General features: G+C 57.2%; 51 protein-coding genes, 1 tRNA gene, 2 rRNA genes, 1 other RNA gene and 1 pseudogene (1 of these 56 cut by a window edge). 19 read left to right on the top strand and 37 right to left on the bottom strand.

What is annotated here, in order from left to right:
- On the top strand, window positions 1-290 hold the end of the coding sequence (locus AVCG78_RS16265; protein ID WP_071202339.1) for a hypothetical protein. It extends 1,870 nt beyond the left edge of the window; only the last 290 of its 2,160 coding nucleotides appear in the window; its start codon lies beyond the left edge, outside the window; the stop codon is at window positions 288-290.
- A gap of 46 nt (window positions 291-336) precedes the next feature.
- Here AVCG78_RS16265 and AVCG78_RS16260 read toward each other — a convergent pair whose 3' ends face one another.
- The 3 genes from AVCG78_RS16260 to AVCG78_RS16250 form a co-directional block, all read right to left on the bottom strand.
- Entirely contained in the window at window positions 337-1,284 is a 948-nt protein-coding gene (locus tag AVCG78_RS16260; protein ID WP_012654602.1) for an AEC family transporter, read from the bottom strand.
- A 112-nt stretch (window positions 1,285-1,396) separates the two neighbouring features.
- Window positions 1,397-1,891: an acyl-CoA thioesterase gene (locus AVCG78_RS16255; protein WP_071202338.1), complete on the bottom strand. Its 495-nt coding sequence runs from the start codon at window positions 1,889-1,891 to the stop codon at window positions 1,397-1,399.
- Between the two features lie 164 nt (window positions 1,892-2,055).
- Complete coding sequence (locus AVCG78_RS16250; protein ID WP_071202337.1) at window positions 2,056-3,480, bottom strand: phosphomannomutase; 1,425 nt, start codon at window positions 3,478-3,480, stop codon at window positions 2,056-2,058.
- 698 nt (window positions 3,481-4,178) lie between these two features.
- Here AVCG78_RS16250 and AVCG78_RS16245 point away from each other — a divergent pair.
- Together AVCG78_RS16245 and AVCG78_RS16240 are read left to right on the top strand one after the other, a co-directional pair.
- Window positions 4,179-5,705, top strand: a complete 1,527-nt coding sequence (locus tag AVCG78_RS16245) for an alkaline phosphatase family protein (protein ID WP_071202335.1) — start codon at window positions 4,179-4,181, stop codon at window positions 5,703-5,705.
- A 98-nt stretch (window positions 5,706-5,803) separates the two neighbouring features.
- Window positions 5,804-6,430 carry a ribonuclease D gene (locus AVCG78_RS16240; RefSeq protein WP_012654597.1) on the top strand — a complete coding sequence of 209 codons (627 nt, stop codon included), beginning with the start codon at window positions 5,804-5,806 and terminating at the stop codon, window positions 6,428-6,430.
- 85 nt (window positions 6,431-6,515) lie between these two features.
- On the opposite strand, the gene lepA is transcribed toward AVCG78_RS16240, so the two are convergent.
- Window positions 6,516-8,339, bottom strand: a complete 1,824-nt coding sequence (gene lepA / locus AVCG78_RS16235; RefSeq protein WP_060719491.1) for a translation elongation factor 4 — start codon at window positions 8,337-8,339, stop codon at window positions 6,516-6,518.
- Window positions 8,340-8,426: 87 nt separating this feature from the next.
- Complete coding sequence (gene ftsZ, locus AVCG78_RS16230; RefSeq protein WP_049777113.1) at window positions 8,427-9,413, bottom strand: cell division protein FtsZ; 987 nt, start codon at window positions 9,411-9,413, stop codon at window positions 8,427-8,429.
- A 184-nt stretch (window positions 9,414-9,597) separates the two neighbouring features.
- Here ftsZ and AVCG78_RS16225 point away from each other — a divergent pair, with 184 nt between their 5' ends.
- A complete protein-coding gene (locus AVCG78_RS16225) occupies window positions 9,598-10,182 on the top strand; it encodes a helix-turn-helix domain-containing protein (protein ID WP_071202334.1) in 585 nt (194 codons plus the stop codon).
- Between the two features lie 16 nt (window positions 10,183-10,198).
- Entirely contained in the window at window positions 10,199-10,723 is a 525-nt protein-coding gene (locus tag AVCG78_RS16220) for a GNAT family N-acetyltransferase (RefSeq protein WP_071202767.1), read from the top strand.
- 49 nt (window positions 10,724-10,772) lie between these two features.
- Here the strand turns inward: AVCG78_RS16220 and AVCG78_RS16215 are convergent, their stop codons facing one another.
- Window positions 10,773-10,961 carry a YegP family protein gene (locus AVCG78_RS16215; RefSeq protein ID WP_012654592.1) on the bottom strand — a complete coding sequence of 63 codons (189 nt, stop codon included), beginning with the start codon at window positions 10,959-10,961 and terminating at the stop codon, window positions 10,773-10,775.
- Between the two features lie 168 nt (window positions 10,962-11,129).
- On the opposite strand from AVCG78_RS16215, the gene AVCG78_RS16210 reads away from it, so the two are divergent.
- The gene (locus tag AVCG78_RS16210; protein WP_012654591.1) at window positions 11,130-11,453 is read left to right on the top strand and encodes a SelT/SelW/SelH family protein; all 324 of its coding nucleotides are present in this window, start codon (window positions 11,130-11,132) and stop codon (window positions 11,451-11,453) included.
- 36 nt (window positions 11,454-11,489) lie between these two features.
- Here the strand turns inward: AVCG78_RS16210 and AVCG78_RS16205 are convergent, their stop codons facing one another.
- The 3 genes from AVCG78_RS16205 to ffs form a co-directional block, all read right to left on the bottom strand.
- Window positions 11,490-11,813 (bottom strand): YbaB/EbfC family nucleoid-associated protein, encoded by a 324-nt coding sequence (locus AVCG78_RS16205; RefSeq protein WP_012654590.1) that lies wholly within the window; start codon window positions 11,811-11,813, stop codon window positions 11,490-11,492.
- A gap of 99 nt (window positions 11,814-11,912) precedes the next feature.
- Entirely contained in the window at window positions 11,913-13,823 is a 1,911-nt protein-coding gene (locus AVCG78_RS16200; RefSeq protein WP_071202333.1) for a DNA polymerase III subunit gamma/tau, read from the bottom strand.
- Window positions 13,824-13,894: 71 nt separating this feature from the next.
- Window positions 13,895-13,991, bottom strand: an RNA gene (gene ffs, locus AVCG78_RS16195) — signal recognition particle sRNA small type.
- A 135-nt stretch (window positions 13,992-14,126) separates the two neighbouring features.
- Here ffs and AVCG78_RS16190 point away from each other — a divergent pair.
- From AVCG78_RS16190 to AVCG78_RS16180, 3 genes are all read left to right on the top strand, one after another.
- A complete protein-coding gene (locus AVCG78_RS16190; RefSeq protein ID WP_071202332.1) occupies window positions 14,127-14,534 on the top strand; it encodes an HIT family protein in 408 nt (135 codons plus the stop codon).
- On the top strand, window positions 14,531-15,496 hold the full coding sequence (gene nudC, locus AVCG78_RS16185; RefSeq protein WP_071202331.1) for an NAD(+) diphosphatase: 966 nt from the start codon (window positions 14,531-14,533) through the stop codon (window positions 15,494-15,496). Before AVCG78_RS16190 ends, nudC begins: the two co-directional genes overlap by 4 nt.
- Before the next feature lie 296 nt (window positions 15,497-15,792).
- Window positions 15,793-17,763 (top strand): glycoside hydrolase family 3 protein, encoded by a 1,971-nt coding sequence (locus AVCG78_RS16180; protein WP_071206319.1) that lies wholly within the window; start codon window positions 15,793-15,795, stop codon window positions 17,761-17,763.
- A 48-nt stretch (window positions 17,764-17,811) separates the two neighbouring features.
- On the opposite strand, the gene AVCG78_RS16175 is transcribed toward AVCG78_RS16180, so the two are convergent.
- Entirely contained in the window at window positions 17,812-18,609 is a 798-nt protein-coding gene (locus AVCG78_RS16175) for a prephenate dehydratase (RefSeq protein ID WP_071202764.1), read from the bottom strand.
- 67 nt (window positions 18,610-18,676) lie between these two features.
- Window positions 18,677-19,426, bottom strand: coding sequence for a 3-deoxy-manno-octulosonate cytidylyltransferase (locus AVCG78_RS16170; RefSeq protein WP_071202329.1), 750 nt, complete (start codon window positions 19,424-19,426; stop codon window positions 18,677-18,679).
- A 157-nt stretch (window positions 19,427-19,583) separates the two neighbouring features.
- On the opposite strand from AVCG78_RS16170, the gene AVCG78_RS16165 reads away from it, so the two are divergent.
- Window positions 19,584-20,141 (top strand): c-type cytochrome, encoded by a 558-nt coding sequence (locus AVCG78_RS16165; RefSeq protein WP_012654583.1) that lies wholly within the window; start codon window positions 19,584-19,586, stop codon window positions 20,139-20,141.
- Window positions 20,142-20,764: 623 nt separating this feature from the next.
- On the opposite strand, the gene AVCG78_RS16160 is transcribed toward AVCG78_RS16165, so the two are convergent.
- From AVCG78_RS16160 to AVCG78_RS16110, 11 genes are all read right to left on the bottom strand, one after another.
- Window positions 20,765-22,486 (bottom strand): ABC transporter substrate-binding protein, encoded by a 1,722-nt coding sequence (locus AVCG78_RS16160; protein ID WP_071202328.1) that lies wholly within the window; start codon window positions 22,484-22,486, stop codon window positions 20,765-20,767.
- 145 nt (window positions 22,487-22,631) lie between these two features.
- The gene (locus tag AVCG78_RS16155; protein ID WP_060719440.1) at window positions 22,632-22,913 is read right to left on the bottom strand and encodes a DUF2160 domain-containing protein; all 282 of its coding nucleotides are present in this window, start codon (window positions 22,911-22,913) and stop codon (window positions 22,632-22,634) included.
- 13 nt (window positions 22,914-22,926) lie between these two features.
- Window positions 22,927-23,739, bottom strand: a complete 813-nt coding sequence (locus tag AVCG78_RS16150) for a carbohydrate ABC transporter permease (RefSeq protein WP_139191535.1) — start codon at window positions 23,737-23,739, stop codon at window positions 22,927-22,929.
- 3 nt (window positions 23,740-23,742) lie between these two features.
- Entirely contained in the window at window positions 23,743-24,630 is an 888-nt protein-coding gene (locus AVCG78_RS16145) for a carbohydrate ABC transporter permease (RefSeq protein ID WP_012654579.1), read from the bottom strand.
- Entirely contained in the window at window positions 24,627-25,721 is a 1,095-nt protein-coding gene (locus AVCG78_RS16140) for an ABC transporter ATP-binding protein (RefSeq protein WP_071202327.1), read from the bottom strand. Before AVCG78_RS16140 ends, AVCG78_RS16145 begins: the two co-directional genes overlap by 4 nt.
- 3 nt (window positions 25,722-25,724) lie before the next feature.
- Entirely contained in the window at window positions 25,725-26,816 is a 1,092-nt protein-coding gene (locus AVCG78_RS16135) for an ABC transporter ATP-binding protein (protein ID WP_071202326.1), read from the bottom strand.
- Between the two features lie 156 nt (window positions 26,817-26,972).
- Window positions 26,973-28,511: a glycerol-3-phosphate dehydrogenase gene (locus AVCG78_RS16130; RefSeq protein WP_081355215.1), complete on the bottom strand. Its 1,539-nt coding sequence runs from the start codon at window positions 28,509-28,511 to the stop codon at window positions 26,973-26,975.
- 88 nt (window positions 28,512-28,599) lie between these two features.
- Window positions 28,600-29,370: a DeoR/GlpR family DNA-binding transcription regulator gene (locus AVCG78_RS16125; RefSeq protein ID WP_071202324.1), complete on the bottom strand. Its 771-nt coding sequence runs from the start codon at window positions 29,368-29,370 to the stop codon at window positions 28,600-28,602.
- A gap of 83 nt (window positions 29,371-29,453) precedes the next feature.
- Window positions 29,454-29,855, bottom strand: coding sequence for a DUF2177 family protein (locus AVCG78_RS16120; protein WP_012654574.1), 402 nt, complete (start codon window positions 29,853-29,855; stop codon window positions 29,454-29,456).
- A gap of 27 nt (window positions 29,856-29,882) precedes the next feature.
- The gene (locus AVCG78_RS16115) at window positions 29,883-30,575 is read right to left on the bottom strand and encodes a ChrR family anti-sigma-E factor (protein ID WP_012654573.1); all 693 of its coding nucleotides are present in this window, start codon (window positions 30,573-30,575) and stop codon (window positions 29,883-29,885) included.
- On the bottom strand, window positions 30,575-31,141 hold the full coding sequence (locus tag AVCG78_RS16110; RefSeq protein ID WP_041697311.1) for a sigma-70 family RNA polymerase sigma factor: 567 nt from the start codon (window positions 31,139-31,141) through the stop codon (window positions 30,575-30,577). Before AVCG78_RS16110 ends, AVCG78_RS16115 begins: the two co-directional genes overlap by 1 nt.
- A 247-nt stretch (window positions 31,142-31,388) precedes the next feature.
- Here AVCG78_RS16110 and AVCG78_RS16105 point away from each other — a divergent pair, with 247 nt between their 5' ends.
- From AVCG78_RS16105 to AVCG78_RS16095, 3 genes are read left to right on the top strand one after another with little or no spacing between them, the layout of a single operon-like run.
- Entirely contained in the window at window positions 31,389-32,747 is a 1,359-nt protein-coding gene (locus AVCG78_RS16105) for an NAD(P)/FAD-dependent oxidoreductase (RefSeq protein WP_041696044.1), read from the top strand.
- Window positions 32,744-33,547, top strand: a complete 804-nt coding sequence (locus tag AVCG78_RS16100; protein ID WP_012654570.1) for a DUF1365 domain-containing protein — start codon at window positions 32,744-32,746, stop codon at window positions 33,545-33,547. The genes AVCG78_RS16105 and AVCG78_RS16100 overlap by 4 nt, the downstream gene beginning before the upstream one ends.
- Window positions 33,544-34,758, top strand: coding sequence for an SAM-dependent methyltransferase (locus AVCG78_RS16095; protein ID WP_071202322.1), 1,215 nt, complete (start codon window positions 33,544-33,546; stop codon window positions 34,756-34,758). Before AVCG78_RS16100 ends, AVCG78_RS16095 begins: the two co-directional genes overlap by 4 nt.
- Window positions 34,759-34,827: 69 nt before the next feature.
- On the opposite strand, the gene AVCG78_RS16090 is transcribed toward AVCG78_RS16095, so the two are convergent.
- The 3 genes from AVCG78_RS16090 to AVCG78_RS16080 form a co-directional block, all read right to left on the bottom strand.
- Complete coding sequence (locus AVCG78_RS16090) at window positions 34,828-35,598, bottom strand: SDR family NAD(P)-dependent oxidoreductase (RefSeq protein WP_071202321.1); 771 nt, start codon at window positions 35,596-35,598, stop codon at window positions 34,828-34,830.
- A complete protein-coding gene (locus tag AVCG78_RS16085) occupies window positions 35,598-36,152 on the bottom strand; it encodes a DUF3833 family protein (protein WP_071202320.1) in 555 nt (184 codons plus the stop codon). Before AVCG78_RS16085 ends, AVCG78_RS16090 begins: the two co-directional genes overlap by 1 nt.
- A 67-nt stretch (window positions 36,153-36,219) precedes the next feature.
- Window positions 36,220-36,936: an SDR family NAD(P)-dependent oxidoreductase gene (locus AVCG78_RS16080; protein ID WP_234665133.1), complete on the bottom strand. Its 717-nt coding sequence runs from the start codon at window positions 36,934-36,936 to the stop codon at window positions 36,220-36,222.
- 112 nt (window positions 36,937-37,048) lie between these two features.
- Between AVCG78_RS16080 and AVCG78_RS16075 the strand changes: the two genes are divergently transcribed.
- Complete coding sequence (locus tag AVCG78_RS16075) at window positions 37,049-37,450, top strand: hypothetical protein (RefSeq protein WP_081355214.1); 402 nt, start codon at window positions 37,049-37,051, stop codon at window positions 37,448-37,450.
- A 13-nt stretch (window positions 37,451-37,463) separates the two neighbouring features.
- Window positions 37,464-37,943 (top strand): hypothetical protein, encoded by a 480-nt coding sequence (locus tag AVCG78_RS16070; RefSeq protein WP_139191533.1) that lies wholly within the window; start codon window positions 37,464-37,466, stop codon window positions 37,941-37,943.
- On the opposite strand, the gene iolB is transcribed toward AVCG78_RS16070, so the two are convergent.
- From iolB to AVCG78_RS16040, 6 genes are all read right to left on the bottom strand, one after another.
- Complete coding sequence (gene iolB, locus AVCG78_RS16065) at window positions 37,940-38,758, bottom strand: 5-deoxy-glucuronate isomerase (RefSeq protein ID WP_071202318.1); 819 nt, start codon at window positions 38,756-38,758, stop codon at window positions 37,940-37,942. The genes AVCG78_RS16070 and iolB overlap by 4 nt on opposite strands.
- Complete coding sequence (locus tag AVCG78_RS16060) at window positions 38,755-38,961, bottom strand: hypothetical protein (RefSeq protein ID WP_012654562.1); 207 nt, start codon at window positions 38,959-38,961, stop codon at window positions 38,755-38,757. Before AVCG78_RS16060 ends, iolB begins: the two co-directional genes overlap by 4 nt.
- Window positions 38,962-39,069: 108 nt before the next feature.
- Complete coding sequence (gene iolE / locus AVCG78_RS16055) at window positions 39,070-39,972, bottom strand: myo-inosose-2 dehydratase (protein ID WP_071202317.1); 903 nt, start codon at window positions 39,970-39,972, stop codon at window positions 39,070-39,072.
- Window position 39,973: 1 nt separating this feature from the next.
- Window positions 39,974-41,797 carry a 3D-(3,5/4)-trihydroxycyclohexane-1,2-dione acylhydrolase (decyclizing) gene (gene iolD / locus AVCG78_RS16050; protein ID WP_156582673.1) on the bottom strand — a complete coding sequence of 608 codons (1,824 nt, stop codon included), beginning with the start codon at window positions 41,795-41,797 and terminating at the stop codon, window positions 39,974-39,976.
- 28 nt (window positions 41,798-41,825) lie between these two features.
- The gene (locus AVCG78_RS16045; protein ID WP_071202759.1) at window positions 41,826-43,730 is read right to left on the bottom strand and encodes a bifunctional 5-dehydro-2-deoxygluconokinase/5-dehydro-2-deoxyphosphogluconate aldolase; all 1,905 of its coding nucleotides are present in this window, start codon (window positions 43,728-43,730) and stop codon (window positions 41,826-41,828) included.
- A gap of 127 nt (window positions 43,731-43,857) precedes the next feature.
- Window positions 43,858-44,691 carry a MurR/RpiR family transcriptional regulator gene (locus AVCG78_RS16040; RefSeq protein WP_071202315.1) on the bottom strand — a complete coding sequence of 278 codons (834 nt, stop codon included), beginning with the start codon at window positions 44,689-44,691 and terminating at the stop codon, window positions 43,858-43,860.
- Between the two features lie 214 nt (window positions 44,692-44,905).
- Here AVCG78_RS16040 and iolG point away from each other — a divergent pair, with 214 nt between their 5' ends.
- Together iolG and AVCG78_RS16030 are read left to right on the top strand one after the other, a co-directional pair.
- On the top strand, window positions 44,906-45,895 hold the full coding sequence (gene iolG, locus AVCG78_RS16035; protein ID WP_071202314.1) for an inositol 2-dehydrogenase: 990 nt from the start codon (window positions 44,906-44,908) through the stop codon (window positions 45,893-45,895).
- A gap of 227 nt (window positions 45,896-46,122) precedes the next feature.
- Window positions 46,123-47,127, top strand: coding sequence for a hypothetical protein (locus tag AVCG78_RS16030; protein ID WP_143049347.1), 1,005 nt, complete (start codon window positions 46,123-46,125; stop codon window positions 47,125-47,127).
- Between the two features lie 45 nt (window positions 47,128-47,172).
- Here the strand turns inward: AVCG78_RS16030 and AVCG78_RS16025 are convergent, their stop codons facing one another.
- Window positions 47,173-48,204: a LacI family DNA-binding transcriptional regulator gene (locus AVCG78_RS16025; protein WP_071202312.1), complete on the bottom strand. Its 1,032-nt coding sequence runs from the start codon at window positions 48,202-48,204 to the stop codon at window positions 47,173-47,175.
- A gap of 163 nt (window positions 48,205-48,367) precedes the next feature.
- Here AVCG78_RS16025 and AVCG78_RS16020 point away from each other — a divergent pair, with 163 nt between their 5' ends.
- Together AVCG78_RS16020 and AVCG78_RS16015 are read left to right on the top strand one after the other, a co-directional pair.
- Window positions 48,368-49,315, top strand: a complete 948-nt coding sequence (locus tag AVCG78_RS16020; RefSeq protein WP_012654554.1) for a dihydrodipicolinate synthase family protein — start codon at window positions 48,368-48,370, stop codon at window positions 49,313-49,315.
- 320 nt (window positions 49,316-49,635) lie between these two features.
- A complete protein-coding gene (locus AVCG78_RS16015; protein ID WP_071202311.1) occupies window positions 49,636-51,018 on the top strand; it encodes an MFS transporter in 1,383 nt (460 codons plus the stop codon).
- 135 nt (window positions 51,019-51,153) lie between these two features.
- Here AVCG78_RS16015 and AVCG78_RS16010 read toward each other — a convergent pair.
- The 5 genes and pseudogenes from AVCG78_RS16010 to AVCG78_RS15990 form a co-directional block, all read right to left on the bottom strand.
- Window positions 51,154-51,249 (bottom strand): annotated as a pseudogene (locus tag AVCG78_RS16010) (transposase); the annotation flags it as partial.
- A gap of 23 nt (window positions 51,250-51,272) precedes the next feature.
- Window positions 51,273-52,462 (bottom strand): IS3 family transposase gene (locus AVCG78_RS16005; RefSeq protein ID WP_156636673.1). Its coding sequence is split into 2 segments (ribosomal slippage): window positions 51,273-52,213 and window positions 52,213-52,462, totalling 1,191 coding nucleotides; the frame shifts between segments, so codons are not numbered across the junction.
- Between the two features lie 165 nt (window positions 52,463-52,627).
- A tRNA-Met gene (locus AVCG78_RS16000) sits at window positions 52,628-52,704 on the bottom strand.
- A 119-nt stretch (window positions 52,705-52,823) separates the two neighbouring features.
- Window positions 52,824-52,938, bottom strand: a 5S ribosomal RNA gene (rrf, locus tag AVCG78_RS15995).
- A 341-nt stretch (window positions 52,939-53,279) separates the two neighbouring features.
- A 23S ribosomal RNA gene (locus AVCG78_RS15990) occupies window positions 53,280-56,220 on the bottom strand.
- Between the last annotated feature and the right edge of the window lie 349 nt (window positions 56,221-56,569).

Raw genomic sequence — 56,569 nt, 5'->3', positions numbered from 1 at the left:
CTCTGGGCGACGACGACGCCCATCAGGACAACAACGGCCAGCACCAGCGCGACGGCTCTGCCGAGGATGAGGAGACGGCGGAAGAAGACGGCGCCAGTGCGGCAGAAACCCTATCCGAAAGCCAGTCTTATGCCCTGAGCGACGATGTCACGCTTGAAACAGCCGACCACACCGCCGTGCTGGAGCTTGAGACAGAACATTATACTGCCCCGACCTTGGCGCTAGCGGCGCCGCAGGAAGACGCCTTACCCGCCGAAGCGCTCTATTGGCGGATCGCCGATCTGGCCTGAGCTTTTATAGCGCTCACATTCTGGCTTTGTACGCAAAGCGTTCATATCACGCGCCCAGCAGCCACGCCCAGAACGTGACGGAAAACACACCAAGTGCTGTTGTAATGGTGATGGTCGAGGCGGCCAGCGCATGGCCGACCCCAAACCGATTGGCGATCAGCCAAGCGTTGACGCCCGTCGGCACCGAAGACGTCAGCACCAGCGCCATGGTCCATTCATGCGGCAGATGCAAAAGGTGGCAGGCCATCCACACGGATGCGGGCATCAGGACCAACTTCAGAGCCGAGGTAACGCTGGCAATACCGACATTGCCGGTGACACGATATTTGGTCAGCGCCATGCCCAGCGAAATCAGCGCCGCCGGCCCAGCCATGGCGGAGATCTGACTGAGCACGGTCTCAATCGTCGCCGGAATTGGCAAGCCGATCACATGCACCATAAGTCCGATGGCAAGACCAATCACCAGAGGATTGGTGACAAGATTGCGCCCGACCTGGCGCAAGACGGCGAGCATTCCCCGCAATTGCACCCCGCTTTCCCGGCGCTCGGCATGTTCCATCAAGACTGTGCCGATCACCATCATCAAAGGCAGATGGACGGCCAGGAGAATGGAGAGAGCAACGACACCGTCATTACCAAGCATGCGGCTGACCAGGGGCAGGCCGATGAAGACATTATTGGCAAAGGCTGAAGACACCCCCGCCAGCACACCGATCCGCTGGTCGCGGCCAAAAACCCGCGTCGCCACGAGATGGCCGATGGTCCAGGTGACACCTACTCCGGCAAAATAGGCAATCCATAAACGAAAAGGCGATGCGCCCTGAAAATCAGCCTGGGTAATCGTATGCAGCAGCAGAACCGGCACCGCGACCTTGAAAACAAATTCGCTTAAGGCATCACCGATATCCACGTTCAGGAACCGGCTGCGCACCAGCGCCCAGCCGGAAAAGATCAGCAGGAAAATCGGCAGGACATTCAGGGTGATTTCGGTCATGTAATCGATCTGTTCCGGCGGAAGAGCATCTGTGGGGCAGCAGAGAGCCGCGGGTCATGACGCAAAAAGGCGCCGTTGAGGGTTAAACGATCAAATCCCAAACTATGATGTTTTAGTCCTGACCGGACAACTTGACCTGCTTGAAACGATCCTCGAATTCCTGACGCAGGGCGCGGCGCTCACGAGCCGCCTTTTCCCGCCGGATTTTGGCTGGCGTCTCGGGACAGAAGGGCGGAACGGCGGTCGGCTTGCCCTCGGCATCCACGGCAACCATCGTGAAATAACAGGAATTGGTATGGCGGCGTTCACCAGTGCGGATTTCCTCCGCCTCGACCCGAATGCCGATTTCCATCGATGTGCGCCCGGCATAATTGACCGAGGCACGGAACGTTACGAGTTCGCCGACATGGATCGGCTGACGGAACACCACCTGATCCACCGACAGCGTCACCGCATATTGCTGGGAAAAGCGCGAGGCACAGGAATAGGCGACCCGGTCGAGAATGTTCAGCAGCGCACCGCCATGCACCTTGCCGGAAAAATTCGCCATATCCGGCGTCATCAATACCACCATTTCAAGTTCGCTGGGGTCGTGGCCACGGTCCATCGGTCATCCTTTTGCAATAAAATCGGTCCTGCAAATGATGTAACCGCAGCAGGCACGCGGCGGAAGCAAAAAGCGCATGGCTGTCGCTTCCGCTCCACGAACAGCACCCCGCCGGGAAGCGTATCACCTTGTTTATCGGCTTGATTTGCAGGCCTCTGGGTTTGTCAATCTGGCCATTTCGCCAGCAAGCCAAGACCTTGGTCCAGCAGACTGGCCGCCGATGCATGGTCGCTTGCCTCAACATAACAGCGCATTTCCGGGGCGTTGCCGGAAGGGCGGAAATGGATGACCCTGTTATCATCGAGCGTCACCCGCAAACCATCGATATCGCTGATTTCGCGCACGGTCCCTATTGGTGCCAGAAAGGTGTTCAGATTTTCGTCCGAGCCGCGCAGAAACGCCATCAGCGCGCTGCTTTTGTCCAAGGCGTAGTGTTCCAGACGGTCGGAAAGAGCAATCGGCAGGCGATAGTCTGACACCACGGCGGAGAGTGTCTGTCCGGTGCTCGCCGCTGCATAGAGCGCTGCCAGGATAGGCATAACACAATCGCGGGTCGGCAGAGCGGCAAGCCTGCCGTCATGGACGGTGAAATCCGAGGCCAGCATAACGCCGCCATTCGCCTCAAAGCCGATCACGCCGCTCTCACCCACTGAGAGCGCCGCATTCATGGCAGAAATCACATAAGGAGAGCCAACGCGGGTGCGCAGGACCGAAAACCCGCTTGCCGCTTCAATGCCGGAATTGGAGGTGACGGGTGTGGCAATCACCTTGGCGCCCAGTAGGTTCGCCGTGATCAGCCCCAGCAGATCGCCGCGCAAGGGCGCGCCCTTTTCATCGGCCACCAGCGGACGGTCGGCATCGCCATCGGTGGAGACGATGGCATCCAGGCCATGCTCGCTTGCCCAGGCGGAAAGCTTGCCGATTGTGTCCGGGGATACCGCTTCGGTATCAACAGGAACGAAAATCTCCGAGCGCCCCACCGGCAGGACGGATGCGCCATAGCCCTCAAGCAGGGTCACCAGCATGTCACGCGCCACGCTGCTATGCTGATAGACGCCGATTTTCATGCCCTTAAAGGCGGCAGGGGGCAAAACCGCCATATTGCGTTTCAGAAACAGGTCTACGGCAATGGCGTATCGGTCTTCGCCTGCGCCATGTTCAACGCGGTTGGCGCGCTCATCAGCCGCCAACTCAGCGGCAAGTGCTGTGATGGCCTCTTCATCAGCCTTGTCGATTTCCCCATCCGGCCGATAGAATTTGATGCCGTTGCGGTCGGCAGGAATGTGAGAGCCTGTCACCATCAGCGAGGCTGCACCGATCCGGCTGCCATAAAAGGCCAGCGCCGGCGTGGGAACAGCCCTACAATCAACCGGAACCAGCCCTTCCCGTTGCAGCGCCCCCATGCAGGTGGCAGCGATTTCGGGGCTGGAGGGGCGAAAATCCTGGCCGATCAGCACGGTCGCGCCCTGCTTGGCATAGCCCTTGGCAAGCAGCATTCTGGCAAATGCCGTCGCATGCAGAGCCGAAACGCTGCCAACCAGGTCCAAAGAGAGACCGCGCAGTCCGCTAGTGCCGAATTTTACCGCCATAGGGTCAAGCCTCACTGTCATCCAGTCATCGCACCAATCCTCCGCGCGGTCATCACGCTAAGGTTTGCCCAGACTGTTTAAACCAATTCAAAGCAGACGAAAGCATCGTTTATGCATCGAACCGGATAAGACGGGATTGAAGAGAGGAAATGCTAGGGCCAGAACGCAAAAGAGCCCGACGCGGGAGGAGGATGCGTCGGGCTCTTGAACTTGATCGGCAATTGGGAGGAGGAGTATCGCCGATCCCTTCAAAGCGACACTGGGAGGAGGAGTGCGTCGCTTCGATGATTTTAATATAGAGAATTTCCCGGGGATGAATATCGTTAATACCGCATTGCAGCAATGTATCCAGCGCATAGCAAAAGAGCGAAAATACCGGTGTTTTGTGAAATCAATCGAGAAATGGAGGCCTTTCCCCCTCCATCACCGATCATCCGCTAGCGAATGAGTAGAATTTGCGCATTTCCAATCGAGACGATTGCATAGCCACCGAATCGAGCGCGGGCGGAGCTGGAGGATTGTCACGAGGCCTGGCGGCGCAATGGCCTGACAGACAAAGCCCCCGCTGGAAGCCAAGCTCGAGAACCAAGCCTGCATGGACCTTAGAAAGACCCAAAAACCGTCCTAGGAAAACCAGATCCTCGCCGATATAAATTTTGCACATCGCGTCCGTGGCAAAACAAGCAAAGACCTCATCCATGCAGAAAAAGCCGAATATCCTGCTGATCACCGCGGACCAATGGCGGGGCGATTGCCTGTCAGCGGTCGGCCATCCCGTGGTGCAGACCCCCAATGTTGATCGACTGGCGGCAGAAGGCCTGTTGTTTCATCGACACTTTGCCGCAGCTGCTCCTTGCTCGCCGGCGCGGGCGGCGATCTATACCGGGCTCTACCAGATGAACAACCGGGTCTGTCGCAACGGCTCGCCACTCGATGCCCGTTTCGACACGGTGGCGCTGGCAGCGCGCCGGGCTGGTTACGATCCGACGCTGTTCGGCTATACCGATGTATCGCTCGATCCCCGCCACCTGCCGCCCGCCGATCCGCATCTGACCAGTTATGAGGGCGTGTTGCCGGGCTTTACGGTTGGGCAATTGCTGCTGGAAGATGATCGGCAATGGCTGAGCTGGTTGAAAACCCGGCGCGGCGGCGTGCGGCCCGGGCGCGAACTCCATCAGACCGGGCAGGAGCGGCCAGTCCAGCCCAATCAGGAACCACCGGCCTATAGTGCGGAAGAAACCCCGACCGCGTTTCTGGCCGAGGCTTTCCTGAACTGGCGCGAGGAGCAGACGCGCCCGTGGTTTGCGCATATTTCCTTCCTGCGCCCACATCCGCCCTTCTGTGTTCCCGAACCATATAACCGGATGTTTACGCCGGGCAGTGGACCCAAACCTGTGCGTCATCCGACGCTGGAAGCGGAAATGGCCGTGCATCCACTGGCAGAGCTGATGCTGCCGCAGCTGCCACAATCCTCTTTCATTGCCGGCGCCGAAGGCCGCGTCTGCGACTGGAGTTCAGAACAGATCGACGTAATCCGCGCCACCTATTACGGCATGATCGCCGAGGTCGATGCCCAGTTTGGCCGGATCGTCGATGCCCTGAAAGACAGCGGCACCTGGGACGACACAATCATCGTCTTCACCTCCGACCATGCCGAAATGCTGGGTGACCACTGGATGCTGGGCAAGGGCGGTGTCTATGATGGCAGCTATCACATTCCACTGGTGATCCGCGATCCGGCGAACACTAGCACCCACGGGCAAGTGGTGGAAACCTTCACCAGCGCCGCCGACCTGATGCCGACGCTGCTGGACCGGATGGGCGTCAGCCCGCTCAATCATCAGGACGGCGGTTCCCTGCTGCCATTTCTTGCTGGCACACCGCCTGATGACTGGCGAGACCACGCGTTCTGGGAATTCGACTTCCGGGAGGTGGTGACAAATTCCACGGAGAATGCCCTCGGTCTGAAATCCCGCCAGTGCAATCTCGCCGTGATCCGTGACGAAAAATTCAAATATGTGCATTTTGCCGGCATGCCACCGTTGCTGTTCGACCTTCAGGCTGACCCGGGCGAGTTGACCAATCTGGCCGAGGACCCGGCATATGGTGCGATAAGGCTGCATTATGCCGAAAAGCTGCTGTCGCTTCGCGCCGAGCATCTGGACCAGACCTTGGCCTATACCGAGCTTTGCGACGAAGGACCGGTGAGCAATCCGAAACTGTGACGTGATGATTTCAGGCGTGGTTCTTGATATTCGGTATCGCTGCACGGCTGTTTCCGCTATAGGCCGCACAAAGACCAAAGAGACAGCAGGAGACAGGCATGGCTTCCACCATTCGCTACCATGAAGGTGATATCAGCAGCGAAGACGCGGCGCGCTATACCCGCGCCATCGCCATCGACACCGAAACGCTGGGGCTTATCCCCCGCCGCGACCGGCTCTGCGTGGTGCAGCTTTCGCCAGGTGACGGTACTGCCGACGTGATCCGCATTGCGCCGGGCCAGCGCCAGGCCCCCAACCTGACCGCCCTGCTGGAAGACCCGACCCGGGAAAAAATCTTCCATTATGGCCGGTTCGACATCGCCGTGCTGTTCCATACCTTCGGCGTCACCACCACGCCGGTGTTCTGCACGAAAATCGCCTCGCGCCTATCGCGCACCTATACCGACCGGCATGGGTTGAAGGACAATCTCAAGGAAATGCTGGATGTGGATGTGTCCAAGGCCCAGCAATCCTCGGACTGGGCGGCAGAAACGCTGTCTCCCGCGCAGCTCGAATATGCGGCCTCCGACGTGCTCTATCTGCATGCGCTGCGCGACAAGCTGACCGCCCGGCTGGTGCGCGATGGCCGCATGGACCATGCCACCGCCTGCTTTGAGTTCCTGCCGACCCGGGCCAAGCTGGACCTGCTGGGCTGGGAAGAGACCGATATTTTCGCCCATAGCTGAGTGCAGATTTTTCTCACAAAAAAGGCGGAAAACCTCCCGGTTTTCCGCCTTTTGCATTGATATAGCATCAGATCATCGAGACCGCTTATTCGTCGCTCATTTTCAGAGCGGCAATAAAGGCTTCCTGCGGAATCTCGACCTTGCCGAACTGGCGCATCCGCTTCTTGCCGGCCTTCTGCTTGTCCAGCAGCTTGCGCTTGCGGCTGGCATCGCCACCGTAGCACTTGGCAGTCACGTCCTTGCGCATTGCTGAAATGGTCTCACGCGCGATCACATTGCCGCCGATGGCAGCCTGGATCGGAATCTTGAACATATGCCGCGGAATAAGATCCTTCAGCTTCTCACACATGTCGCGACCGCGTTTTTCCGCTGCCGAGCGATGCACCAGCATCGACAGAGCATCGACGGGCTCACCGTTGACCATGATCGACATCTTGACCAAATTGCCTTCGCGATAAGCGTCCAGGTGATAGTCGAAAGAAGCATAGCCCTTGGAGATCGACTTCAACCGATCATAGAAATCAAACACCACTTCATTGAGCGGTAGTTCATAGGTCAGCATGGCCCGCTTGCCGACATAGGTCAGCTCGGTCTGCACACCACGACGGTCCTGGCAGAGCTTGAGAATGCCGCCGAGATAGTCATCCGGCGTCAGAATCGTCGCCTTGATCCACGGTTCGTGTATTTCCGAGATTCGCACCACATCGGGCATGTCCGCCGGGTTGTGCAATTCACGCTCGCTGCCATCGGTCATGAACAGCTTGTAGACAACCGAAGGCGCTGTGGCGATCAGGTCAAGGTCGAACTCACGCTCCAGCCGCTCCTGAATGATTTCCAGATGCAGCAAGCCCAGGAAGCCGCAGCGGAAACCAAAGCCCAGCGCTGCCGAACTTTCCATTTCAAACGAAAAGCTCGCGTCATTGAGGCGAAGTTTGCCCATCGCTGAACGCAGATCTTCAAAATCAGCTGCATCGACTGGAAAGAGCCCACAGAACACCACGGGCTGGGCGGGCTTGAAACCGGGCAGCATGGTGGCTGTCGGGCGCTTGTCTTCCGTGATGGTATCGCCGACGCGGGTATCGGCCACTTCCTTGATCGAGCCGGTAAAAAAGCCGATTTCGCCGGGACCAAGACTGTCAACAGCCAGCATTTTCGGCGTCAAAACGCCGACACGCTCCACCTGATATTTCGCGTCCGTCCCCATCATCCTGATAGTCTGACCCTTGGTCAAAACACCGTCGATGACGCGCACCAGAACCATAACGCCCAGATATGTATCATACCAGCTATCGACCAGCAGTGCTTTCAACGGGCCTTTGTCGCCCAGCTCACTTTTCGGCGCCGGCAAATGTTTGACAATGGCTTCCAGCACATCAGGAATGCCAAGCCCGGTCTTGGCGGAAATCAGCACGGCTTCAGAAGCATCGATGCCGATGACTTCTTCGATCTGTTCCTTGATCCGGTCCGGTTCGGCGGCAGGCAGGTCGATCTTGTTGAGAACGGTGACGATCTCATGATTATTGTCGATGGCCTGATAGACATTGGCCAGCGTCTGCGCCTCGACGCCCTGGGACGCATCCACCACCAGCAGCGAACCTTCACAGGCCGACAGCGACCGCGAGACTTCATAGGCGAAGTCGACATGGCCGGGCGTGTCGATCAGGTTCAGCACATAGGTTTCACCATCATTGGCCTTATAGTGCAGGCGCACGGTCTGCGCCTTGATGGTGATGCCGCGCTCACGCTCGATGTCCATGCTATCGAGCACCTGCTCCGACATATCACGCTCTGCCAGGCCACCGGTGGTCTGGATCAGGCGGTCGGCCAGCGTCGATTTTCCATGGTCGATATGGGCGACGATGGAAAAGTTGCGGATATGGTCGAGAGGCGTGCGGTTCTGTGTGCTCATGGCCTGCGCATATAGCAGCGCGCCCGCATGCCGCAAAGCGGAAATGCGGGGCATTTGAAGGATAATTTTGACAAAGGCCGGGCGAAATCAGCGTGCCTGCTGATGGTCGCCCTCTTCGCCAAGCCCGGTTGCGACCACCGACACTCGGAACGTGCCGTCCAGTTCCTTGTCGAAGATCGCGCCGACGACGATATCGGCCTCGTCATAGACCTCGTCGCGGATGCGGGTGGCGGCTTCATCGACCTCGAACAGCGTCATGTCCATGCCGCCGGAAATCGAGATCAGCACGCCGCGCGCGCCGCGCATCGACACTTCGTCCAGCAGCGGATTGGCAATCGCCGCTTCCGCCGCCTTCATGGCGCGGCTGTCGCCGGTCGCCTCGCCGGTGCCCATCATCGCCCGGCCCATGCCCTTCATGACGGATTTCACGTCGGCGAAGTCCAGATTGATCAGGCCTTCCTTGACGATCAGATCGGTAATGCAGGACACGCCCGAAAACAGCACCTTGTCGGCAATCACGAAAGCATCAGCAAAGGTGGTCTTGGCATCGGCAATGCGAAACAGGTTCTGGTTGGGGATGACGATGACGGTATCGGCAGCTTCACGCAGCCGCTCGATGCCTTCTTCGGCAGCCTGCATCCGGCGGCGACCTTCAAAGCTGAAGGGCTTGGTCACGACGCCGACCGTCAGAATACCGGCCTCGCGGGCCGCACGCGCAATCACTGGCGCTGCACCCGTGCCCGTGCCGCCGCCCATGCCGGCGGTGACGAAGCACATATGGGTGCCGGCCAGGTGATCCATCACTTCATGCAGGGATTCTTCGGCGGCCATCCGTCCGGTTTCCGGCACCGAACCGGCACCGAGACCCTCGGTCATTTCGGCACCAAGCTGAATGAGGCGCGGGGCTCTCGACATGGTCAGCGCCTGGGCATCGGTATTGGCGGCAATGAAATCGACGCCTTGCAGGCCTTCGTTGATCATGTTGTTGACGGCATTGCCGCCCCCACCACCAACCCCGATGACGGTAATCTTCGGCCGCATTTCCTCGATTTGCGGTTTTCTGATCTCAATCACGTCTGTCTCCTTGGGGTTGTGCTCGACTCGTCCTGTCGTGCGAATCATACGCTCTCTTGGCACGCGAAAAAGGCCGGGAGTTGGGCGACATGCAAGAGGCTTGTTGATAAAACGTGATTTTGCTGCTGTGAGCCGCACGAGAAAGGTTATTGACTCCACTATAAGATACTATATTTCTTATATCATGGAAAATACGCCTGATACCCTCACTCTCGCCATTGCAGCCAGACTAAAAGCGATCCGCACAGCACGCGGTCTGACACTAGACCAGTTGGCGGATCTCTCCGGCGTCAGCCGGGCCATGATTTCCCGTATCGAGCGCGCTGAAGCCAGCCCGACCGCCACCTTGTTGGCACGGCTATGCTCGGCGCTGGGTCAATCGCTTTCGATATTTTTTGCCGAACCCAATCATGGCTCACCCTTGATGCGCCACGCCGACCAGCCAGTGTGGCAAGACCCCGAAACCGGCTATCTGCGCCGCGCCGTTTCCGCACCCGGCACCGGTGCGCGGGTCGATGTGGTGGAGGTGGAGCTGCCGCCGGGGGCGCTTGTCCAATTTTCCGCACAGCCTGCCAGCCCCCATCCCAGCAGCAGGCAATGGCAACATGTCTGGCTGTTCGAAGGCATTATCGAGTTGACCGTCGGCGATACCGTTCACCGGCTGGAGCCGGGCGACTGTCTTTATATGGATATCAGCGAGGTCCACGCCTTTCATAACCCCACGGACCGCCCTGCCCGCTACGGCGTGATCATCGATCTTGGCCGCTGATTCGAAGGAAATGACCATGACTGCAATTCGGCTGCTAAACGCATCTGACGCCCGTGAAGCAATCCCCGACCTCTGTGAAATCCTCTGCGATTGCGTCAATGGCGGCGCATCGGTGGGTTTCATGCTGCCCTTCGACCTCGAAACGGCCCGGCCTTTTTGGGAGGCCGTCGCCAATGCTGTCGAGGCGGGTGATAGCCTGCTGCTGGTGGCAGAACATCAGGGAGCCGTGGTGGGTACGGTACAGATCGGCATGAAACAGCCGCCCAACCAGCCGCACCGTGCCGATCTCAAAAAATTGCTGGTACATCGCTCGGCCCGTGGACTTGGTCTCGCGCGCCAACTGATGGAGGCGGCGCAGCATCAGGCCGCCCGCGCAGGCAAGACATTGATCGTACTGGATACAGCGACCGGCGAACCGGCTGAAGCAATTTACGAGAAGCTCGGCTGGACGCGGGCCGGTGTCGTGCCGGATTATGCGCTGTTTCCCGACGGGCGCTTCTGCGATACGACGATTTTCTACAAGCGTGTGGGCTCTCTATAAGAGCTTGGGCACATCGGCGAGGCAATTTGGCCACGCCGATCACGCCTTATCAGACAGTTGCCGTGGTCTGGTCTTCGATCTTTGCCTCAGGCGCGTTTTTCTGAATGGAGGCAATCGCGCTCATCACCGAGGCTTTTGCCTTGTAGCCTTCAGAGCTGAACATTGTTTCGCCATTCGACGCCTTGAACCGAAACCGGAATTCGCCTGCCTTGTCTTTATAAACTTCAAATTTGTACATTCTGCCCTCCCAAGCCGGTGCTGTACATTTCTACGGATTTCACTTTTCCTAAGGCAAACTCTAAGACTATCACTGCCCAGCCTACACCGGGAAAGATTCAAATTCAATTTCACTTACTGTATTTATGCGCCAACGCGACCTATGCGAAACACCGAGAGCCTTGTCCCCATGACCACTGAACCTGAGACCGATAAGCCGAAAATAACCATTCTCTACTGCACCCAATGCAATTGGTTGCTGCGCGCCGCCTGGATGGCACAGGAACTCTTGCAAACCTTTGGCGATAGCCTAGGCGAAGTGGGCCTGATTCCTGGCACCGGCGGCAATTTCGAGATCCGCGTCAATGGTGCGCTGATCTGGGAACGCAAGCGCGACGGCGGATTTCCGGGGCCAAAGGAATTGAAACAGCGGGTGCGTGATGTGATCGAACCCGGCAAGGATCTCGGTCATGTCGACCGCACTAATGGCAAGACGGAAAAAGGCGAGGAATGACCTCGCCTTTACGAATTCGGAACTGTCGCGACCAACTTAAAACGGCAGCTTGAAACCGGGCGGGATCGGCAAGCCAGCGGTCATGTCCTTGGTTTTTTCGGCAGCGATGGCCTCGGCCTTGTCCTTGGCGTCCTTGTGGGCCGCGACGATCAGGTCTTCGAGAATTTCCACGTCGTCTTCCTTAAAGAGCGACGGATCAATCTTCAGTCCCTTCAACTCACCCTTGCCGGTCATCGTCACCGTCACCAATCCGCCGCCGGATTTTCCCTCGACCTGAAGCGATGCAATCTCTTCCTGCATCTTCTCCATCTTGGCCTGCATTTCCTTGACCTTGCCCATCATGCCCATGATGTCGCGCATATGACCTGCCTCCTTCTATATATGCCGTTGTTCTTGGCTTCGTCTGTCAGACGCGCAGCGATTTCACGCCTCCGCGACAGATGATAAGCCGGCTAAAATTTAAAACTCGATGTCGTCTCCGGGAAGGATATCACCCTCTGCGGATTCAGCCGCCGCTGGCGGCGGCAGGGCCTCGTCTTCTTCTTCGGCGACGGTGCGGATGCGTACGTCGGTGATTTTCGCGCCGGGAAAGCGCGACAGGATCGCCATGACATCCGGATCGGCGGCGGCATCGGTCATCCGCGCTTCGTGATCACTCTTTTCCTGCTCGGCCAGGGTCTTTGCCCCCGGCTCGCGGCTGAGGATCACCATCCAGCGGATATCGGTCCATTCCTCCAGCCGCTTTTGCAGATCACCAACCAGCGATTTCGGCGCCTCCGGCGGCATGTTGATCTCCAGCCTGCCGTTTTCCAGCTTGACCAGTCGTACATAGGCGCGGGTCAAGGCTTTCAGCTTCGGATCGCGGTTTGCGGTACAGAGATTGACGATGTCATCCAGCGACCGCACAGGAACCTTGGGCTCGGGCACCTTGGGCTCGGGCACATCCGGTTGGATGTCAGGTTTTGTCTCTGGACGGGCGGCAATGTCAGGCGACGGCGATGCCTTGGGAACCACCTGCAAATGCGCCGTCGGCTGGGTCTGGCCCATTGCGCGTGGGGCCGGATCGCTCGACGCCCGCGCCACCGCCTGCCCGCCATAGCTGGCCGATGCGCCGCCACCATTACCACCTCTGGGACTGGTCCCCTGCGGCGCTCCCCCGCCATCCTGCGCCATGTCCAGCAGACGGCGCGCCGCTTCTTCCGGCGAAGGCAGATGGGCGGCATGAGCCAGCCGGATTAGCACCATTTCGGCGGCACCGGCCTGACGGGAGGCATTTTCCACCTCAGGAATGCCCTTGAGCAACATTTGCCAGATGCGCGACAGCGTGGTGACGGCAACGCTCTCGGCGTAGTCCGCCCCCCGCACCCGCTCGACTTCACTCAGCGACGGGTCATTGGCACCATTGGGTACATATTTCAGCCGCGTCACCAGATGGGTAAAATCAGCAAGATCGGTCAGCACCACGCTCGGGCTGGCGCCAGCTTCATATTGACTGTTGAATTCCGAAAGAGCTGCCGCGACATCGCCGAGCACGATATGACCAAACAGATCGACCACCCGGGCGCGGTCGGCCAGACCCAGCATCCCACGCACGGCGTCTGCTTCCACCCGCCCTGCACCATGGGCAATGGCTTGATCGAGCAGTGAAAGCCCGTCACGGGCTGAGCCCTCGGCGGCACGGGCGATCATCGCCAGCGCCTCGTCTTCCGCCTCGATATTTTCCTTGGAGAGAATGGTGGAAAACAACCCGACGAGATCGCCAGCGCTGATGCGGCGCAGATCGAAGCGCTGGCAGCGTGACAGCACCGTGATCGGCACTTTGCGGATTTCGGTGGTGGCGAAGATGAATTTGACGTGTTCCGGCGGCTCTTCCAGCGTCTTCAACAATCCGTTGAAGGCAGCGGTGGAGAGCATATGCACTTCGTCGATAATATAGACCTTGTAGCGGGCCGATACCGGGCGGTAGCGTACCTGCTCGATGATTTCCCTGATGTCGTCGATACCGGTATGGGAGGCGGCATCCATCTCGATCACATCGACATGGCGGCCTTCCATGATCGCCTGGCAATGCTCGCCGGGGATTTTCAGGTCGATGGTCGGGCGGTCAATCTCAGTGGTCTTGTAGTTCAGCGCACGGGCGAGAATGCGGGCGGTCGTGGTCTTGCCGACCCCGCGCACGCCGGTCAGCATATAGGCCTGGGCAATTCGGCCCGTCTCGAACGCATTGGTGAGGGTGCGGACCATCGGCTCCTGGCCGACCATCAGGTCCGTAAAATCCTTGGGGCGATATTTGCGCGCCAGAACCCGGTAAGCACCGGAGGCTTGGCCGGACGCGGGAGCAGCTTGTGCTGTGGGTTCCAGATCGGACATCGCGCTGCCAGTCTCCCCGTTTCGGGCGGGATACGGCCACGCTTGATTAGGACTGGCCATAAACATGAAGGGTGGGAGGCTGGCACGATGACCCGTGCCGCGCTCGTTAGGGCTGCTTCCTTCCGGACCTGACCCGGTTGGCGAGTGGCTCGTCCACCACCAACCTCCCGAGCGACATATCGGCAATTCCGGCGGCAATTGCAAGCCGAGGACCAAAAAAACTGTTCGCCTTTCCGGTAAAAGTGGATATCGGCTTTACGGTCACGCATGCGTAAAAACAAAATAGCCTTGAGGAGACCGATCTTGGAGCTTTTCCGTCTCGATGAACGGCTGGCGCGCGACAGCCAGTCAATCTTGCAGCTGCCGTTAAGCGACCTGCGCCTGTCCAGGGATAGCCGCTGGCCCTGGCTGATCCTCGTGCCGCGCCGCAATGATATCACGGAGATTTTCGAGCTTTCCAAGGACGACCAGATCCAGCTGCTGCACGAACAGGTGCATGTCGGTGCCGCCTTAAAAACCGCAACCGGCGCCACCAAGATCAACATTGCCGCCATTGGCAATGTGGTTCGACAGCTCCATGTTCATGTCGTCGCCCGCTTTGAAACCGACCCGAACTGGCCTGGGCCGATCTGGGGCCATGGGGTGGCAGAGCCCTATTCGGACACAGCCCTTGCGGCGATGACAACGACAATTCTGGATGCGCTGACATGACCTCAATTTCCCTGTTTGATATCGATACACCCCATCCAGAGGCAAGCGCCCTCACCGCCTTTTCCGGCAACGGACTGGAGCGCTACGCCGAGCATCGCTCGGAAGAAAGCCTCTCGGAAGCCTTCAAGGCCGAGGGCATGCATGTGCTGGCTTTTGCCGGCAATCGGCTGGTGTTCAAACATGAAGGACTGGTGCTGGACCCGCTATTTGCACCTTACGAGCTGACCGCCCTGCGACCGGACCTCGACAATGCCGTGCTTTTGGGTCGCCGCCCCAGCGGCGAGCCGCGCATCGCCGTCCCCATGACAATCAGCGAGGAGCAGCTTGCCACTGGCTACAAGGCCTTGACAGCGCGCGAGCTGTTTCGTGATCCCAATATTGATGCCGAACTGGTCGGCGAAGCGGCACAAGGTTTCAGCCTCTTACACTGGAACAGTGAGAACCGCTTCTGCGGCACCTGCGGCAAGCCGATGGAGCCGCGACTTGGCGGCTACAAGCGCGAATGTCCGGCCTGCGGGCGCATGGCCTTTCCGCGCACTGATCCGGTGGTAATCATGATGACGGTGGATGAGGACAACGACCGCTGCCTGCTGGGGCGCGGAGCGCATTTTCCAGAAGGCATGTATTCCTGCCTCGCAGGCTTTGTCGAACCGGCGGAAACCATCGAAAACGCCGTGCGGCGCGAGACCTATGAGGAGGCCGCGATCACCATCGGGCGTGTACGCTACCACGCCTCCCAGCCCTGGCCGATGCCACATCAGTTGATGATCGGTTGCTATGCACAGGCCCTGAGCTTCGAGATTTCCCGCGACGAGAACGAACTGGCCGATTGCCGCTGGTTCAGCCGGGCCGAGGTGCAGGCGATGATCGATCTTGAGACTGAGACGGTAAAGGCCCCCGCGCCCGGCACCATTGCCCATCGCCTGATGAGCGACTGGCTTGACTGGGGCAAGGCTGGTTAAGGTCGTGAATACTGCGTCAGGAACGGCCTTTAACACCATTTACGCGGAAAACGTGCGAGGCTATAGTAAGCGAATGTGATGTCATCGTCCGATGGGAGGGGTCAACGGACGATGACGCAAAACATCACGCGCGACAGAATTGGCCTATTTCGAGGGAGGATATATCTTTGCTTTCAAAACCCAACGCCACGGTGAAACGGCGGGCTGTGCCTCGATAGGCCTTCCGCGCTCGGCCTTTCAGACATCTGTTTTTTGGCCCGGTTTCGGCGAAAATTCATCAATTCAGGAAATCATCGATGAAAATGTTTAGCTTGGCGTCCTGCGCCATTCTGATGGCGTCTGTTGCCATCGCGCAAAATCAACCTGTCGTCGTCGCCCGTTCTGCGGCGATCCTCACGGTCGATGGAAAGACCTTCAAGGACCTTAACCGCAACGGCCGCCTCGACCCTTATGAGGATTGGCGTCTAACACCTGCGGAGCGCGCAAGTGACCTCGTCAGCCAGATGACCCTGATCGAAAAGGCCGGGTTAATGATGCATGGAACCGCCCCGGCTTTGGCGTCCGGATCGGAGGCCGGACAGGGACGCGGCAGCGGGTATGATCTGGAGCGGATCAAGCCCCTGATCAACGATGCCAAGGTTGCCACCTATATTACCCGGCTATCTTTGCCGCCCGAACAGCTGGCCACAGAAAACAATAAGCTCCAGGAGATTGCCGAGGCGAGCCGGCTTGGTATTCCGCTGACGATCAGCACCGACCCGCGCAACCATTTCCAGTATGTGCTGGGCGCTTCGGCCCAGAGCGGTGGCTTTTCCAAATGGCCGGAAAGCCTGGGGTTTGGGGCGCTCGACGACGCGAAACTGACGCGCCGGTTCGGCGATATCGCACGACAGGAATATCTGGCCGTCGGCATCCAGCAGGCCCTGTCACCGCAAATCGATCTTGCCACGGAACCACGCTGGCCACGCTCGACCGGCACATTCGGAGAAGATCCGCAGATTTCCAGGCGCATGGCAGAGGCCTATGTCGCTGGTTTCCAGAACGGCACCACGGGCCTGAAGCCCGGCAGCGTCAGCGCCGTCGCCAAGCACTGGGTGGGCTATGGCGCAGCACCGCAAGGCTTTGACGGCCATAACTCCTATGGTCGCCACGTGGTTTTTAAGGCCAAGGACTTCGAAAAGCATGTCACCCCCTTCAAAGGTGCCTTTGCCGCCAAGGTGGCGGGCATCATGCCGACCTATTCGATTGTCGATGGCGTGAAGCTTGACGGCAAACCCCTGGAGCCCGTGGCCGCAGGCTATAGCAAGCAATTGCTGACGGATCTGCTGCGCAAGCGCTACAAGTTCGATGGCGTCGTGGTCAGCGACTGGCTGATTACCAATGACTGCAAGGATGAATGCCTGAATGGCGAAAAGCCCGGCGACACGCCGATCATCCGGCCCGATACGTTTGGCATGCCCTGGGGGGTCGAGGATCTCAGCCGAGAGGATCGTTTTGCCAAGGCGGTGAACGCCGGCATCGACCAATTCGGCGGCGTTGCCAATTCCGATATCCTGGTGAAAGCCGTGGAGGACAAGAAAGTCAGCGAAATCAGGATCAATCAGTCTGCCAAGCGGTTGCTGATCCAGAAGTTTGAACAAGGCCTGTTCGAAAACCCCTATGCCGACCCGCAAAAGGCCAAAGCCATCGTTGGCAATGCCGATTTTGTCGCCGAGGGCGAGAAGGCCCAGGCCCGCGCCATGGTTGTTCTGCAAAACAAGGGGAAGATTCTGCCGGTCAAGCCTGGCATGAAGGTCTATCTTCTCAATGTCGATGCCGCCACTGCCCAGGAGCGCGGTTATCAGGTGGTGACAAAACCGGAAGAGGCCGATTTTGCCCTGGTCCGTCTGATGGCACCGTTTGAGCGCTTGCATCCCAACTATTTCTTCGGGGCGCGGCATGAGGAAGGCGACCTATCCTTCAAGCCCGGCAACCCCGATTACGACGCCGTGACCGCCATTGCCGGAAAGACACCGATCATTGCCACGGTGTTTCTGTCACGCCCGAGTATTCTCACCAATTTGAAGGATCAGACAAAGGCGTTGATCGGCAATTTCGGCGCCAGTGACGAGGCGCTGTTCAACGTCATTGAGGGCAAGCAGAAGGCGCGAGGCAAGCTGCCGTTTGAACTGCCGTCGTCCATGCAGGCTGTCGAGGCACAGGCACCAAGCACACCGCATGATTCGAAAAAGCCGCTCTACAAGATCGGCTATTCGCAGACATATTGAGTGCGCAGAGCAATGGCGGCACCCCGCCGCCATTGTTCCAATCTATGATTAAAACTTGCCGCGCATGGCGTGAGCCTTGTAGACGCCGAGAATGTGGACCTTCTCGGAGAAGAAGCGCAATTCCTCCAGCGCCCGCTTGACCGGCGCATCCTCTGGGTGCCCTTCGATATCGGCATAAAACTGGGTGGCGATGAATTTGCCGCCGATCTGGTAGCTTTCCAGCTTGGTCATATTGACCCCATTGGTGGCAAAACCACCCATGGCCTTGTACAGCGCTGCCGGAATATTGCGGACATTGAAAACGAAGGTGGTGATGAAGCTTTCATCCGCAGCCGTCCGCTTCAACGCCACCTCATCGCGCGACAGCACCACGAAGCGGGTGATGTTGTTTTCGGAATCCTCGACATTTTCGGCGAGAATATCCAGCCCATAGAGCGAGGCGGCCAGGCGCGGTGCCAAGGCCGCCATGGAGCGGTCGCCCAGTTCCGCAACCTGCTTGGCAGCCCCTGCCGTATCGCCCGCCACCACGGCCTTCCAGCCATGGCTACGGATGATCTTCCGGCATTGGCCGAGCGCATGGATGTGGCTGTGGACCGTGCGGATCTCATCTGCCTTTACGCCCGGCAGCACCATGAGCTGAAAACGGATCGGCATGAAATATTCACCGATAATCTTCAGGCGTGACAGCGGCAGCAGATAGTGAATATCGGCGACCCGCCCAGCCAGGGTGTTTTCAATCGGGATCATCGCCAGATCCGCCTCGCCGTTTTCCAGCGCCGTGAAAGCGTCCTCGAATGTCGGGCATGGCAAAGGCTCCATATCCGGGAACATATCGCGGCAGGCCATGTCGGAATTGGCGCCATAATCGCCCTGGAAGGAAATTTTGTTGGTGAGCGTGACCACGGGCTTATCCTTATTTTGCAGCCAGAATGGCGCGGGCTTTTTCCAAATCCGCCGCTGTATCGACGCCAAGCGGCACAGTATCGACAATCTCGACATCGATGCGCATGCCCGCTTCCAGCGCCCGTAGCTGTTCCAGCGATTCGCGCTTTTCCAGCACTGAGGGAGACAGCGCCACAAACCGTTCCAGCGCGGCGCGGCGATAGGCGTAGAGGCCGATATGATGATAAAGCGGCCCCTTGCCGTGCGGGGCGGTGGCGCGGGTGAAATACAATGCCCGCAAACGGTTGTCCGACAGCGGCGCGCCGACGACCTTCACCACGTTGGGATTGGTCTTTTCCGCCTCATCCTCGATCTCCACCGTCAGCGTGGCGATATCGACCTGCGGGTCCTCCAGGGGGCGCAAGGCGGCACGAATCGTCTCCGGGTCAATGGTGGGCAGGTCGCCCTGAACGTTGATGATGATCTCGGCCTCGCCCTCCGGATCGACCGTCATCAGCGCTTCATGGATGCGATCCGAACCGGATTGATGCTGCTCGCCGGTCATAACAGCTTCAAAACCGGCTGCCGTCACCGTGGCGAACACATCAGGATGATCCACCGCCACGACGATACGTCCGACATTGGCCTCCGCTGCACGCTTTGCCACCTGGACGATCATCGGCAGACCGGCAATGTCAGCCAGAGGCTTACCGGGAAGCCTTGTGGAGGCCATGCGGGCGGGGATGAGAACCAGGGTTTTGAAGCGTGTATGGTCAGACATCGGTATTCGCCTTTGAAAGCAATGGGGGTAAGTGGCAAAACGTCTCAGGGCGGCGGAGCATAATCGGGTTGCAACTGTCAAGCAAAAGTCTTAGCCTTTTCATAGATGGAGGCTTGTCCGATTTCTACTGCGCGGACTGCATGGGGAGCGATAACCAATGAATTCCTACATGAATATGGGAGCAGGCGCACTGCTTGGTACGATCTTCGTACTGATGTCGGTGTCCATTGCGTCGGAGGGGATTTTCCACGCGCCGACCCCCGAAAAGGAAGGCTATGCCATCGTGGCTGCCGAAGCGCCTGCCGCTGGCGGCGCGGAAGGTGCGGCACCAGCCGCAGCCGACAAGCCGATTGCGGAACTGCTGGCATCGGCAGACGTCAAGGCTGGCGAGGCCATTTTCAAGAAATGCACAGCCTGTCATAGCGTCGACAAGGGCGGAGCCAACAAGGTTGGACCCAACCTTTGGGGCGTTGTCGACCGGCCCGTCGCCAGTCATGAAGGCTTTGCCTATTCCGCCGGTATGAAGGATTTCTCCAAAGGCAGCTCCGAGCACTGGACCTTTGAAAACCTCAACCACTTCCTGACCGCGCCAAAGAAATTCGTGGCGGGTACGGCGATGGGCTTTGCCGGTATTCCCAAGGAACAGGACCGCGCCAACCTGCTGGTGTATCTTCACAACCAGTCCGACAATCCGGTGGCGTTACCGACCAATTGATCGACCGCTGTCGTAAACGCGGCAGGGGAAAAGCATGATATAGATAAAACGCCCGGCAACATTGCCGGGCGTTCAGTTTGTTGACAAACCTCGATCTCAACATTTCGTCGCCCTCGGGCCTGTCCCGAGGGTCCACAGTACACGACGCAAGCATTTTCGTGCGTGGTTTACCCCCCTCTGTCCTGCCGGACATCTCCCCCTCACGGGGGGAGATCGACAAGGATTGGGCTTCCCAATCCACATCATCTCCCGCGAAGTATTTGTTAAATATATGAAATCATTGACAATTCAGGAGAAGCGAGCGGCTACTCCATCCGATCTCCCCCCTTGAGGGGGAGATGCCTGGCAAGGCAGAGGGGGTGAGCCACACGGAAAAACATTTGCGTCGTGTACTGTGCCGAGGGTCTACTGTTGCAGAATAAGTCATTGACGTTGTTAATTAAATTAACGTGCTTGGATGCTCGGCACAAGGCCGAGCATGACGTTGAGGATAAATGCAGACTTTGTCAGCAGTCTGAACGCCCGGCAACATTGCCGGGCGTTTTTTGTACCGTATTTTGCTGCGGTGAAGAACGTTTCCGATGCCGCGCATCATTATGCGCGGCATCGATCATTGATGTTTCTTACTTCTGCCAGCTCTTCACCAATTCGTCGTAATTGATGGTGATCGGCTTTTCCTTTTCGTTGGCCAGCTTGGGCTGTGGCGCCAGGCTGCCATGGTCCTTGGCGTATTTTTCCCAATAGGCGGCGTCCTTCGGCTCGTTCAGCTTGGGGCCGAATTCGCCCTGCACCTTGGCGCGTTCCAGACGGGAGAGAATGCCCTCCTGGGCCTTGCACAAAGCATCCATGGCTTCCTGCGGGGTCTTGGCACCGGCTGCCGCATCGCCAATATTCTGCCACCACAATTGCGCCAGCTTCGGATAATCAGGCACATTGGTTCCGGTCGGCGTCCACTGCACGCGGGCCGGTGAGCGATAGAATTCCACCAGACCGCCGAGTTTCGGCGCGCGGTCGGTGAAGGTCTTGTCCATGATGGACGACTGACGGATGAAGGTCAGTCCGGTCTGGCTTTTCTTTACATCCACGGTTTTGGAGGTGACGAACTGAGCATAGAGCCAGGCGGCTTTGGCTCGGTCCGTGGGCGTGGATTTCATCAGCGTCCAGGAGCCGACATCCTGATAGCCAAGCTTTTGGCCTTCATGCCAGTAGGAACCATGCGGCGATGGTGCGACGCGCCATTTCGGCGTACCATCGTCATTGACAACAGGCAGACCAGGCTTGGCCATATCGGCGGTAAAGGCCGTGTACCAGAAGATCTGCTGGGCGATATTGCCCTGGGCGGGAACCGGGCCGGATTCGGAGAAGGTCATGCCCTGCGCTTCTGGCGGGGTATATTTCTTCAACCATTCCAGATATTTGGTGACGGCATAGACCGAGGCCGCCCCATTGGTATCCCCACCGCGATCGACGCAGGAACCGGTCGGCTGATCCTTGTCGTTGACACGGATGCCCCATTCATCGACGGGCTTACCATTCGGCAGACCTTTGTCGCCATTACCGGCCATCGACAGCCAGGCATCGGTAAAGCGCCAACCGAGCGAGGGGTCCTTCTTGCCATAGTCCATGCTGCCATAGACTTTCTTGCCGCCAATCTCGCGGCCGGTGAAGAACTTGGCGATGTCTTCATAGGCCGACCAGTTGACCGGCACACCCAGCTCGTAACCGTATTCCTTCTTGAACTCTTCCTTGATCTTCGGGTCGTTGAACCAATCGTAGCGGAACCAGTAGAGGTTGGCGAATTGCTGGTCGGGAAGCTGGTAGAGCTTGCCATCCGGGGCTGTCGTGAAGGACAGGCCGATATAATCCTTCAAATCCAGCATCGGATCGGTGACATCCTTGCCCTCGCCCGTCATCCAGTCCGTCAGGTTGCGGACCTGACCATAGCGCCAATGGGTGCCGATGAAGTCGGAATCGTTGACCCAACCGTCATAAAGGTTCTGGCCAGTCTGCATCTGGGTCTGGATCTTCTCGACGACATCACCCTCCTGAATGACGTCGTGAATGAGCTTGATGCCGGTGATCTTGCTGAACCACGGCGCCAGCACCTTGGATTCGTAGGCATGGGTGGTCAGCGATTCGGAAACGACATGGATTTCCATGCCCGAAAAGGGCTTGGCAGCATCCACATACCATTGCATCTGCTTTTCCTGATCCGCCCGCGACAGCGAGGATTCCCCCTTGATCTCCTGATCGAGAAATTGCTTGGCTTCATCCATCCCGGCATAGGCAGCACCAGTCATGGCCAGCAGCATCGCCGCCGTTGTCGTCATTAAGTGCTTTCGCATCATGTCCTCCCAGAGTTTGCGATTGCAGGCGTATTTCAAAATATTTCAGCGTTTCCTTGGAAACACTGAAATATTTTAACTCTTTGCTTTACGCATTTCCGGACGGAAAACCGCTTCACACTTTTCCTGGAAATGCTCTTACCTCTCAAACCGTCCGGAACACGCCGATGGCGTAGATGACCGAAAGACCGAGAGCCCACCACAGGCTGAGACTGGACAGCCCCAACCATGCGAGATGAATGAAGGCGGAGCCGAGCAGCGACACGAACAGCCTGTCGCCGCGTGTCGTCTCGAACCGCAGAATGCCGACGCGGGGATTGCCGCCCGGCGAAAAATACTCCCAGACCGACAGGGCGATCAGCAACGCCAGAATGGTGATGAAAAACAGCGCCGTGGGCGTGGTCCAGGCCATCCATGACAGGTTCATCGTGTCCTCCTCCTCAGACGCGGCCGAGGGCAAAGCCCTTGGCGATATAATTACGGACAAAATAGATCACCACGGCGCCGGGAATCAGCGTCAGCACACCGGCTGCGGCCAGCAGGCCCCAATCGACGCCGGAGGCTGACACCGTGCGGGTCATCACGGCGGCAATCGGTTTGGCATCAACAGTGGTCAGCGTGCGGGCGATCAGCAGCTCCACCCATGAGAACATGAAGCAGAAGAAGGCCGCGACCCCGATGCCGGAAGCAATCAGCGGTATGAAGATCTTCACGAAAAAGCGGGGAAATGAATAGCCGTCGATATAAGCCGTTTCATCGATCTCCTTGGGGATACCGGACATGAAACCTTCCAGAATCCACACCGCCAGCGGCACGTTGAACAGGCAATGGGCCAGCGCCACCGCAATATGCGTGTCGATCATGTCAAAGGCCGAATAGAGCTGGAAAAACGGCAGGGCAAACACGGCGGGTGGTGCCATGCGGTTGGTCAGCAGCCAAAAGAACAGGTGCTTGTCGCCCAGAAACCGGTAGCGCGAGAAGGCATAGGCAGCAGGTAGTGCGCAGGCGACCGAAATCACCATGTTCTGCACCACATAGATGATCGAATTGATATAGCCCGAATACCAGGACCGGTCGGTGAAGATGGTGATGTAATTCTTCAGCGTCGGCTCATGCGGGTAGAGCGTCAGGGAACTGAGGATTTCCTGGTTGGTCTTGAAGCTCATGTTGACGAGCCAGTAGATCGGCAGCAACAGAAACAAAATATAGAGACTGACGATCAGGACGGAGCGAAGGGACCGGCTGTTGTTCATGGCTTAGTCTCCCTTCGGTGCTGACGCACTCTGGGCGTCGCTATGGGTCATGACAGTGTAGAAGACCCAGGACAGCAGCAGAATGATCAGGAAGTAAATGATCGACATGGCCGCCGCAGGTCCGAGGTCGAACTGGCCGAGCGCCATTTTCACCAGATCGATCGACAGGAAAGTGGTGGAATTGCCCGGACCGCCGCCGGTGACGACGAAAGGCTCGGTATAGATCATGAAACTGTCCATGAAGCGCAGCAGCACGGCAATCAGCAGCACCTGCTTCATCTTCGGCAGCTGGATGTAGCGAAACACCGACCAGCGCGAGGCGCCATCAATCCGGGCCGCCTGGTAATAGGCATCCGGGATCGACACCAGACCAGCATAGCACAGCAGCACGACAAGGCTGGTCCAATGCCAGACATCCATAACGACGATGGTCGCCCAGGCATCGAATGGATTGGCCACATAATTATAATCGAGACCGACGGCGTTGAGGGTATAGCCGAGCAGGCCGATATCGCTACGCCCAAACACCTGCCAGATGGTGCCGACCACATTCCACGGGATCAGCAGCGGCAGAGCCATCAGCACTAGGCAGACCGGTACGCCAAGCCCGGTCTTCGGCATGTTCAGCGCGATCAGAATGCCAAGCGGCACTTCGATGGCAAGAATGATCATCGAGAAGATCAGATTGCGCCACAGCGCATCCCAGAACCGTTCCGATTGCAGCGTCTGGGTGAACCAGTCGGAACCGGCCCAGAAGAAGTCGTTATTGCCGAACGTGTCCTGCACCGAATAATTCACCACGGTCATCAGCGGAATAACAGCGGAAAACGCCACCAGCAGCAGCACCGGCAACACCAGAAACCAGGCCTTGTTGTTCCAGGTCTTGTTCATGACCTTACCCCTCCCAATCCGGCACCGGCGAAATCAACCCGCCAGGAATTTGCGTAGATACTGATGGCGGACGGATCGAAGCTCACTTTCGGCTCGGCTGGAATATCGGCATCCTCCCGCAGCACGATAGAAATCGGCTGGTCGGCAAAACGGGCGCGCACGATTTTCTGGCGTCCGATATCCTCGACTTTGGAAATCTGCACCGGCATGCCCTCGCGGCCAAGGCGAATGAATTCCGGGCGGATGCCAAGCTCGGTAAGCGCTTCGCCCGGGATGACCGGACGGCCCGGAAGAGCGACCCGCTCACCGCCGATCATCGCGGTATCGCCATCGATGCCGGCGGCCAGCACGTTCATGCCCGGCGAGCCGATGAAATAACCGACGAATGTATGTTTAGGCCGGTCGAACAACTCGGCTGGCGTACCGATCTGGACGATTTGCCCGTCATACATCACCACCACCTTGTCGGCGAAGGTCAGCGCCTCGGTCTGGTCATGGGTGACATAGACCATGGTATAGGCGAATTCCCGGTGCAATTGCTTGAGTTGGGCGCGCAGCATCCATTTCATATGCGGATCGATCACCGTCAGCGGCTCGTCGAACAGGATGGCATTGACATCGGAGCGCACCAGCCCGCGGCCAAGCGAGATCTTTTGCTTCTGGTCGGCGGTGAGGCCTTGGGCCTTGCGCTTGGCCCAGGCTTCGAGGTCGATCATCTTCAGGATGGTGCGCACCCTGGCATCGACTTCCGCCTCCGGCACACGCCGATTTCTGAGCGGAAAGGCCAGATTGTCGTAGACGGTCATCGTGTCGTAGACGACGGGAAACTGGAACACCTGGGCAATGTTGCGCGCCTCGGTGGACAAGTGCGTCACATCCTTGTCGCCAAACAGGATGCGCCCATCCGAAGGCTGCAACAGGCCGGACATGATGTTGAGCAGGGTGGTCTTGCCACAGCCGGAGGGACCGAGCAGCGCATAGGCACCGCCATCGTCAAACTCGTGATGCACTTCCTTCAGTGCATAGAGCGGATTGGCCAGCCCCTTCGGGCCATAGGCGTGGCGGATATGATCGAGGGAAATTCGGGCCATCGTTTACTCCCCCTGTCCGGCCAGCTGTCCGGCAAGCGCCCGGCCACTGGCATCGAAGGCCATCAGGTGACGGGTATCGAGATGGACCTGCACATCGCGGCCCGGTTCGATATCGTGAATGCCATGCTCCAGCATCACCCAGCGTTCCCCGGCATAATCGAGATGAATATAGCTTTCCGACCCGGAAATTTCCGAGATCATCGAGCGGGCCACCAAGGGAGCGACCCCTTCGCTCGACGAGGCTCCTGCCAGCGACAGGTGATGCGGGTGAAAGCCCAGCGTCAACGGCTCCTCCGGCACATGCGACAGGTGCTGCGGCACTGTCAGAACCGGAATGCCGCCGATCATGAAATGGCCCTCGCGGCGGATGGCCTGAACAGTGTTCAACGGCGGATCGGCAAAGGTACGGGCGGTTTTCAGGTCCGCCGGGCGGCGATAAACGTCGATGGTCGGGCCATATTGCGTGACGCGGCCTTCCGACAGCGTGGCGGTATGGCCACCCAGAAGCAGGGCTTCCGACGGTTCGGTCGTCGCATAGACGAAAATCGCCCCCAATTCGGCAAAGATCTTCGGCAGTTCCTCGCGCAATTCCTCACGCAGCTTGTAATCCAGATTGGCGAGCGGCTCATCGAGCAGCACCAGGCTTGCCTGCTTGACGATGGCGCGGGCCAGCGCCGTGCGCTGCTGCTGGCCGCCGGACAGGTTGAGCGGCGTGCGCTCCAGATAGGGTGTCAGCTTCAAAAGCTCGGCAGCCTTCTTGACCTCCCGGTCGATAGTGGCCCTATCGACCTTGCGCACCCTGAGCGGCGAGGCGATGTTTTCATAGACGCTGAGGGCCGGATAATTGATGAATTGCTGGTAGACCATGGCAACCGACCGGTCCTGCACCCGCAACCCGGTGACGTCCTTGCCATCGAACAGCAGGGAACCTGACGTCGGCTTGTCCAGCCCGGCCATCAGCCGCATCAACGATGTCTTGCCCGACAGGGTCGGCCCAAGCAGAACGTTCAGCGACCCGCGTTGCAGGGTCAGGTTGACGGGATGAATGTGAACATCCCCCGCCACCACCTTGGACAGGTTTCGCAATTCCAGCATTGTGCGTCAGGCCTCCTCCGCCCGCCGACAATGACAACGGTCTGCGTCGGAACCGACACATCCATCCGCTATCATTCTTGCATTTGCCGCGCTCAAAACCTTTGACCGACTCGGTCCAGGTCCTTATGCGGCACTCCCTCTTGCGCGCTTGGCCTGTCAGGCCGCCCGCGCCTCCTCGATATAGTCTTCCAGCACCTGTGCCTGTTCGACACTGAGGAACAGGCCCTGCTTGGTGCGGCGCCAGAGAATATCCTCCGCTGTTGCCGCCCATTCCCGAGCAATCAGCCAATCCACCTCTGCCTGATACAGGGTTCCCCCGAAATAGTGCCCCAGCCCCTCCAGGCTTTTGGCACCATTGATGATCGTCGTGGCAAACGTGCCATAGCACCGCACGAGCCGACGCGCGCAACGGTCCTCCAGAAACGGAAAGGCCTTTTTCAACCGTTCGACTTCCGCCAGATAGCCGGTTGCCGGAAAATCACCGCCCGGCAAATGGCTTGTCGCGGTCCAGGGCTTGCCCTTGACGCCGATGGCCTCGCCGATCTTTTCCAATGCATGTTCACCCAGACGCCGATAGGTGGTCAGCTTGCCGCCGAATACGTTAAGCAGCGGCGCGGCCTTTTCCGGCGTTTCCAGTTTCAGCACGTAATCGCGGGTGGCCTCCTGCGCTTTGGAAGCACCGTCATCGTAGAGTGGCCGCACGGCGGAATAGGACCAGACAATGTCCTCAGGCCGGACCGGCTCGGCAAAATATTCGCTGGCGGCATCGCAAAGATAGGAGATCTCGGCGCTGGAAATCTTCACATCCTTCGGATCACCTTGATAATCCTGATCGGTCGTGCCGATCAGGGTGAAATCCGTCTCATAGGGAATGGCGAAGATGATACGATTGTCCGGATTTTGGAAGAAATAGGCACGGGGATCATCGAATTTCTTCTTTACCACGATATGGCTGCCCTGCACCAACCGCACGTTGTGAACATTGTTTCTGCCGACCGCATTGGATAGCACGCTATCGACCCATGGCCCGCCCGCATTGACAAGCATCCGCGCCTTGTAGGTGCTGCGTGCGCGGTTGGCGCGGTCCTCGACCTCAATGATCCAGAGATCACCATCCCGTCGCGCACCGATGACGCGGTTGCGGCTGAGAATTCTGGCGCCACGATCCGCAGCATCGCGGGCATTCAGCACGACGAAACGGGCATCATCGACCCAGCCATCCGAATATTCAAAGGCGCGGGTAAACAGCGGCTTCAGCGGCTTGCCCGCCTTGTCCTTGCGCATATTCAATGTTTTGGTGGCGGGCAGTAATTTGCGCCCCCCCAGATGATCGTAGAGAAACAGGCCCAGCCGGATCAACCAAGCGGGACGAATACCGCCCTTGTGGAACGGCAGCACGAAACGCATCGGCCAGATGATGTGCGGTGCCATGGCCCAGAGCACTTCACGCTCCATCAGCGCTTCGCGCACCAGCCGAAATTCATAATGTTCAAGATAGCGCAACCCGCCGTGAATGAGCTTGGTGGCACCCGAAGACGTGCCTGACGCGAAATCATTCATTTCCGCCAGCGCAACGGTATAGCCCCGCCCTACAGCGTCACGGGCAATGCCGCAGCCGTTAATGCCACCACCAATAACGAATATGTCGAAGACAGGATCGCCAGACACGTTTCTCTCCCTTTCGCAATGCAGCATTATAGTGCGCGTGCGAAACTAGATATAGCTAAAACGAACTTAAAACGAATGTCAAACGAAAGTTTAGCAGTGTCTATTGATCAGAGGGCTATGCGGCCCTGAATGCCTCGATCAACCGCACATCATGCTCACGGCAAATAGCGGCAAGGCCTTCGATATCGCAGACGTCAGTGATGAAGGTGTGAACCTGGCTGAGATGGCCGATCCGCACCGGGGCGGCGCGCTCGAATTTGGAGGAATCGGCCACAAGAATCACGTGCCGGGCATTGGCGATAATCGCCTGCGCCACCTTCACCTCCCGATAGTCATAGTCCAGTAGCGCACCATCAGGATCGATAGCCGAAGCGCCGATCACCGCATAATCCACCTTGAACTGGCGGATGAAATCGACCGCCGCTTCCCCGACAATACCGCCATCGGAGCCACGCACGACGCCACCAGCGATCACCACCTCAATGCCTGGAAAGACCCGCAGGCGATTGGCAACGTTGATATTATTGGTAATGACCATCAGGTCCTTATGGTCCAGCAATGCTTCGCCCACCGCCTCAGTCGTCGTGCCGATATTGATGAACAGCGATGCATTGTTGGGGATCAATTCGGCAGCAGCACGGCCAATCGCCTGCTTTTCCGGCGCGGCCATTGAGCGGCGCGCTTCATAGCGAACGTTTTCGGCACCGCTTGGAAAGATCGCCCCTCCATGAACCCGCGTCAGCCGGCGTGTTTCGCAGAGATCGTTGAGATCCTTGCGGATGGTTTGCGGCGTCACCGAAAAGCGCAGCGCCAAGTCGTCCACCTGCACCCGGCCTTCCGCCTTGGCGATGTCGAGAATGTCGGATTGCCGGGCAGACAGAAACATGCACCCCTCCCCGTTTTCGTTTTTCTTTCATCATAATCCAAAACGAAAGCGGTGCAATGCGCGTAACGTCTCACGTGAAACGTTTATACGAACCGGCTGGTAATCAGATAGCCAATCCCGGCTGCGGTGGCGGTCAGTACCGTGCCCCAGGCCATGTCGACCAGACTGAGCGTCAGTGACCAGGATTTCAAGGTGGCCAGATTGGTCATGTCATAGGTGCCATAGGCGATCAGCCCCAGAAGGGCACCGCTGACCAGAGCCGTTAACAGGCTGCCGCTTTGCAGGGCTGGACCGACCGCAAAATAAACAATGCCGACGATATAAAATAGATAGAACAGGCCCGCAGCGGTGAAATTGGGCTGATCCCGCATCATATCACCGATGCGGGACTTGTAAAAACCCAGCGCAATTTTGCTAAGCCAGAGGAAATCCAGGGTGAAAAACACCGCAGCCGTGGCACAATAGGCAATTGCATAGCTGCGCATATGGTCTCATTCCTTTTAAAGTGTCGGCTATATACCGAGGATCGGCTGAAACAGCCGGACAAGACGGCTCTTAAATCGCAGGGGGGCGTCAGTCACGGCTAGGCAGATGCAATCTTCGCCATCTTCAGCAATAGGCTGATGTTCCAGCTGCTCGTCTGCTTCCTCCAGATCGCCACGGGCAAACCGCCCCTGTCCATCGTGGAAGCTACCTTTCAGCACCAGTGTCAGTTCGCGACCGCCATGGCTATGTTCCGGCACCGGCTTTCCGGCCGGAATGCGCAGCAGACGCACGCTGGTTTCACCATCGCGGGTCTTGATCGGAATGTGATAAGCGCCGCGCCCAAGCGACTTCCATTTCAAACCATCAAGATCCTGCCCCAGATAGGAGCGAAGCGGTTCCGGCAGGATCGCATCGCGCTGACGGCGGGTGGCGTCCGGCGACGCCTCAACCCGGCTGACGGTGCTTTCCCTTGACCGTTCGCCGGAGGCAGTCAGCCTTGCTCGCATATCTTGCCAGGAGCGGTCGACGCTGAGATCGGCATCAACAGGTTTTTCGGCCTCCAACAATGCCCCGGCAGTAACCTCCATGGTCGCAAGGCGCCGGCGACAATCGGGACACAAGGCGAGATGGGTGGCAATGGCGATGCCCCAGCCTTCGGCAAGGCTGCCATTGGCGTAATCGAGCAGCAATTCATCGCTGACATGATGGTGAACAGTCATCAGCGATCCTCCTCTGAGCGGTCTTCAAGGGTGGCACGAAGCTTGGCAAAGGCCATGCGGATTCTCGACTTCACCGTGCCGAGCGGCAGATTGAATTCTTTGGCAAGCGCGCTGTGCGGAATTTCGTGAAAGAAGGACCGTTGCAACAGTTCCAACTGCTCCTGCGGCAATTGTCCCATGGCCTTGTGCAGCCTTTCCGCATCCTGGCGGTTTTCCAGATCCTTGTCGGCTGGCATCACCTCGTCAGGCACGAAGGCCGGGTCGTTCGGGTCGAATTCCGGCCGGTTCTGCTTGCGATAGGCCGAAACCCGCAGATTTCTGGCAATGGTAAAGATCCAGGCGGAGACATTGCCCCGGGTCGGATCGAATAATGCGGCCTTGTTCCAGACCACCATCATGGTTTCCTGCATCAATTCCTCTGCCGCCTGCTGGTCACGCGCCTGGCGAGCCATATAGGCCTTTACGCGCGGACCGTAATGGCGGAACAATGTTTCGAATGCTTCCACATCCCGTTCGCGAGCAACGGCTGCGAGCATGGAAGACATGTCTTCGGTTTCAGCCTTCATAATCATCCCGTTTGCGCCAGAAGGCACGGATCTCCCACCCAACCGGCTGCGCCTGAAAAGGCGCGGGGCCGTCACTCTCTTATTGTGGCATTCCAGAGCCGCTTGGGAAATGATTATTGTCATGGGGCTTTCTACGCCTTCTTGCGAAAACTGGATCACTGCCCTAAAAAAATTCCACTCCCGGCAATCCACCCTCCTTTGGCATTCGTAAATACTGTAAACGAACAACCGGGAGGCGACCGCTCTTATGAAGATCGGATTAGACAGCGGATTGACCACAGGTGCAAAGCGCATTGCCGTGGTCGGATCGGGAATTTCCGGTCTATCCTGCGCATGGCTTTTGTCCAAGGGTTTCGATGTAACGGTGTTTGAGGCTGAAAACCGCTTCGGTGGTCACGCCAATACCGTCAACGTCGCAGGACCAAACGGACCTGTAGCTGTTGATACCGGGTTCATCGTCTATAACGACCGTAATTATCCAAATCTCGTTGCCCTGTTCGATCATCTCGGCGTGCCAAACCAAGCCTCCGACATGTCCTTTGCAGCCTCGCTGGATGCGGGCCGTTTCGAATATTCCGGCTGCGGGCTGGCGGGTTTGCTCGGTCAGCGCAGCAACGTGCTTCGCCCGCGCTTCTGGCGCATGGTAGCTGACATAATGCGCTTTTACCGGGAAGCGCCTTTGCTGCTCGAGCGCCAAGACCTGACAGCGGCAACGCTTGGCGATTATCTCGATCTTGAAGCCTATAGCAATGCGTTTATCGAGGATCACCTCCTGCCGATGGGCGCTGCGATCTGGTCGACGACGGCTGCCGACATGCGGGCCTATCCGCTGAATGCCTTTGTCCGGTTCTTCATCAATCACGGTTTGGTCACGTTGAAAAACAGGCCGCAATGGCGCACGGTGACCGGGGGCAGTCGTGAATATGTCCTGCGCATAAAGCAGGCGACCAAGGCCGATTTCCGGGCCAACGATCCGGTCAAGGCCATTATTCGCAGTGCGCTGGGGGTGAAGATCGTCACGCAAAGCGGCTATCAGGATCGTTTCGATCAGGTTGTTGTCGCCACCCATGCGGATGAAGCACTGGCGCTGCTGGACGATGCGCAAGGGCTGGAACGGGCGCTGCTTGGCTGCTTCGATTACACCAAAAATGTTGCCGTGCTGCATTCCGACACCCGACTGATGCCAAAGCGCAAACAGGTCTGGGCCAGCTGGAATTACATCGGCGAAGAGCGCAAGGCTGGCGAAGGGCCGCTGTGCGTAACCTATTGGATGAACCGGTTACAGGGCCTCGACGCCTCGCTGCCTCTGTTCGTAACGCTCAATCCTTCGCGCGACATCGACGAGTCCAAAGTGCATCAGGTCTTCAACTACGCCCATCCGCTTTTCGATGCCAAGGCCATTGCAGCCCAGCGCCAGCTCTGGCAATTGCAGGGACGCAACAGGACGTGGTTCTGCGGTGCGCATTTTGGTAGCGGCTTCCATGAGGACGGCCTTCAATCCGGTCTGGCTGTTGCCGAACAACTGTCAGGAATTGCCCGTCCGTGGTCGGTGGAAAACCAATCAGGCCGGATTTTTGTCGAACCGATGCTGGCGGCAGCGCAATGAGCTGGTCATCGGCAATATTCACCGGTGCGGTTGTGCATCAACGCCACCGGCCTAAAAAGCATAGTCTACGATATCAGGTCTTCTGCCTGCTGGTGGATCTCGATGAACTGCCAGCTATAGACAAGTCGCTTTGGCTTCTCGGATATAATCGCCGGGCGATCTTGAGGATCGACGACCGCGATCATGGCCTTGGGATCCCCGGAGGCTTGAAGGCCTGGGTTGCCAACCATGTCGAGCGGGCCGGTCTTAATACCGAAGGCATGAAAGTGAGCATGCTCTGCTACCCGCGCATGTTCGGCTATGTTTTCAATCCCTTGACGCTTTATTATTGCTATGGGCCGTCCGGTACCCTGCTTGCCCTGCTTTACGAGGTTGAAAATACCTTTCACGAGCGGCACACCTATGTGATTCCGGCCAGCGTGGAAGAGGATGGCGCGATCCGCCACGCCTGCGCCAAGCAGATGTATGTCTCGCCCTTCATGCCGATGGAATGCCTCTACCGGTTCAAAATCGTGCCGCCCGGCGAAACGGTAACCGTCGCCATCAACGAAGCCGATGAGCAGGGGCCATTGCTCTATGCATCGTTTTGCGGAAAGCGCCGCACCCTTGATGACCGGGCCTTGGCAAAGGTTCTGGTGCGCTATCCGCTGATGACACTGAAAGTCATGGGCGCGATCCATTGGGAAGCGCTTAAACTCTGGGTGAAAGGCGTGCCATTGCATCGGCATCGCAAGGCGCAGAACCCAATCGCCAGTTCCATCATTCCGCCTGAGGCTGCAAACGCAAGGAGCCCGTCATGACCCATGCCGACCAGCAAACCGCGACACTTTCTCTCACCTCCGCGCCGCTGTGGCAAAGGGTGCTGTGCGGCTGGGCGGGCCGCCTGACCCATGGCCATCTGACGCTGCTGTTTCCTGACGGCAAGGAACATCACGTCACCGGCCGCGAAGCCGGACCATCCGCCGTCCTCAAGCTCAACAATGCCCGTCCGGTCTGGCGGGTGATGTCGGGGGGGACGCTCGGCTTTTCAAGGTCCTATATGGATGGGGACTGGGATAGTCCCGATATTGCCGGATTTCTGGAACTTGCCATTGTCAACGAAGGCAATTGGCACGGGCTGATGTCACCCTCTGCCCTGCTGGGCAAGCTGGCGCTGCTGCGCCATAAGCTGAGGCGCAATTCAAAAGCGGGTAGCCGACGCAACATCGCCTTCCATTACGATCTCGGCAACGCCTTCTATCGCCATTGGCTGGATGAGACGATGACCTATTCATCGGCGCTCTACACGCATCCCGGCCAATCGCTTGGCGAGGCGCAGGCCGCCAAATACCAGCGTATCGTGGAGCAATTGGCGCTGGGGCCGGACGATCATCTCCTGGAAATCGGCTGCGGCTGGGGCGGCTTTGCCGAACATGCCATTCGCGCCAGCGGGTGCCGGGTAACGGGCCTGACCCTCTCCACCGAACAGGCCGCCTATGCGCGCCAGCGAATGCAGACAGCGGGATATGCCGATCGGTGTGACATCCGGCTGGAAGATTACCGCGATGTGCAGGGCCGGTTCACCAAGATCGTTTCCATCGAAATGTTCGAGGCGGTCGGTGAGGAAAACTGGCCGGTCTATTTCAACCGGGTACGCGATCTGCTGGCAGACGGCGGCAAGGCCGTGGTTCAGGTCATCACCCTGGATGAGGGGCGTTTCGAGCAATATCAACGCGAAGCGGATTTCATCCAGACCTATATTTTTCCAGGCGGTATGCTGCCGTCCGTCGAGCGATTCGAAATCTCGGCGATGAAAGCCGCACTAAAAACCCGCGATACCTTCCGCTTTGGCCTCGATTATGAACGCACTCTTCTCACCTGGGACAAAAGCTTTACCGCCCATTGGTCCAAGATCGCACCGCTGGGCTTTGACGAGCGGTTCTTCCGTATGTGGCGCTATTACCTGCATTACTGCGCCGCAGGCTTTAGAACCGGACGGCTCGATGTGGTGCAGTTCGAGCTTGAAAAGTAAACGGTCGATCTTCAATCAAAAGAGGGGGCGAAGGCCCCCTTTTTCACGTTATGACACTGTGGAAATATCTCAGGTCTTCCGCAGCATCTTGCGCGTCAACGCGAAATACAGCGGATAAGGCAAAAGTCTCAAAAGCTTGAGCGACAACACCATTTGCCAGGGAAAGGCGATTTCAAATTTTCCGGCCTCCATCCCTTTTTCAATGTGATCAGCAGCTTGCTCAGCCGTCACCAGGAAGGGCATGGGGAAGTCGTTCTTGTCGGTCAGCGGGGTTTTGACAAAGCCCGGATTGATAATGCTGATCACCACGCCCTTTTCGAGAAGTCCAGGACGCAAGGCCTCAGCCAGGGTGATCATCGCTGATTTGGTCGCTCCGTAAATGCCACCGCCCGGCAGGCCGCTATAGCCGGAGACCGAACCGACAAGGCCGATCCGGCCTTTGCCGCGCGCCACCATCACGGCAATCACTGCTTCCAGGCAATGGCCGGTGCCGACCAGATTGAGATCAACCATCCGGCGCAATTGCTCGGCATCGAAACGCTCGGCCGTTTCACGGATATAGGAGCCTGCGGAAAACACCGCCATATCGATCGGGCCAAGCTTGGCTTCGATGTCGCCCACCACCTGTTTGACAGCGTTTCCATCGGTAATATCCAGTGGAAAAGCATGGATACGGTCCGGATTTTCAGCCGCCAGCGCCATCAGATCCTCGGTCCGCCGGGCGCTGACCCCAACGATATAGCCTTCACGCGCCAATTTCAGGGCAAACGAGCGGCCAATACCGGAACTGGCGCCGGTGATCCAGGCGACCCTGGCGCGCGGCGAGGATGACATGACCATCACTTCGCAATCCCTAAGTGCTTTTGTGCCTTTACCTTGGCAGCATGGCCAGCCTTATGGAAGGACACGGTGGTTTTGGCGACCGGAAAGCCGAATTTCGTGACCCAGGCGGTGTTCAGCACAGTACCATCCGGCTTCAACACCATCTTGTCGTAGAACCGGACCTTGTTGGACTGGGTCTCGGGCGAGAGATAGACGAGATAGTTGAAACGGGCGGTATCGCCGCTCAGTCGAACCAGCGCATTGCCGACCACATCCTCCCGGGTTCCGGTATAGGTCGTCGGCCCTGTCTTGACGAACCGCCAGGTTTTGCGGTCGCGCGTGCCATCCTCGAAGCGGAAATCCTCCCGCAGCGTCAGAACATGGCCATCCCATTTGCCAGTGAGATCGACAGTGAATTTGCGGCTGACACCATTAATGGCGGCGAAATGTCCCTCGGCCACGGTCTTGCCGACGAAATAGTCCTCGAAGGTAAAATCGGCCGCAGTTGCGGCGCCAACCGAGGAAAACAGCCCGACACTCAGACCAAAAAGCGCAGATTTCAGTCCCGACATGATCAAATCTCCGGTTTATTGCTATCGTTACTTTCACTACGCGCCAAACGGGCTGCCGGATTGGTTGCTACCACTCGATCACCGAACCGTCATAGGCGAAAAAGCCCCCGGTCTGGGCGGGAGTGAGCGTGTCAAGCACGGATAGCAGCAGGCCCGCGCTGTGATCCGGGGCAAACCGCTCATGACCGACGGCGAAATTGGCAGAAAGCCCGGTATCGACACTGCCGGGATGTAGGCTGACCACGACCGCTTGCGGACGTGTCCGGCCAATCTCGATGGCGGCGGTATGAACGATCTGGTTGAGCGCCGCCTTGGATGCCCGATAGGAAATCCAGCCGCCAAGCCGATTATCACCAATCGAACCGACCCGGGCCGACAGAAAACCCATCAGCGACCGGCTGTTTTTCGCCAGAAGCGGCGTGAAATATTTGAGCACCAGCGCTGGACCAATGGCATTCAGGGCGAACTGGGCCGCCATTGCCTCAGAAGTTACGGCTTTGATGGCTTTTTCTGGCCCAACGCCGTTAATGGTCAAAGCGCCCGTTGCACAAAGGATCAGATTGAAGCTTTGGTGCTGACCAGCCAGCCGATCCGCGCAGGCAGCAATGCTCGCCTCATCCGTCAGATAAAAGCCGTCCTCGCGGCGCGACAGCGTCGCCACATCCTGGCAGGCACTATCCTGCCTCAGAACCTCGCAAAGCGCCGAGCCGATACCGCCGGATGCGCCGATGACCAGAGCGCTATAGCTTGGGCGAAGCGATGTCATTGATGTAAAACGACGCATTTTCCACCTCTTTGCGACATTTATTGTTCTGCCAGTCATCCGAATGCTGACGGGCTGCGTAACACCTCTACGATTCTACTCAGAACGATGGATCACAGGAGGAATTGGAATCATGCCGTTTCGACGTTTATTGATCAGTATCGCCCTGGCGGCCTGTGCTACCGGCACCGCGCAGGCCGCCAGTGAAAGCCGCTATACCTCCACCGACATCAAAAGCGATATCATCGGCAAGCGCATCTATCTCGCCACGCCGATGGGCGGGGAGTTTCCTCTGAACTATCGCACAAGCGGGGTCGTTGATGGCTCGGGAGAAGCTCTGGGTCTCGGCCGCTTCGTGAAGCCCAATGATACCGGCAAATGGTGGATCAATGGCGACCGCCTCTGCCAGCGCTTTACCACTTGGTATAAAGGCACGCCAATGTGTTTCGAGCTCTATAAAACCGGCGATAAAAGCCTGAACTGGATCCGCGACAATGGCCAGAAGGGGACAGCCAGGATCGGGCAATCCCTGTAATCTGAGGTGGCAAATGCTGGAGCCTTTTGACCAATGGGACATTCAACCGTTTGGCAAATTGAAGCCAATTCCATATACCGCACGATTTTCACTGGCGGAATATGAAACGATCAAGAAAGGTTTCATTCCAAATTGCATGGAAGATAAATGGGTTATTTTTTTCGCCGCCCATTCACTCTTTCTCCATCGGAGTTGGACAGGGGCGGCTGTATATCGCGTGGATTTTTCTGAAAGATCGAACACGTTTAATGTCAAAAATGCTTATGTGGACGAGGCTGTGTGTCAAAAAGACAATAGCGCTTATGACGCAGCACTATTGTCTTTTCTAATAGATAATATTCTACTCTCCAGAAATTCATCCTTCCCTATGATCGAGGCAAACAGGAATTTGCCGGCCGGTGCCTACCAGCATCATATTGCAGGCACCGGATACAGGGAAACATCTTTCAAACCTCCCCGCCCCTGGTGGAGGTTTTGGGGACGGGATAATTAAGCTTTTGGCGGATTGTCGCGTTTGAAAATCCAGTCATGATCCGGATGGTTCTGAAAGCGCCATTTGCGCATTGGACCTGCCATGACGTTGAGATAATACATCTCATAGCCATAAGGCGCACCGCAAGGATGGTGGCCCTTGGGTACCAACACCACATCGCCATCGGAGACGGCCATGGTTTCGTCAAGCGTGCCGTCTTCGGTAAAGACGCGCTGGAAGCCAAAGCCTTGAGCCGGGTTGAGACGATGATAATAGGTCTCTTCCAGATAGGTCATATCTGGGAAATTATCCTCATCATGGCGATGCGGCGGATAGGATGACCAGTTGCCCTGCGGGGTGAACACTTCCGTTACCAGCAGGCTATCGGCCACATCGCGCTCTTCCATGCCGATGGGGAAGATATAGCGGGTGTTGGCACCCTTGCCGCGCTCGGTCAGCGCCACGCCTGCCGGGCCAATCACTTGTGCTTCACGGCCCGGCTTTGCGGGGGCGGTACAGACGGCCAATGTCACATCCGTGGTGGCGGTGGCGCTCCACTCGCTGCCAGCGGGGATATAAACGCAATGGGGCGGCTTTTTCTCAAACACATTCATGCGGTCGCCAAGTTCGCCGAAGCTTTTGCCCGCACCGGAAATTTCGGCTTTGCCCTCGACCAGCACCAGAATCACTTCGGTTTCGCCCGTCTGTTCAGCGGCCTTTTCGCCCGCCTTCAGCTTGTAAAGCCCAAAGCCGACATAGCCCCAATTGGCCGATTCCGGGGTGATGTCATGCACTTTTCCGGTGGTGCCCACGGGCTTGCGCAATAGGTTGGTCATTGTTCATCTCCCTTTCCCGGTGTTTTGTAAAACACCCAGAACAGTTGCAGACCGGCATAAAACCCAAGCGCCAGCGAAATCATCGCCCAGGTTTGAGACCCGTTATAAAGCTCGATCCCCGCCCAGACCAGCGGCACCAGCACGACCAGAATGCGCACCCAGAGCGGCTTGAAAAACGGGTGGTGGGGATCGAGAAATTGCATGGGCTTACCTTGTGTGTTCGGTTTAGGGCTGGCCCTTTACCGTTGGAGGCTGTGGTGGGAGGGATATAGCACAGGTCAGTGCTTGCTTAACCCCCTTGCTCCGACCGATTAAGCCGCCTTATCCAACCCCGCAGCCTTGGCCATAGCCTTCAAAGAGGCAAGGCCCAAGCTCTGGTAATCAAAGGGATTGCGCACATCCGGGTCCTGCTCGGCCTCAATCACCAGCCAGCCTTCATAGCCATGTTCACCAGCAATTTTCAGCACGGGTGGGAAATTCACACCACCTTCGCTGTCTCCCGGTACGGTAAACACGCCACGGCGCACACCTTCAAGGAAGGAGAGCTTTTCATCACGTACCTGCTTGGCAATGACGGGGCGGATGTTCTTGGCGTGGATATGGCCCACGCGGCCCATATATTTGGTTGCCACACGCTCCGGGTTGCCGCCGCCAAACAGGCAGTGGCCAGTATCCAGTAGCAGCTTGGCGTGTGGGCCGGTGTTGGCCATCAGCTTGTCGATTTCCTCTTCGCTCTCGACAATCGTGCCCATGTGATGGTGGTAAACCAGAGCGATGCCTTGGGTTGCCGCAAATTCGGCCAAGGCTTCCACGCCTGCGCCAAACGCTGCCCACTCAGAATCCGCCAGTTTCGGGCGATCATTCACCGGCTTGCCATCATCGCCATGGATCGCATTCGATGTTTCGCAGACGATAATCACTTTGCTGCCCATGGCCTTCAACAGGTCCAGTGCAGGCTGCATTGCAGCCTTTTCGTCTTCAATCGAATTGGTCAGCAGGTTCAGCGAATGCCAGCCGGAGACATAGCGAAGGCCGCGTGGCTCCAGCACAGCCTTCAGGGTCGCTGGTTCCTGCGGGAACTTGTGGCCCTTTTCAATACCGTCGAAACCGATTTTGGAGGTTTCATCGAGGCATTGGTCGAGGCTGATATGGGCACCCAGCGTGCGGTCATCGTCATTGGACCATGCAATCGGGTTGGTTCCGTATAGAATCATCTTAATGTCTTTCCTTGAGCGCTGCCTCGTAGCGGGCGCGAGCCTGTTGCACTTCATTGCGGTCTGATACTTCTGGCACAGCCACATCCCACCAGTACCCGCCAGCCTCCGGCGTTGGGTAAGGATCGGTGTCGATGACAATCACGGTGGGTCTTGTGGCCTCGCGGGCGCTATTCAGCGCCGTCTCCAGCTCGGCAATGGTTGTGACCTTGCTGGAATCGGCACCCATGGATGCAGCATGAGCGGCAAAATCGATCTGCGGCGCATGGATATGCGAGGTATGGGCGTAGAGATTGTTAAACTCGGCCCCGCCGGTGCCCATTTGCAGGCGGTTGATGCAGCCGTAGCCCCGGTTGTCGGTGATGACAACGGTGATTTTGACACCCAAAGCGCAGGCCGTGACCAGTTCGGAATTCATCATCATGTAAGAGCCATCGCCGACCATGACGATCACGTCACGCTCCGGCTCGGCCATCTTGATACCCATGCCGCCGGCAATCTCATAGCCCATGCAGGAGAAGCCATATTCCATATGGTAGGACAGCGGCAGTTTGGATTTCCAGAGCTGGTGCAGCTCGCCCGGCATGGTGCCAGCGGCGCACATCACCACCGTATTGTCGCGAGAAGTGCGCTGCACGGCACCAATCACCTGCATGTCGGTGGGCAGGCTGTTGCCATCCTTCGGCGGGGCGGTAACAGTATCGGCTTTGGCAAACCAGTCTGCCTTTAGCCCTGCATCCGGCGCGGCAAAGCGATGATCGCCCAAAGCTTTTGAAATCAACTCCAGACCGATTTTGGCGTCAGAAACCAAAGGCAGCGCATCATGCTTGGCGCTATCGTAAGGCTGCACGTTGAGCGCCAGAATCTTGCGACTGGGGTTTTTGAACAGCGCCCACGACCCGGTGGTAAAATCCTGAAACCGTGTGCCAACACCGATCACGAGATCCGCACCCTCGCAGACCGTGTTGGCACTGGCCGCACCCGTCACGCCGACAGGTCCGAAATTCAGCGCATCATCCCAAGGCAGGGCCGATTTTCCGGCCTGGGTTTCCACCACCGGAATCTGATGCTTATGTGCAAAATCGCGCAGGGTTTGGGTCGCTCCGGAAAAATGCACGCCGCCGCCCGCGACAATCACAGGGCTTTTCGCGCACTTGATCGCGGCAATCGCGCTTTCCAGCTCAAACGCATCCGGCTGGGGACGGCGGATATGCCAGATTTTCGGGGCAAAAAAGCTCTCGGGATAATCATAGGCCTCGGCCTGCGTATCCTGACAAAAAGCCAGTGTCACCGGGCCGCAATCGGCGGGATCGGTCATGGTGCGAAAGGCGCGAGGCAGTGCTGTGAGCAGATGTTCAGGCCGGGAAATACGGTCGAAGTAGCGGCTGACGGGGCGGAAACAATCATTGGCGGACATGACGCCATCATTGAAATCTTCCACCTGCTGCAACACCGGATCGGGTCCGCGATTGGCAAACACATCACCGGGCAAAAGCAAAACCGGGAGGCGGTTGACATGCGCCAATGCAGCCGCCGTGACCATATTCAGCGCACCGGGGCCAATGGAGGATGTCACCGCCATAGCGCGGCGGCGGCCAAGCTGTTTGGCATAGGCAATGGCCGCGTGCGCCATGGATTGCTCATTCTGCCCGCGCCATGTGGTGACGCTGTCTTTCGCCCCCTGCAAGGCCTCGCCCAGACCCGCCACATTGCCGTGACCAAAAATGGCCCAGACGCCTGCAATAAACGGCACGCCTTCCGGCGTCATCTGATTGGCAAGGTAGCGCACCAGAGCCTGAGCGGCTGTCAAACGCACCGTTTTCATCTGTCTCTCTCCCCGAAATTCTAAAGGCTCAAGCGTTTGAACGCGCCCGATCCCAGACCTGACACAGCGATGTATATTTACCCACCATGTCAGCAATCGCATCATCATCCGATAGGGTGCCAGCCAACCACTTGCGGGCCGCATCGCCAAAAATGGTGCGCCCGACGGCAAAGCCCTTGACCAGATCAAAGCTGGCGGCGGTCTTAAAGCTCTCCTCCAGCTCTGCGGCTGGCGCATCCAGACCCAGCACAACAATGCCTCGCGTATAGGGATCGTTGCGGGAAATGGCGTCAACCGCCTTAGCCCAAGCGCCTGAAGTTTTCATCGGCTCCAGCTTCCACCAATCGGGGTAGACGCCGATGTCGTAGAAACGCTGGATAATGGTGGCTGCGGTGTCATCATCGGTGGAGCCAACCTTGGAAGGGATAATCTCCAACAGCATTTCAAGTCGGTTACGGCGCGCAGCCGTGAAAAGACGTTTTACCGTATTTTCTTGAGTTTCCTTCAAGGCTGCATCATCATCGGGATGATAGAAGCACAGAACCTTCACCACATTTTCAACTGGCCATTCTGTAAGACCACCAAAATCCTCGCCCAGTTCCGGCTCCAATGTCAGCGGGCGCGAGCCGGGCCATTCCACCGGGCGGCCAATCCAAAGGCCAGAGCCGGAGGCCTGATAGAGCGCATCACGACCCAGACGGCTATCGCACAAAATGCCATAACCGGGTTGGCCATTGGCCACCTGCTGCGCTGCTTTCAGGCACAGTTGCTTGAAAGCGCCAATCCGCTCATGGGAAACACCAGCCTCATCACACATGGCTTCCAACTGCATACGGTGATCGAAGGCAAACACCCGCATCTGCGGCCATTCACCATCACGATTGGTGGACCAATGCACCTGCTCCAGCGCCGCATCCTTGCGCAAAGCCTTGTTACGAATGCCGGTTTTGAAGAAATAATCCAGCTCTTCAAGGCTGGGATAGGCGGGCGTGCAGCCGTGGCGCGATACGGCAAAGGCACCGCAGGCATTGGCATATTTCAACGCTGTGGGCCAATCCTTGCCCGTCAACCAGCCTTTCAGCAGGCCAGACATAAAGCCATCGCCAGCGCCCAGCACATTGAAGACCTCAATGGGGAAGCCTTCGCCCGTCTGCCCATCATCAAGACTGTCGGGAATTGCGCCATCAAACACCACAGCGCCCAAGGCCCCGCGCTTGCACACCAACGTGGCCTTGGAAACATTCCGTACCGCCCGCAGCGCTTCCACCGTGTTGGTGGAGCCGCCCGCAATGTGGAATTCTTCTTCGGTGCCGACAATCAGATCAAACCAATGCAGGGTGGATTGGAGTTTGGTGGTCACAGCCTGTGATTCGATAAAGCGGCTCTCACCATCGCCATGGCCTGCCAAGCCCCAGAGATTAGGGCGGTAATCAATATCAAGTGCTGTTTTAGCACCATTTTCCCGCGCCAATCGCAGCGCTTTCAGCACCGCAGCTTCTGTATTGGGATGCGATAGATGCGTACCCGTAACGCAAACGCAAGCCGCCTCGGCCACAAATGCCGGATCGATGTCATCTTCGCACAGCGCCATGTCGGCGCAGTTTTCGCGGTAGAAAATCAGCGGAAACTGATGCTCATCCCGAATCCCGAGCAAAACCAGCGCCGTCAACCGTTTGGGGTCTGTCTTGACGCCGCGCACATCCACGCCTTCGCGCACCAACTGCTCACGGATAAAGCGGCCCATGTGTTCATCGCCCACGCGGGTGATGAGAGCCGATTTCAGGCCCAGACGCGCGGTGCCAGCTGCAATATTGGTCGGAGAACCGCCGATATATTTGTTAAAGGAGGCCATGTCTTCCAAACGGCCACCCACTTGCGCGCCGTAGAGATCAACGGACGAACGGCCGATGGTGATCAGGTCAAGTTTTGGCACGCTTTCCTCCTTGGACGCGACAGGGCTTGTTTTGCCTGCCGTCAATGACCTCACTCCCGGAAGGTCATTCTATTATCGCTTGAAAATGGACTATATATTCTATTTTTGAACCCATCAACACAAATGTTCAGTCCTGCTGCCGTGCCGTTCCCACCGCAACCGAAAGCGCAATGGCCAGACAGAGCGTGGCGGAGAGCGAGCGGAATGCGCCAAAATCCACCTCGGCGACTGAGAGCGTTATTGCCCCCAGTTTGCGTAAGGGATTGACCACCGTATCGGTAATTGCCACCACGGAAATGCCCCGCGCTGAGACTTGCTCAACCAGATCCAGCGTCTCGGTCGAATAGGGCGCAAAGGTAATGGCCAGCACCACATCGCCCTCGCGGATGGCATGCTGGCTTTCCAATTTGCCAACGCCACTGTGTAACATGGCCGGAACTGCCATTTTTTCAAAGGCATAGGCAATATAGCTTGCCACCGGAAAAGAGCGGCGCAAGCCAACAATATGGATCATTCCAGCCGTGCTGAGGCAAGCCACAGCCTGTTCTAACAGTTGCGGATCGACCGTTTGCAGCAATCCTTCCAGCGAAACACGCCCCGCCTCGACAAATTCCGCCAAAAGCGCCGATGGGCTGCCCGATGCCGTTTCGCGCAAATGATGCAGACGGGTAGAATAATCCGGCCAACCGCCGACAAGAGAGTCCCGAAACAGCTTTTGCATCTCGGAAAATCCAGAAAAACCAAATATTTGGCAAAATCGCATAAAGGCAGAGGGCTGCACGCCAGCACCTTCCGCCATTTCGGCCACGGTGGAAACCGCGATGCGGTCCTTATTGGCGGCCACATAGTCCGCGCATTGCTTCAGCCTTTTTGGCAAGGTGTCAGACACCTGCATCAGCCGCTCTTCAAAGGCTTTGATGCTATCGGGCGCGGAAGTCTCTGCAACTGTGGTGTCAGACATGGTTGGTTTATCGCCTCAAATTTGCATCAACGTCTTTGACGGCAGCGCTCTAAACCGCCTTGACAGGAACACTATCCCAATCTAGCAAAATAGAACATATATTCCAAACGAGGATTGCCGCAACAGTTGACACTGTCAAAAACTGCGGTGGGTTTGAGAGCGTTTAACGTGTCATGAGCTTGGCCGGGTCGTGCCAAGACGGGAGGAGAACATCATGGTGAAGAAACTGGCCCTTCTGGGCGCAGGGCGCATTGGCAAGGTGCATGCCAAGGCCATTGGCGAAGACAAGCGCGCCCAATTGGTGGCCGTTGCAGATGCTTTCCCCGAGGCTGCCAAGGCGATTGCCGATGCCTATGGCGCAGCGGTCAAGACCATTGAAGAGATTGAGGCCGATGCCTCGATTGATGCGGTGCTGATCTGCACCCCCACCAACACCCATTCCGATCTGATCGAACGGTTCACCGCCGCTGGCAAGGCCGTGTTCTGCGAAAAGCCGATTGATCTGGATGTGAAGCGGGCAGAAGCCTGCGCCGAAGCGGTGCGCGCCAATGGCGGCAAGGTTATGCTGGGCTTTAACCGCCGCTTCGATCCGCATTTTCAGGCGGTTCGCAAGGCAATTGATGATGGCAAGATCGGTAAGGTCGAAATGGTCACCATCACCAGCCGCGACCCCGGCGCGCCGCCGCCAGAATACATCAAGGTGTCCGGCGGTATTTTCCGCGATATGACCATTCATGATTTCGACATTGCCCGCTTCCTGCTGGGCGAAGAAATCACCTCGGTCATGGCATCGGCTGCCGTGCTGGTGGACCCGAAGATTGGCGAACTCGGCGATTATGACAGTGCCAGCCTTGTGCTGACCACGGCGTCTGGCCGTCAGGCCATCATTTCCAACTCCCGTCGCGCCACCTATGGCTATGACCAGCGCATTGAAGTGCATGGCTCGGAAGGATCGGTAGCGGCTGAAAACCAGCGTCCAGTCTCCATTGAGATCGCCACCAAGGACGGATACACCCGCCCACCGCTGCATGATTTCTTCATGACCCGCTACACGGCGGCTTATGCGGCGGAAATCTCGGCGTTTCTCGATTTCATCGAGAGCGGCAAAGCACCTTCGCCATCCATCGAAGATGGCTTGATTGCGCTGAAATTGGCGGATGCGGCAGTTAAGGCTGCCAAGGAAAAGATTGTCGTTACGCTGTAATCGAGATTGTCTCCAAAGGTTAATAGCCGGGTTTTTCCAAAACCCGGCTATTTGCAACCCATGTTGCCAATCATCACTGCCTGAACATTCTTGACTGCATTATTCCTTAAATCTGACCCGATTTGAGGAGAGAATTATGCAGCAAATTTAGAGTGCTACAGCATCCTGCCAGTGGGTTTCAGCCGCGGTAAGATTTGCAAAGCAACGGATGTTTCAGGAAGATGTGCATGACATTCACTCCCATTTTTTTCAAATTCATCAGGCTTCTCTCCGTCTTCGCTTTATCATCGGCCTCTTCCCTGGCTATGGCCGCAGAAGGACCATCACGCCTTCCAGACTGGCTGAAAGACCACGTGGGGGAAGGAACCGGCCAGATCGCCCCTGTCGTCCTGGAGAGGGCGCGTGCGCTCTATCTCGCTAGAGTGGCGGAAGGCAAGGTCAGCAACGCATGTTATTTCGCGATGGATGCCACCCGGCCAAACGACCGTACTGACGGCACCTCCGGAGGCCGCTTCTATGTCATCTGTGAAGCGCAGCGATCCTTTCGGGTCATATCAGCGGGACACGGTGGCGGGCGCAATCTCGCAGGCACCGTCAATTTCTCAAACGGGCGAGAATGCGCCAAGAACTTTGGTAATGCCCTGGATTCAAACCTGACGGCGGGCGGCGCTTACATGACGAGCGAAATCAAGACGACGTTCAAAGGCTACTACCGCACCTCTGCCAATCAGGAATCTTTCCTGACGCGGTCTTTCGTACAGTTCGATGGAACCGGTGAGACCGCCAATGCCCGCCAACGCGCAATTGGCGGGCATGCGGCGGCATTGGTCTCGGGAATTTGCATGCTGAAAAAGCCTGACAGCACCTATGCCAATCGAGACGGCTATGTCCCACGCGGTAATCTCGTCACCTACCCCGCTGGCCGCAGTGACGGTTGCACAAGTTGGTCTCCGGACGACGCGCCCCAAGTCCTGTCACTGGTCAAGGATAACCCGACGACCCTCTACATCTACCCTGAGTCGCGAGACATCAACGCAGTTTCCCGGGACTTGACGGCAAGCCGGTCCACTTCAGGGAATAAGACCTATTGGAACAACGCCTGCTTGAAGGAAATTGGCTCCCCGCAGTTCTGGCCTAAGGAAAAGCTCGAGCCGATTATCGCTCAATACAAGCAGGATCATCCCGCGCCTCCACCCCGTCCAATCCCGATCTGCGACGTGCCGTCTCATTGATTGCCGATTGTCACCGACAATTGGTTAGAAGCAGGTATTAAAATGCTACAGCACCGGCTTAGCCGTCGATTTGCGCGGAATAAGCGTTGGGGCCGAGATCCGTATCCTGTCTTCAGCCGAAACCGTCTCACTCAGCAATAGATCCAAAGCATGCGATGCGATCTGGTCAAAGGGAACCCGAACCGTTGTCAGCGGGGTGGGGAGATGATTGACGATCGGAATGTCATTATATCCGACCACGGAAACCTCTTTGGGTACGGAAATTCCGAGGCGCGAAAGGCCTGAGAGCGCACCGATAGCCGTGTTGTCGTTGACGGCAAAGATTGCTGTCGGATGGTTATCCAGCCGCATCAGATATTCAGCGGCTTCCGCGCCGGCGTCGAGCCCGAAGGTCGACGGAACGATTGCGTCTGGAAAGACCGGAATTCCTGCTTCTTGCATTGCCTGCCTGTAGCCTTCCACCCGCCCAACCGCGCTGGAAGCATAAGATGGTCCTGCAATCACCCCAATATGACGATGGCCCAGGTCTATCAGGTGGCGTGTTGCCAAGTATCCGCCCAACCTGTCATCGCCAACGGAACAGAGGCTTGCCCCAGCCGTGCGAAGAGCGAAGACATGGGGCACTCCCCGAGCGATGAGGTCATCAGCAAAATCATCATCCAACCGCGCTGTCGAAAGGATGAGCCCATCCACTCCTCGGTTCAAAAGTGATTCGGCAGCAAGCCTGTCGGCCCTGGGCTTGTCATCGGTTGTCGCGACAATTGCAAAGCGACCGCTTCTGCTACAGGCCTTGGCCAGCGACTCGTAAAGCATGGCCATAACCGTGTCGGTCAAGCGGGGCACGATGATGCCGACAGTCATTGTGGTACCGCGCCTCAAGCTCGCCGCCGAGATATCCCGCACATACCCCATCTCTTCTGCAATCTTGCGGACACGACGGGCCGTATCGTTATCGGATCGGGGAAGACGTTCATCGAGAATGCGCGATACCGTCGATTTTGAGACACCGGCAGCCGACGCAACATCGAGAATTGTCACGCGTCCCAGACGCCCCGCATCTTCGGTCCTTACATTCATTCGAGGTTCTCCGCTGATAGCCCTGCGCAATTGCAGCTTCAACCATGCATTAAAAAAAATATTGACTCCAGTAAAATCAGAAACGATAGTGGGAACGTTCCCATTAACGATCCTATCGCCGGTCGCTAAAGCGGGCGGCGGCTATCTGAGGAGGAGATACCCGATGCAACCAATGGATATGAGAGGGCTCAGCCCGGCACCAGTCACTGCTTTCACCCGCGATGGTGAGGTCGATTATGCTGCCAATACCCGCATTGCCAAATGGCTCGCAGGAATGGACGGCGTGAAAAGCCTTGTCATTCTTGGCCATGCTGGCGAAGGTACTTTTCTGACGGAAGAAGAGCGATTGAAACTCATCCGCACCTATGTAGAGGCGGTTGATGGTCGGATTCCGATCATTGCTGGTATCACCGGTGAAGGCACCCGGGTCGCGGCGGAAGAAGCCAAGAAGTGCAAGGCAGCCGGGGCAACTGGTGCACTGGTTTATCCCAACCACGGCTGGCTCCGTTTCGGCTTCCAGAAGGGCGCCCCGCAGGATCGCTACAAGGCGATCTGGCAGGAATCCGGCCTGCAATGCATTCTCTTCCAGTATCCGGATGCGACCAAAGCGTCCTACGACCTGGACACCCAACTTGCCATCGCGACCCAGGATGGCGTCGTTGCCACCAAAAACGGTGTGCGCAACATGAAGCGCTGGTATGTTGAGATCCCTGAGCTCAAAAAGGCCAATCCCAATCTGCAAATCCTGAGCTGCCACGACGAATGGTTGCTGCCGACCATGTTCGATGTTGACGGCCTGCTCGTTGGTTATGGAAATATCGCCCCAGAACTCCTGATCGACCTGATCAAAGCGGGCAAGGCGCAGAACTATCCCGAAGCACGCAAGCTTTTCGAGCAACTCCTTCCGGTTACAAGAGCCGTGTACCATCGAGGTTCTCACATGGAGGGTACCGTGGCTCTCAAGCTTGGCCTCGTCCATCGCGGCGTCCTGGAACACGCCACGATCCGCGAGCCCTTGAAGAATCTCGGCGAGAAGGCCGAAGCTGAAATCTTCGCGGCCTTCGATGCTGCCGGTATTGGCCGCGTCGAGCAGCTGATGGCGGCCGAATAGTCCGCAACTCCCCGCTTCTCGTAAAAAAGCGTGACGATGCTCTCGCATCTTCGCCTTGAGGACAACAAAGGAATACGAACGGTCATTTCAGTGATCGTTCGTATCAGGCGGGGGCATTCCAAGGGGAGGACATTGCGGCCGCATCTGGGAGTGATGCACCGCATCCGCACCGACTGCCAGGCTTGGTGCGTCTCTCGCCATGAAGAGCCGCGTCCTCCGGGTTCTTGGTCACCCTGTGTCCAACGATCCGGAGGTCGAGACAATCAACGCGTAGGTTCGACGCCAGGCTGGGAGACTGGGCCAGGCAGAGGGAGGATATCATGAATATTGAACAACGGATCACGGCGGCGCCGCCGCTTGTTGACCCGCAAGCTGAAATCAGTGCGCGCCTTGAAAGGCTGCCGGTCACCCGCGAGGTTTTCTGGGCACGGAACATTGTCGGCGCTGCAACCTTTTTTGACGGCTACACCGTCATCGCAATCGCCTATGCCATGCCGGTCCTGGTTCGCGAGTGGAACCTCACTCCGGGACAAACTGGCATGATCCTGTCTATGGGCTATCTCGGGCAGCTGATTGGCGCGGTCTGCTTCGGTTGGATGGCTGAGAAGATTGGCCGCTTGAAAGTGCTGCTGTTCACCATTCTGCTTTTTGTCAGCATGGATATCGCGTGCTTGTTTGCGGCAGGCGCCGGCATGATGATGGCATTTCGGTTCGTACAAGGAATTGGCACCGGCGGTGAAGTACCGGTCGCCAGCGCTTATATCAACGAGTTGATTGGCTCTAAAGGGCGCGGCAGGTTCTTTCTGTTGTACGAGGTCATGTTTCTGCTTGGCCTGGTGGGCGCAGGCTTGATCGGATACTTCATGGTTCCGCTCTATGGCTGGAAAGCCATGTTCGTCGTCGGCCTGGTTCCCGCAATTTTGATGATTCCGCTACGATGGTTCCTGCATGAATCTCCTCGCTGGTTGGTCGCCAATGGTCGATATGAAGAAGCTGACCGTATCGTCACCAAGCTAGAGCACAGCGCCCGAGCCGCCGGCAACGAACTGCCTGAGCCAAAACTCGTCGCCGCGCCCATGCGCCGCAAATCCGACTGGCGCGAGCTGTTTCAGGGTATTTATCTTAAGCGCACATTATCAATATGGGCCATGTGGTTCTGCGCTTATATGGTAGCCAATGGCACAATCACCTGGCTTCCAACCCTCTATCGCCAGACATTCAATCTCCCGCTTGAAACGAGTATCCTCTACGGCTTTATCACCTCTGTCGGTGGTGTGATCGCAGCCATTATCTGCGCATTTCTCATCGACAAAGTGGGACGTAAGCGCTGGTACACCGGTGCACTTCTGATTGCCCCAATCCCGCTGGTTATTCTCGCCTGGCTAGGAGCGACGTCAGCGGTTCAGGTTCTGGTCCTTGCGGGACTTGCCTACGCCATTGTCCAGACGGTGACGTTTTCGCTATATCTTTATTCCTCGGAGATCTACCCGACACGTCTGCGTGCTATCGGCACGGGCACAGGCAGCGCCTGGTTACGGCTCGGATCTTCTGCCGGCCCTATTGCTGTCGGCTGGGTTATGTCGTCGATGGGAATCCAATATGTATTCGGGGCCTTCGCGGTAATTCTGCTGGTAGGCGCTCTCGTGACAGCTCTCTTCGCGGTAGAGACTAAAGACCGCGTTCTTGAGGAACTCTCCCCCTGACACTGCTACTCTGGATGGCTTGGCGACCACCGCCAAGTCATTTGGCAATTTTTCTACTCATGGCTCCATTTCAAGATGCCGCGCTGTGAACCATCCCACCTTTTGGACCAACAGAAGTTTCGATATTCAGCATTCGCCGTGCTTGCGGCAAAGCTCCGAGACCGGCGTGCCTGCCTCATGCTCCTTCAATATCCCGATAATCTGCTCGTCTGTGAAACGGTTGCGCTTCATTCTCTTGACCTTGCCCCCAAGTTTTATCCAGTTTTGAGTTCGCTCCAGTGGTTTTGGGTTGCTGTATTCGGGGCGGTAGCGGCGGGTTGCGGTGCGGAGCCATTTCGGCTGCGCAGCACCGCATCACGTCGCGGGTTGATGGTCTGAGCGAACTCGGCCGGTGTCAGCCAGCCTAGACCAGAGTGTGGTCGATGATCGTTGTAGTCGCCTCGCCAGTTTGAAAGCCCTGCTCGAGCATGGTTCAGTGACGAGAAGAGCGTTTCATTCAAGAACTCGTCGCGCAGCCGCCCATTGAAGCTTTCGATGAAGGCGTTCTGGATCGGTTTGCCGGGTGCGATGTAATGCCAATCGACCTTCGTCCGATCCGTCCATTGCAGGATCGCGTTGCTGGTGAATTCGCTGCCATTGTCACTGACGATCATCTTCGGCTTGCCTCGTCCCTCGATGATCCGCTCCAGTTCACGGGCAACCCGCAGGCCAGAAAGAGACGTATCGGCGACGAGGCCAAGGCATTCTCTGGTGCAATCATCGACGACGGTCAGCACCCGGAACCTGCGCCCATCGGTGAACTGATCCGACACGAAGTCGAGGGACCAGCGGTCATTGGCGGCAAGCGGGATCAGCATCGGTGCTCGTGTGCCTATCGCCCGTTTCCGACCGCCGCGCTTGCGCACCGTCAGCTTCTCTTCCCGATAGAGCCGGAAGAGCCGCTTATGGTTCACAAGGTGACCCTCACGCCTGAGCAGCACATGAAGTCGTCGATATCCAAAGCGGCGGCGTTCATGCGCCAGCGCCTTCATCCGCTCGCGAAGGTCATAGTCATCGCAGCGCCTGGTCTCGTAACGGATCGTCATCCGGCAAAAGCCGATGGCTTTACACGCCCGCCGTTCGCTCATCTGGTGGTGATCCATCAGATGAGCGACAGCTTTCCGCTTTGCTGCGGGCGTCACCACTTCTTTCCCAAAAGGTCTTTCAAAGCCGAATTGTCGAGCATCGCATCTGCCAGGAGCCTTTTCAGCTTCGTGTTTTCGTCCTCCAGCGTCTTCAGCCGCTTGGCTTCGGAAACTTCCATTCCGCCGAATTTGGCCTTCCATTTATAGATGCTGGCATCGCTGACGCCGTGCTTGCGGCAAAGCTCCGAGACCGGCGTGCCTGCCTCATGCTCCTTCAATATCCCGATAATCTGCTCGTCTGTGAAACGGTTGCGCTTCATTCTCTGGTCCTCTCAATGGGACAGAGCTTACTTCAAAATGGATTAGTTCAGCGGGGCAAGGTCAGGGGGATTGTGAAGCGCTATGATGAGGGCCGTGTTGGCGCAACCGAAGCTAAGAAACGCAAAAATCCCGCAGCGTTTAAGGCTACGGGATTGATGTAATTTTGGTTGCGGGGGCAGGATTTGAACCTGCGGCCTTCAGGTTATGAGCCTGACGAGCTACCGGGCTGCTCCACCCCGCGTTATATATTGTTATTCGTTAACGGAATAAGGGTCGCTTGAGCGACCCTTTATGTTTTCGGCGGGGCCGATGTATGTGAGAGAAGATGATTGATTTGAGTATGAACATTGCGCTTAGCAGACCTGGCAGCGACCTACTCTCCCGCGTCTTAAGACGAAGTACCATTGGCGCAGGGGCGTTTCACGGCCGTGTTCGGAATGGGAACGGGTGCGGCCGCCCCGCCATGACCACCAGGTCAGCTAAGGGCAATGTTGACGCTTGGCACCAATAGTGTTCCCTTTTCTTTGGCAAACCCATCTTCTTCGCCTGCGCTCAGAAGGGTGCCAAAGCGTTGATACGGAACCGTATTGATGCTTTGCATAATTGAGAAGCTGGCGGGCGTTGCCCGTTTTCTTATTGTATGAACACGTCATTCCGCGACGTTTTGCTTGGCACTTTCGGACGAAGTCCGCAAGCGCAAGGCGCGTCGCCGATCGTTCGGCGCCCTCGCGGAGCATAGGCTCGTATACGAGCCGCTCATGCGTGAGCGCTAAACAGATGGCTCATCGACGAAGTCGATGAGCATGGTCAATGAGAACGATTAAGCCAATCGAGCTATTAGTAACGGTAAGCTTCGCAGGTTACCCTGCTTCCACACCCGTCCTATCAACGTGGTCGTCTTCCACGGCTCTGATAGGGAATACTCGTTTTCAGGTTGGTTTCCCGCTTAGATGCCTTCAGCGGTTATCCATTCCATATATAGCTACCCTGCTATGCCGTTGGCACGACAACAGGTCCACCAGAGATATGTCCATCCCGGTCCTCTCGTACTAGGGACAGATCCTGTCAATATTCCTACACCCACGGCAGATAGGGACCGAACTGTCTCACGACGTTCTGAACCCAGCTCACGTACCGCTTTAATTGGCGAACAGCCAAACCCTTGGGACCTGCTCCAGCCCCAGGATGCGATGAGCCGACATCGAGGTGCCAAACAACCCCGTCGATATGGACTCTTGGGGGTCATCAGCCTGTTATCCCCGGCGTACCTTTTATCCGTTGAGCGATGGCCCTTCCACGCGGGACCACCGGATCACTATGACCGACTTTCGTCTCTGCTCGACTTGTCAGTCTCGCAGTCAGGCGGGCTTATGCCATTGCACTCGACGACCGATTTCCGACCGGTCTGAGCCCACCATCGCGCGCCTCCGTTACTCTTTCGGAGGCGACCGCCCCAGTCAAACTACCCACCATACACTGTCCCGGATCCGGATAACGGACCGCGGTTAGACATCCATGACGATAAGGGTGGTATTTCAAGGATGGCTCCACTCGAACTGGCGTCCAAGCTTCAAAGCCTACCACCTATCCTACACATGCCGACACGAATGCCAGTGTAAAGCTATAGTAAAGGTGCACGGGGTCTTTCCGTCTGACCGCAGGAACCCCGCATCTTCACGGGGAATTCAATTTCACTGAGTCTATGTTGGAGACAGCGGGGAAGTCGTTACGCCATTCGTGCAGGTCGGAACTTACCCGACAAGGAATTTCGCTACCTTAGGACCGTTATAGTTACGGCCGCCGTTTACTGGGGCTTCAATTCAAAGCTTGCACCTCTCCTTTTAACCTTCCAGCACCGGGCAGGCGTCAGACCCTATACGTCGTCTTGCGACTTCGCAGAGCCCTGTGTTTTTGATAAACAGTCGCTACCCCCTGGTCTGTGCCACCCCTCTCCACTTGCGTAAAAAGGGGTCACGCTTCTTCCGAAGTTACGCGTGCAATTTGCCGAGTTCCTTCAACATAGTTCTCTCAAGCGCCTTGGTATACTCTACCTGACCACCTGTGTCGGTTTCGGGTACGGTCTATACGGTGGAGCTATTTCCTGGAACCACTCCACTGCACAATCAATCCAGTAAGACTGTACAATTTGTGTGATCCGTCACTACCACCAGGCCCACGAATATTAACGTGGTTCCCATCGACTACGCATTTCTGCCTCGCCTTAGGGGCCGGCTAACCCTGCTCAGATTAACTTTAAGCAGGAACCCTTGGTCTTTCGGCGAGGGGGTCTCTCACCCCCTTTATCGTTACTCATGTCAACATTCGCACTTCCGATACCTCCAGGATGTCTCACGACTGTCCCTTCACAGGCTTACGGAACGCTCCGCTACCACGTGCATTACTGCACATCCTCAGCTTCGGTGCATGGCTTTAGCCCCGTTACATTTTCGGCGCAAAGACCCTTATTTAGACCAGTGAGCTGTTACGCTTTCTTTAAATGATGGCTGCTTCTAAGCCAACATCCTGGTTGTTTTGGGATCCTCACATCCTTTCCCACTTAGCCATGACTTGGGGACCTTAGCTGGAGGTCAGGGTTGTTGCCCTCTTCACGACGGACGTTAGCACCCGCCGTGTGTCTGCCGATTAGTACTCTCAGGTATTCGGAGTTTGGTTAGGATCAGTAAGACGGTGAGTCCCCATAGCCCATCCAGTGCTCTACCCCCTGAGGTATTCGATCGACGCACTACCTAAATAGTTTTCGCGGAGAACCAGCTATTTCCGAGTTTGATTGGCCTTTCACCCCTAACCACAAGTCATCCCAATCTATTGCAACAGATGCGGGTTCGGTCCTCCAGTTGGTGTTACCCAACCTTCAACCTGCTCATGGCTAGATCACTCGGTTTCGGGTCTAATGCAACTAACTCAATCGCGCTATTAACACTCGCTTTCGCTGCGCCTACACCTACCGGCTTAAGCTTGCTAGTTACACTAAGTCGTTGACCCATTATACAAAAGGTACGCAGTCAGGCTTTCGCCCTCCTACTGTTTGTAGGCATCCGGTTTCAGGTTCTATTTCACTCCCCTTGTCGGGGTGCTTTTCACCTTTCCCTCACGGTACTTGTTCGCTATCGGTCATGCACGAGTACTTAGGCTTGGAGAGTGGTCTCCCCATGTTCGAACAGGATTTCACGTGTCCCGCCCTACTCTAGGACAATGAGTGTTCTACGCGTACGGGGCTGTCACCCACTATGGCCAAGCTTTCCAACTTGTTCCGCTTTATTCCTCATTGCCACTGGCCTGGTCCGCGTTCGCTCGCCACTACTTGCGGAGTCTCGGTTGATGTCCTTTCCTTCGGGTACTTAGATGTTTCAGTTCCCCGAGTTCGCTTCTTACCCCTATGTATTCAGAGTAAGATACCTTATTTGCGATATCTAGAAACCTCTTTTGCCGAACCCTATCGCCCCACACGCGGGGTTTGTTTTGTCTTCACGCTGTCGGCTCTTCGAGCCTGCGCTACAGACGGTGCGCCAAACGCTTGGCGACGGCCTACCGGCCTGTATGGGATGTCCCACACAACCGGTCAAAACAGATTGGTCTAGCAAAACAGATTTTCTAGATATCTAAGGTGGGTTTCCCCATTCGGAAATCCATGGATCAAAGCTTATTCGCAGCTCCCCACGGCTTATCGCAGCGTATCACGTCCTTCATCGCCTGTGCATGCCAAGGCATCCACCAAATGCCCTTATTCCACTTAATCGTTCTCATTGCCAATGCTCATCATCTCGCTGTCGCCTCCAAAGGAAGCGATCAGCAGGCCGGGTTACCTTTTACAACCCAACCAAACCAATGATGCCATCGACGTGTTCGATAGATCTGCTTTATTGGAGCTACGCCGAGCAGCTCACTTGCAGTCTATCTTAAGACCAGCTTCTCGAGATCAAATCCGGTACCGCGCGGTCAGGCAACGGTAATCCGATCATTCATCAGACATCGTCAAAGACGATGAACAACGAACGATCCAGAGTGACAAGCTTCCTTCCTACCTCCAATCCTTCACCAAAGTCAGGTCGGCTAGACCATCCTAGGGATCATCAGGAAAGGGCTCG

It is taken from the genome of Gillisella vitis, assembly GCF_021559775.1.
Classification (GTDB): domain Bacteria; phylum Pseudomonadota; class Alphaproteobacteria; order Rhizobiales; family Rhizobiaceae; genus Allorhizobium; species Allorhizobium ampelinum.
This window is presented reverse-complemented; position numbering and strand designations above follow the sequence as displayed.

What these genes read in the sequence shown, in the direction of transcription:
- AVCG78_RS16260 (WP_012654602.1), bottom strand. Translation starts at nt 1,284, where the DNA reads ATGACCGAAATCACCCTGAATGTCCTGCCGATTTTCCTGCTGATCTTT.
- AVCG78_RS16255 (WP_071202338.1), bottom strand. Translation starts at nt 1,891, where the DNA reads ATGGACCGTGGCCACGACCCCAGCGAACTTGAAATGGTGGTATTGATG.
- AVCG78_RS16250 (WP_071202337.1), bottom strand. Translation starts at nt 3,480, where the DNA reads ATGGCGGTAAAATTCGGCACTAGCGGACTGCGCGGTCTCTCTTTGGAC.
- AVCG78_RS16245 (WP_071202335.1), top strand. Translation starts at nt 4,179, where the DNA reads ATGCAGAAAAAGCCGAATATCCTGCTGATCACCGCGGACCAATGGCGG.
- AVCG78_RS16240 (WP_012654597.1), top strand. Translation starts at nt 5,804, where the DNA reads ATGGCTTCCACCATTCGCTACCATGAAGGTGATATCAGCAGCGAAGAC.
- lepA (WP_060719491.1), bottom strand. Translation starts at nt 8,339, where the DNA reads ATGAGCACACAGAACCGCACGCCTCTCGACCATATCCGCAACTTTTCC.
- AVCG78_RS16225 (WP_071202334.1), top strand. Translation starts at nt 9,598, where the DNA reads ATGGAAAATACGCCTGATACCCTCACTCTCGCCATTGCAGCCAGACTA.
- AVCG78_RS16220 (WP_071202767.1), top strand. Translation starts at nt 10,199, where the DNA reads ATGACTGCAATTCGGCTGCTAAACGCATCTGACGCCCGTGAAGCAATC.
- AVCG78_RS16215 (WP_012654592.1), bottom strand. Translation starts at nt 10,961, where the DNA reads ATGTACAAATTTGAAGTTTATAAAGACAAGGCAGGCGAATTCCGGTTT.
- AVCG78_RS16210 (WP_012654591.1), top strand. Translation starts at nt 11,130, where the DNA reads ATGACCACTGAACCTGAGACCGATAAGCCGAAAATAACCATTCTCTAC.
- AVCG78_RS16205 (WP_012654590.1), bottom strand. Translation starts at nt 11,813, where the DNA reads ATGCGCGACATCATGGGCATGATGGGCAAGGTCAAGGAAATGCAGGCC.
- AVCG78_RS16200 (WP_071202333.1), bottom strand. Translation starts at nt 13,823, where the DNA reads ATGTCCGATCTGGAACCCACAGCACAAGCTGCTCCCGCGTCCGGCCAA.
- nudC (WP_071202331.1), top strand. Translation starts at nt 14,531, where the DNA reads ATGACCTCAATTTCCCTGTTTGATATCGATACACCCCATCCAGAGGCA.
- AVCG78_RS16180 (WP_071206319.1), top strand. Translation starts at nt 15,793, where the DNA reads ATGAAAATGTTTAGCTTGGCGTCCTGCGCCATTCTGATGGCGTCTGTT.
- AVCG78_RS16175 (WP_071202764.1), bottom strand. Translation starts at nt 18,609, where the DNA reads ATGGCCTGCCGCGATATGTTCCCGGATATGGAGCCTTTGCCATGCCCG.
- AVCG78_RS16170 (WP_071202329.1), bottom strand. Translation starts at nt 19,426, where the DNA reads ATGTCTGACCATACACGCTTCAAAACCCTGGTTCTCATCCCCGCCCGC.
- AVCG78_RS16165 (WP_012654583.1), top strand. Translation starts at nt 19,584, where the DNA reads ATGAATTCCTACATGAATATGGGAGCAGGCGCACTGCTTGGTACGATC.
- AVCG78_RS16160 (WP_071202328.1), bottom strand. Translation starts at nt 22,486, where the DNA reads ATGCGAAAGCACTTAATGACGACAACGGCGGCGATGCTGCTGGCCATG.
- AVCG78_RS16155 (WP_060719440.1), bottom strand. Translation starts at nt 22,913, where the DNA reads ATGAACCTGTCATGGATGGCCTGGACCACGCCCACGGCGCTGTTTTTC.
- AVCG78_RS16150 (WP_139191535.1), bottom strand. Translation starts at nt 23,739, where the DNA reads ATGAACAACAGCCGGTCCCTTCGCTCCGTCCTGATCGTCAGTCTCTAT.
- AVCG78_RS16145 (WP_012654579.1), bottom strand. Translation starts at nt 24,630, where the DNA reads ATGAACAAGACCTGGAACAACAAGGCCTGGTTTCTGGTGTTGCCGGTG.
- AVCG78_RS16140 (WP_071202327.1), bottom strand. Translation starts at nt 25,721, where the DNA reads ATGGCCCGAATTTCCCTCGATCATATCCGCCACGCCTATGGCCCGAAG.
- AVCG78_RS16135 (WP_071202326.1), bottom strand. Translation starts at nt 26,816, where the DNA reads ATGCTGGAATTGCGAAACCTGTCCAAGGTGGTGGCGGGGGATGTTCAC.
- AVCG78_RS16130 (WP_081355215.1), bottom strand. Translation starts at nt 28,511, where the DNA reads ATGCTGCATTGCGAAAGGGAGAGAAACGTGTCTGGCGATCCTGTCTTC.
- AVCG78_RS16125 (WP_071202324.1), bottom strand. Translation starts at nt 29,370, where the DNA reads ATGTTTCTGTCTGCCCGGCAATCCGACATTCTCGACATCGCCAAGGCG.
- AVCG78_RS16120 (WP_012654574.1), bottom strand. Translation starts at nt 29,855, where the DNA reads ATGCGCAGCTATGCAATTGCCTATTGTGCCACGGCTGCGGTGTTTTTC.
- AVCG78_RS16115 (WP_012654573.1), bottom strand. Translation starts at nt 30,575, where the DNA reads ATGACTGTTCACCATCATGTCAGCGATGAATTGCTGCTCGATTACGCC.
- AVCG78_RS16110 (WP_041697311.1), bottom strand. Translation starts at nt 31,141, where the DNA reads ATGAAGGCTGAAACCGAAGACATGTCTTCCATGCTCGCAGCCGTTGCT.
- AVCG78_RS16105 (WP_041696044.1), top strand. Translation starts at nt 31,389, where the DNA reads ATGAAGATCGGATTAGACAGCGGATTGACCACAGGTGCAAAGCGCATT.
- AVCG78_RS16100 (WP_012654570.1), top strand. Translation starts at nt 32,744, where the DNA reads ATGAGCTGGTCATCGGCAATATTCACCGGTGCGGTTGTGCATCAACGC.
- AVCG78_RS16095 (WP_071202322.1), top strand. Translation starts at nt 33,544, where the DNA reads ATGACCCATGCCGACCAGCAAACCGCGACACTTTCTCTCACCTCCGCG.
- AVCG78_RS16090 (WP_071202321.1), bottom strand. Translation starts at nt 35,598, where the DNA reads ATGGTCATGTCATCCTCGCCGCGCGCCAGGGTCGCCTGGATCACCGGC.
- AVCG78_RS16085 (WP_071202320.1), bottom strand. Translation starts at nt 36,152, where the DNA reads ATGTCGGGACTGAAATCTGCGCTTTTTGGTCTGAGTGTCGGGCTGTTT.
- AVCG78_RS16080 (WP_234665133.1), bottom strand. Translation starts at nt 36,936, where the DNA reads ATGCGTCGTTTTACATCAATGACATCGCTTCGCCCAAGCTATAGCGCT.
- AVCG78_RS16075 (WP_081355214.1), top strand. Translation starts at nt 37,049, where the DNA reads ATGCCGTTTCGACGTTTATTGATCAGTATCGCCCTGGCGGCCTGTGCT.
- AVCG78_RS16070 (WP_139191533.1), top strand. Translation starts at nt 37,464, where the DNA reads ATGCTGGAGCCTTTTGACCAATGGGACATTCAACCGTTTGGCAAATTG.
- iolB (WP_071202318.1), bottom strand. Translation starts at nt 38,758, where the DNA reads ATGACCAACCTATTGCGCAAGCCCGTGGGCACCACCGGAAAAGTGCAT.
- AVCG78_RS16060 (WP_012654562.1), bottom strand. Translation starts at nt 38,961, where the DNA reads ATGCAATTTCTCGATCCCCACCACCCGTTTTTCAAGCCGCTCTGGGTG.
- iolE (WP_071202317.1), bottom strand. Translation starts at nt 39,972, where the DNA reads ATGATTCTATACGGAACCAACCCGATTGCATGGTCCAATGACGATGAC.
- iolD (WP_156582673.1), bottom strand. Translation starts at nt 41,797, where the DNA reads ATGAAAACGGTGCGTTTGACAGCCGCTCAGGCTCTGGTGCGCTACCTT.
- AVCG78_RS16040 (WP_071202315.1), bottom strand. Translation starts at nt 44,691, where the DNA reads ATGTCTGACACCACAGTTGCAGAGACTTCCGCGCCCGATAGCATCAAA.
- iolG (WP_071202314.1), top strand. Translation starts at nt 44,906, where the DNA reads ATGGTGAAGAAACTGGCCCTTCTGGGCGCAGGGCGCATTGGCAAGGTG.
- AVCG78_RS16030 (WP_143049347.1), top strand. Translation starts at nt 46,123, where the DNA reads ATGACATTCACTCCCATTTTTTTCAAATTCATCAGGCTTCTCTCCGTC.
- AVCG78_RS16025 (WP_071202312.1), bottom strand. Translation starts at nt 48,204, where the DNA reads ATGAATGTAAGGACCGAAGATGCGGGGCGTCTGGGACGCGTGACAATT.
- AVCG78_RS16020 (WP_012654554.1), top strand. Translation starts at nt 48,368, where the DNA reads ATGCAACCAATGGATATGAGAGGGCTCAGCCCGGCACCAGTCACTGCT.
- AVCG78_RS16015 (WP_071202311.1), top strand. Translation starts at nt 49,636, where the DNA reads ATGAATATTGAACAACGGATCACGGCGGCGCCGCCGCTTGTTGACCCG.